This is a genomic window from Pseudomonas sp. BN505, from assembly GCF_029873175.1.
In the GTDB taxonomy this organism is placed as follows: Bacteria; Pseudomonadota; Gammaproteobacteria; order Pseudomonadales; family Pseudomonadaceae; genus Aquipseudomonas; species Aquipseudomonas putida.
This window is the reverse complement of record NZ_SSOI01000067.1, coordinates 679,958-720,339: the sequence shown is the minus strand read 5'-3', so window position 1 is coordinate 720,339 and position 40,382 is coordinate 679,958. Positions and strand designations below refer to the sequence as shown.

General features: G+C 61.8%; 33 protein-coding genes and 2 tRNA genes (1 of these 35 cut by a window edge). 10 read left to right on the top strand and 25 right to left on the bottom strand.

All coding sequences use genetic code 11. The features are described from left to right. Positions 1–209: 209 nt before the first annotated feature. Positions 210–842: a TetR family transcriptional regulator gene (locus E8E78_RS25690; RefSeq protein WP_016501858.1), complete on the top strand. Its 633-nt coding sequence runs from the start codon at positions 210–212 to the stop codon at positions 840–842. Positions 843–1,017: 175 nt separating this feature from the next. Then, a complete protein-coding gene (locus E8E78_RS25685) occupies positions 1,018–2,115 on the top strand; it encodes an AGE family epimerase/isomerase (RefSeq protein WP_049277897.1) in 1,098 nt (365 codons plus the stop codon). Between the two features lie 117 nt (positions 2,116–2,232). Here E8E78_RS25685 and E8E78_RS25680 read toward each other — a convergent pair whose 3' ends face one another. The 6 genes from E8E78_RS25680 to E8E78_RS25655 all read right to left on the bottom strand — a co-directional run bounded on the left by E8E78_RS25680 (position 2,233) and on the right by E8E78_RS25655 (position 8,688). Beyond that, positions 2,233–3,000 carry an SDR family oxidoreductase gene (locus E8E78_RS25680; protein ID WP_016501860.1) on the bottom strand — a complete coding sequence of 256 codons (768 nt, stop codon included), beginning with the start codon at positions 2,998–3,000 and terminating at the stop codon, positions 2,233–2,235. A 593-nt stretch (positions 3,001–3,593) separates the two neighbouring features. Beyond that, entirely contained in the window at positions 3,594–4,310 is a 717-nt protein-coding gene (locus E8E78_RS25675; RefSeq protein ID WP_016501861.1) for an ABC transporter ATP-binding protein, read from the bottom strand. Next, complete coding sequence (locus E8E78_RS25670) at positions 4,307–5,182, bottom strand: ATP-binding cassette domain-containing protein (protein WP_016489420.1); 876 nt, start codon at positions 5,180–5,182, stop codon at positions 4,307–4,309. The genes E8E78_RS25675 and E8E78_RS25670 overlap by 4 nt, the downstream gene beginning before the upstream one ends. Beyond that, positions 5,179–6,480 carry a high-affinity branched-chain amino acid ABC transporter permease LivM gene (gene livM, locus E8E78_RS25665; protein ID WP_280314622.1) on the bottom strand — a complete coding sequence of 434 codons (1,302 nt, stop codon included), beginning with the start codon at positions 6,478–6,480 and terminating at the stop codon, positions 5,179–5,181. The genes E8E78_RS25670 and livM overlap by 4 nt, the downstream gene beginning before the upstream one ends. A 2-nt stretch (positions 6,481–6,482) precedes the next feature. Next, the gene (locus tag E8E78_RS25660) at positions 6,483–7,397 is read right to left on the bottom strand and encodes a branched-chain amino acid ABC transporter permease (RefSeq protein WP_016501863.1); all 915 of its coding nucleotides are present in this window, start codon (positions 7,395–7,397) and stop codon (positions 6,483–6,485) included. Between the two features lie 154 nt (positions 7,398–7,551). Further along, positions 7,552–8,688 carry a branched-chain amino acid ABC transporter substrate-binding protein gene (locus E8E78_RS25655; protein WP_061202537.1) on the bottom strand — a complete coding sequence of 379 codons (1,137 nt, stop codon included), beginning with the start codon at positions 8,686–8,688 and terminating at the stop codon, positions 7,552–7,554. A 470-nt stretch (positions 8,689–9,158) separates the two neighbouring features. Here E8E78_RS25655 and pncB point away from each other — a divergent pair, with 470 nt between their 5' ends. Both pncB and nadE read left to right on the top strand, forming a co-directional pair. Continuing rightward, positions 9,159–10,364, top strand: coding sequence for a nicotinate phosphoribosyltransferase (pncB, locus tag E8E78_RS25650; protein WP_016501865.1), 1,206 nt, complete (start codon positions 9,159–9,161; stop codon positions 10,362–10,364). A 3-nt stretch (positions 10,365–10,367) separates the two neighbouring features. After that, a complete protein-coding gene (gene nadE / locus E8E78_RS25645) occupies positions 10,368–11,195 on the top strand; it encodes an ammonia-dependent NAD(+) synthetase (protein ID WP_016501866.1) in 828 nt (275 codons plus the stop codon). Positions 11,196–11,336: 141 nt separating this feature from the next. Here the strand turns inward: nadE and azu are convergent, their stop codons facing one another. Beyond that, entirely contained in the window at positions 11,337–11,786 is a 450-nt protein-coding gene (azu, locus tag E8E78_RS25640) for an azurin (protein WP_016501867.1), read from the bottom strand. A 349-nt stretch (positions 11,787–12,135) separates the two neighbouring features. On the opposite strand from azu, the gene E8E78_RS25635 reads away from it, so the two are divergent. Beyond that, complete coding sequence (locus E8E78_RS25635; protein ID WP_049277893.1) at positions 12,136–12,723, top strand: TIGR00730 family Rossman fold protein; 588 nt, start codon at positions 12,136–12,138, stop codon at positions 12,721–12,723. Positions 12,724–12,851: 128 nt separating this feature from the next. Here E8E78_RS25635 and E8E78_RS25630 read toward each other — a convergent pair whose 3' ends face one another. Then, positions 12,852–15,152: a YgiQ family radical SAM protein gene (locus tag E8E78_RS25630; RefSeq protein ID WP_041167906.1), complete on the bottom strand. Its 2,301-nt coding sequence runs from the start codon at positions 15,150–15,152 to the stop codon at positions 12,852–12,854. Positions 15,153–15,821: 669 nt separating this feature from the next. Here E8E78_RS25630 and E8E78_RS25625 point away from each other — a divergent pair. Then, positions 15,822–16,769, top strand: coding sequence for an RHS repeat-associated core domain-containing protein (locus tag E8E78_RS25625; protein WP_080889147.1), 948 nt, complete (start codon positions 15,822–15,824; stop codon positions 16,767–16,769). Between the two features lie 76 nt (positions 16,770–16,845). Here E8E78_RS25625 and dnaB read toward each other — a convergent pair whose 3' ends face one another. From dnaB to rnr, 7 genes are all read right to left on the bottom strand, one after another. Continuing rightward, positions 16,846–18,243, bottom strand: a complete 1,398-nt coding sequence (gene dnaB, locus E8E78_RS25620; RefSeq protein WP_016501872.1) for a replicative DNA helicase — start codon at positions 18,241–18,243, stop codon at positions 16,846–16,848. A gap of 113 nt (positions 18,244–18,356) precedes the next feature. After that, positions 18,357–18,803, bottom strand: coding sequence for a 50S ribosomal protein L9 (rplI, locus tag E8E78_RS25615; protein ID WP_012316464.1), 447 nt, complete (start codon positions 18,801–18,803; stop codon positions 18,357–18,359). 20 nt (positions 18,804–18,823) lie between these two features. After that, entirely contained in the window at positions 18,824–19,687 is an 864-nt protein-coding gene (locus tag E8E78_RS25610) for a hypothetical protein (protein WP_049278197.1), read from the bottom strand. 33 nt (positions 19,688–19,720) lie between these two features. After that, positions 19,721–19,951: a 30S ribosomal protein S18 gene (rpsR, locus tag E8E78_RS25605; RefSeq protein WP_003249563.1), complete on the bottom strand. Its 231-nt coding sequence runs from the start codon at positions 19,949–19,951 to the stop codon at positions 19,721–19,723. A gap of 28 nt (positions 19,952–19,979) precedes the next feature. Further along, positions 19,980–20,405, bottom strand: a complete 426-nt coding sequence (rpsF, locus tag E8E78_RS25600) for a 30S ribosomal protein S6 (RefSeq protein WP_003249557.1) — start codon at positions 20,403–20,405, stop codon at positions 19,980–19,982. Positions 20,406–20,710: 305 nt separating this feature from the next. Then, positions 20,711–21,457, bottom strand: coding sequence for a 23S rRNA (guanosine(2251)-2'-O)-methyltransferase RlmB (rlmB, locus tag E8E78_RS25595; protein ID WP_049278200.1), 747 nt, complete (start codon positions 21,455–21,457; stop codon positions 20,711–20,713). After that, positions 21,454–24,039 (bottom strand): ribonuclease R, encoded by a 2,586-nt coding sequence (rnr, locus tag E8E78_RS25590; protein WP_049278202.1) that lies wholly within the window; start codon positions 24,037–24,039, stop codon positions 21,454–21,456. Before rnr ends, rlmB begins: the two co-directional genes overlap by 4 nt. A 272-nt stretch (positions 24,040–24,311) precedes the next feature. Here rnr and E8E78_RS25585 point away from each other — a divergent pair. The 4 genes from E8E78_RS25585 (at position 24,312) to E8E78_RS25570 (ending at position 27,337) form a co-directional block, all read left to right on the top strand. Beyond that, positions 24,312–24,398: transfer RNA gene (locus E8E78_RS25585), tRNA-Leu, on the top strand. An 88-nt stretch (positions 24,399–24,486) separates the two neighbouring features. After that, a tRNA-Leu gene (locus E8E78_RS25580) sits at positions 24,487–24,573 on the top strand. Positions 24,574–24,758: 185 nt separating this feature from the next. Beyond that, a complete protein-coding gene (locus tag E8E78_RS25575; RefSeq protein WP_016501876.1) occupies positions 24,759–25,772 on the top strand; it encodes an extracellular solute-binding protein in 1,014 nt (337 codons plus the stop codon). Further along, complete coding sequence (locus E8E78_RS25570) at positions 25,772–27,337, top strand: iron ABC transporter permease (protein WP_049275644.1); 1,566 nt, start codon at positions 25,772–25,774, stop codon at positions 27,335–27,337. The genes E8E78_RS25575 and E8E78_RS25570 overlap by 1 nt, the downstream gene beginning before the upstream one ends. 94 nt (positions 27,338–27,431) lie before the next feature. On the opposite strand, the gene E8E78_RS25565 is transcribed toward E8E78_RS25570, so the two are convergent. The 10 genes from E8E78_RS25565 to E8E78_RS25520 form a co-directional block, all read right to left on the bottom strand. Then, the gene (locus tag E8E78_RS25565; RefSeq protein WP_049275647.1) at positions 27,432–29,366 is read right to left on the bottom strand and encodes a methyl-accepting chemotaxis protein; all 1,935 of its coding nucleotides are present in this window, start codon (positions 29,364–29,366) and stop codon (positions 27,432–27,434) included. Positions 29,367–29,575: 209 nt separating this feature from the next. Beyond that, positions 29,576–30,868, bottom strand: a complete 1,293-nt coding sequence (locus tag E8E78_RS25560) for an adenylosuccinate synthase (protein WP_016489441.1) — start codon at positions 30,866–30,868, stop codon at positions 29,576–29,578. Between the two features lie 56 nt (positions 30,869–30,924). Then, positions 30,925–32,112, bottom strand: coding sequence for an ATP phosphoribosyltransferase regulatory subunit (locus E8E78_RS25555; protein WP_016501880.1), 1,188 nt, complete (start codon positions 32,110–32,112; stop codon positions 30,925–30,927). 301 nt (positions 32,113–32,413) lie between these two features. Then, positions 32,414–33,283 (bottom strand): protease modulator HflC, encoded by an 870-nt coding sequence (gene hflC, locus E8E78_RS25550; RefSeq protein ID WP_049275648.1) that lies wholly within the window; start codon positions 33,281–33,283, stop codon positions 32,414–32,416. Then, positions 33,283–34,464: an FtsH protease activity modulator HflK gene (gene hflK, locus E8E78_RS25545; protein ID WP_049275649.1), complete on the bottom strand. Its 1,182-nt coding sequence runs from the start codon at positions 34,462–34,464 to the stop codon at positions 33,283–33,285. The genes hflC and hflK overlap by 1 nt, the downstream gene beginning before the upstream one ends. 96 nt (positions 34,465–34,560) lie before the next feature. Beyond that, positions 34,561–35,862: a ribosome rescue GTPase HflX gene (gene hflX / locus E8E78_RS25540; RefSeq protein WP_016501882.1), complete on the bottom strand. Its 1,302-nt coding sequence runs from the start codon at positions 35,860–35,862 to the stop codon at positions 34,561–34,563. A gap of 12 nt (positions 35,863–35,874) precedes the next feature. Then, entirely contained in the window at positions 35,875–36,135 is a 261-nt protein-coding gene (gene hfq / locus E8E78_RS25535; RefSeq protein ID WP_016489445.1) for an RNA chaperone Hfq, read from the bottom strand. A 94-nt stretch (positions 36,136–36,229) separates the two neighbouring features. Beyond that, positions 36,230–37,201, bottom strand: a complete 972-nt coding sequence (gene miaA, locus E8E78_RS25530; RefSeq protein WP_059394430.1) for a tRNA (adenosine(37)-N6)-dimethylallyltransferase MiaA — start codon at positions 37,199–37,201, stop codon at positions 36,230–36,232. A gap of 1 nt (position 37,202) precedes the next feature. Beyond that, the gene (gene mutL, locus E8E78_RS25525; protein WP_049276264.1) at positions 37,203–39,101 is read right to left on the bottom strand and encodes a DNA mismatch repair endonuclease MutL; all 1,899 of its coding nucleotides are present in this window, start codon (positions 39,099–39,101) and stop codon (positions 37,203–37,205) included. Then, on the bottom strand, positions 39,101–40,382 hold the 3' portion of the coding sequence (locus E8E78_RS25520) for an N-acetylmuramoyl-L-alanine amidase (protein WP_016501885.1). It continues 149 nt past the right edge of the window; the window shows 1,282 of its 1,431 coding nt (coding positions 150–1,431); the start codon falls outside the window, past its right edge; its stop codon occupies positions 39,101–39,103. Before E8E78_RS25520 ends, mutL begins: the two co-directional genes overlap by 1 nt.

The following is a 40,382-nucleotide window of genomic DNA, read 5'->3' as shown; positions in this document are numbered from 1 at the left end:
GGTGGCTCGGATCGCCTGATCGAACGCAGTGGCCGCGTCGCTGAAGGTGGCTCGGATCGCCTGGTTGAACTCAGCCGTGTGAGCTGATCACCATGGCCGAAAAGAACAACCTGAGTCACACCGCTTGCTCCCCTCCAGGCCCGGTCCATTGACCGGGCTTTGTTTTTTTATCTAGAGTGCCCAGCCTTACCGCCACAGAAGCCCGCACCATGCTGCCGCGCGCCGAACAGAAACTACAGACCCGCCAGGCCCTGCTCGATGCCGCCTGCCTGCTGATGGAGAGTGGCCGTGGTTTCGGCAGTATCAGCCTGCGTGAAGTGGCGAAGACGGCCGGCATCGTGCCTACCGGCTTCTACCGGCATTTTCCCGACATGGACGCCCTCGGCCTGGCCCTGGTGGCCGAAATCGACACCACCTTCCGCCAGACCATCCGCCTGGTGCGCCAGAACGAATTCGAACTGGGCGGTATCACAGACGCTTCGGTGCGCATTTTCCTCGACGTGGTGGCTGCTCACCGCGCGCAGTTCCTGTTCCTGGCCCGCGAGCAGTACGGCGGTTCACAGGCCGTGCGCCAGGCCATTGCCCGCCTGCGCCAGGACATCAGCGACGATCTGGCCACCGACCTGGCGCGCATGAAGCGATGGCAGCACTTGGACAACGCCGCGCTGGCAGTGATGGCCGACCTGGTGGTGAAGACCGTGTTCGCGACCCTGCCCGAGCTTATCGACAGCCCCGAATCGGGTTATCCACAGGCGCTGACGGCGCAGGAAAAGATCACCCAGCAATTACGCTTCATCTTCGTCGGGGCACGGCATTGGCAAGGGCTCGGCAACCCAGGCTGATGGGTTGCCTGTGCCGGCCCCTTCGCGGGCTTGCCCGCTCCCACAGGTAACCCAGATTGCTCGGGCCTGTGGTGATCCTGGGGGAGCGGGCAAGCCCGCGAAGGGGCCGGCACAGGCTACCGAAAACCCCAGTTCTGCTACCATGGCGCCCTGCCCGACAGCGACGAGCGCCGAAATGTCCGACCCCCGCCCCACCCTGCCTGAACTGGCCCGCTTCAACCAGCACTTCGCCGAATGCATCGTGCCGTTGTGGCAAGGCCCGGGCTGGAATGCCGACCTGGCCCTGCCCTACGAGGCGCTGGACGCCAAGCACCAGCCGTTGCCGGCGCAGCGCTACCGGGCCATGGCCTGCGCACGCCAGCTGTACCTGTTCAGCAGCCGTATCGGGCAACCGGGCGCTGCCGAGCGCGCGGCGGCGTTGTTCCGATCGCTGCAAAAGCACTTCCACGATGCCGAGCACGGTGGCTGGTTCTACAGCATCGATGCCCAAGGCAAGCCGCTGGACCGTCGCAAGGACCTGTACACCCACGCGTTCATCGTCTTTGCCTGCGCGCACTACTGGGGCAAGGTGCGCGAAAGCCTGGTGGAATCAACCCTGAACGCTGCGCTGGGCATCATCGACCAGCAATTCGCCCGTGACGACGGCCTGTACGAGGCCAGCCTGGGCGAAGACTGGGCTGACCTGGGCAGCGGCCCGCTGCAGAACCCACAGATGCACTTGGCCGAGGCGTTCCTGCAGGTGCTGGCGGTGCGCGCTGATGAACATACCCAGCAGTCGCTGCTGCAGTTGTGTGAAGCGCTGCAGGCGCACTTCGTCGAACCGGCCCATGGCCTGATGCTGGAAAAGCCACGCGGGGCTGTGGATAACTGGTTCGAGCCGGGGCACCAGTTCGAATGGTTCTACCTGCTGCACACCTCACCGCTGCTGCGTGACACGCCGCTGCATGCGTCCATCGACCGGGCGTTCGGCTTTGCCGAGCAGTTCGGGGTGAAGAATGGGGCAGTGTTGGCAATGCTGGATGTGGATGGCCGGGTGCTGGATGCCACGCAACGCATCTGGGCCCAGGCGGAGTACCTGCGGGCGCTGGTGCTGCGCTCAGGGAGTGAAGATAAGCTGGCCATGCAGTTGCAGGCAATGGAGCAGCGGTTTCTGCATAAAGGCGGCTGGTATGAGTGCCGGGATGATGAAGGCTCGGTCAGCCGGCATGACATGCCTTCGACTACGCCCTATCATTTGGCGACCTGCCTGGAAGGGTTGCAGCGCCTGAGCTGACGCTTTCGCAGCACAAGGCTGCTCCTACAGGGGTAGCGGTGCGTCTGAAACCTGCGCAATGCCTGTAGGAGCAGCCTTGTGCTGCGAATGGGCCGCAAAGCGGCCCCGCTTTGTTGATCAGCCCTTGGCCGAACGGTCGATGGAGAACCCTGCCCAATCCTGGCTCACCGGCATCAGCTCCAGGCTGTTGATGTTGATGTGCGCCGGCTGGTTGAGGATCCAGAAGATGGTCTCGGCAATGTCCTGCGGCTGGATCGGCTCGGCACCCGCGTAAGTGGCGTCGTACTTGGCCTGGTCACCGCCGAAGCGCACCAGCGAGAACTCGCTCTCGCACAGGCCCGGCTCGATGTTGCTCACGCGCACACCAGTGCCGCGCAGGTCGCAGCGCAGGCTCAACGAGAACTGGCCGACGAAGGCCTTGGTGCCGCCGTACACATTGCTGCCCGGATACGGGTAGTTGCCCGCCACAGAACCTACGTTGAGGATCGACGCGCCGCGACCGTGGGCGATCAGGCGTGGCAGCAGCAGGCGGGTGGTGTACATCAGGCCCTTGATGTTGGTGTCGACCATGGTTTCCCAGTCGTCGAGGCTGCAGTTCTGCGCCGCATCCACACCCAGTGCCAGGCCGGCGTTGTTGACCAGGCCGCGAATCTTCTCGAACCCGGCCGGCAAGCTGGCGATGGCCTGCTCCATGGCCTTGCGGTCACGCACGTCGAGCACCAGGCCGTGGACCTCGGTCTTGGCCGACAGCTCTGCGCACAGGGCATCCAGGCGCTCCTTGCGGCGGCCAGTGAGCACCAGCTTCCAGCCAGCTTCGGCAAAGCGGCGGGCGGTGGCCTCGCCGAAACCGGAAGTGGCGCCAGTGATGAATACGGTGGACGTCATGCTCTGTTCCTCACGGTAGGTTGTCATCGGCAGCTTTGCAGCATGCCCGCGCCGCGCGCTGGCAGCAAGCCGTTCAGGGCGCTGTACATTTTTTGTACATGTCCGGCAAACCCTTGCGGCAGAAGGCTCGGCGCCAGCTATGCGCATGTTATCCACAAGGCTTTCCCCACGGTTTGGGGGCAACTCGTCCACAGGGCGGAACCCTTTCAGCGTTGGGTGGTCGGTGGATATCTTTTCGTCGAGGATGCAAAGCTTTCAAGCATGCAGCCTGCAGCAGTCTGTCCAAGGTTTCCCCACAGAGTTATCCACAGCTTTGACATTGATTTCCAGGTGCTTTCGGGTCTGTGAAAAACCCTGAAAAGTCACCCACAGGAACGATGTGATCAAAAAATGATCGCATCGCTGCAGGGCTTGTTATCAAAGGGCTGGAGCGAGATGCCACCATGTTTTCCACAGGCGGTTCCACATTATCCGTGGACAAGATCACGCCTGTGGAAACAAGGGCTTGCGAGGGAGTATTGGCGTGTCTCGAGAATAAGGCGCGGCAAGTTTTCCACATGGGAATGGGGCTGCAAAGCAGCCCCGGATGTAACTCAGTGCCCTCCGAGATAGGCGTTGCGCACTTCCTCGTTGACCAGCAACTCCTGCCCGGTGCCGGTCATGCGAATCTCCCCGTTGACCATTACATAAGCCCGGTCGGACAGCTTCAAGGCATGGTTGGCGTTCTGCTCCACCAGAAAAATGGTCATCCCGGTCTTGGCCAGCTCACGCAGGGTCGCAAAGATCTGCTTGACCACGATCGGTGCAAGCCCCAGCGAGGGCTCATCCAGCAACAGCAACTTCGGCCGGCTCATCAGCGCCCGGGCAATCGCCAGCATCTGCTGCTCGCCACCGGACATGGTCATGGCCCGCTGGGTACGCCGCTCCTTCAGCCGCGGGAACAGTTCGTACATGCGCTGCATGTCTTCAGCGGCATGCTTGTCGCCGATGGGGATGGTGCCCATCATCAGGTTTTCCTCGACGGTCATGTCGGGGAATACCCGGCGCCCTTCCGGCGACTGGGCAATACCATTGGAAGCGATGTAGTGCGACGACTTGCGGGTAATGTCGGTGCCGCGATAGACGATATGCCCGGATGCCGCCCGCGGCTGGCCGAAGATCGACATCAGCAGGGTGGACTTGCCGGCACCGTTGGCACCGATCAGGCTGACCGTCTCGCCTTCGTTGATGTGCATCGATACCTTTTTCAGCGCCTGGATCGGCCCGTAGAACACGTCCAGGTCCTTCAGTTCGAGAATGGGTGCACTCATACCAGTTCCTCTTCATCTGCACCCAGGTAGGCGGCGATCACCGTCGGGTTGTGGCGGATTTCCTGCGGCGCGCCTTCGGCAATCACGTTGCCGTGGTCCAGCACCACGATATGGTCGGAAATGCTCATGACCATGCCCATGTCGTGCTCGATCAGCACCACGGTGATGTCATGCTCGTCACGCAGCACACGAATCATGCGGCTTAGGGCTTCGGTTTCCTGCGGGTTAAGGCCCGCCGCCGGTTCGTCCAGGCAGATGATCTTCGGCCGCGTGCACATGGCCCGGGCAATTTCCAGCCGGCGCTGCTGGCCGTACGACAGCTCGCCGGCCAGGCGGTTGGCGCAGTCGACCAGGTCGACCACTTCCAGCCAGTAGAATGCGTGGTCCAGCGCGTCGCTTTCGGCCTTGCGGTAGGCCTTGGTGTTGAGCACCCCGGCCAGCAGGTTGCGGTTGACCCACATGTGCTGGGCCACCAGCAGGTTTTCCACTACCGACATTTCCTTGAACAGGCGGATGTTCTGGAAGGTGCGCGCCAGGCCTGCGCGGTTGACCAGGTGTGTGCCGCCGAACATCTTGTAGTACAGGCGGTTGGCAAAGCGCGCCGGCGACACGAAGTCCGCCGCCTGGAAGCGCTCGCCAAGCAACTGGATGACGTTGGTGTGGCTGCCGCGCACGTTCAGCTCGATGCGCCCGCCACTGGCCTTGTAGAAGCCGGTCAGGCAGTTGAACACCGTGGTCTTGCCGGCGCCGTTGGGGCCGATCAGGGCGAAGATCTGGTTGCGCCGGACCTTCAGGCTGACATCACTCAGCGCCTTGATGCCACCGAACTGCATCATCAGGTTGTCGACAGAGAGAATGATATCGTCGCTCATGGCGCCACTCCTTTACGCGGGGTCACACCGGTACGGCTGATGCGGATCAGCCCACGCGGTCGCCAGATCATCATCAGCACCATCAGCACGCCGAACAGCAGCACCCGGTATTCGGAGAAGCTGCGCAGCAGTTCGGGTGCCACGGTCAGCACGAACGCTGCAATCACCACGCCCACGGTCGAGCCCATGCCACCCAGCACGACAATGGCGAGGATCAGCGCCGACTCGAAGAAGGTGAACGACGACGGGTTGACGAAGCCCTGGTAGGTGGCGAAAAACACCCCGGCCAGGCCGGCCGTGGAGGCACCCAGGGTAAACGCCGAAAGCTTGACCAGCACGTGGTTCAGGCCCATCGAGCGGCAGGCGATCTCGTCTTCGCGCAGCGCTTCCCACGCGCGGCCTACCGGCATGCGGGTCAGGCGGTGCTTGATGTACAGCACAGCCAGCACCACCAGGAACAGCACCGCGTAGATGAACACGAACTTGAGGTTGGCGTTGTAATCGAAGCCGAAGAACTCGTGGATCGGCACCCCGCCATCTTTGGCCCGGCGGCCGAATTCCAGGCCAAAGAAGGTTGGCGAAGGCGCCGGCATGCCGTTGGGGCCTCCGGTGAACGACAGCCAGTTGTTCAGCACCAGGCGGATGATCTCGCCAAAGCCCAGGGTCACGATAGCCAGGTAGTCACCGTGCATTCGTAGCACCGGGAAGCCCAGTATGCACCCCGCCAACGCGGCGGCGATGGCCGCCAGGGGCAGCACGCTCCAGAAACCCAGGCCGAGGTACTGGTAACCCAGTGCCAGGCCGTAGGCGCCAATGGCGTAGAACGCCACGTAGCCCAGGTCGAGCAGGCCGGCCAGGCCGACCACGATGTTAAGGCCAAGCCCCAGCAACACGTAGATCAGCCCGAGGATGACGACGGTCAGCAGGTACTTGTTGGCGAAGATCGGGAAGACGATGGCAATCACCACCAGCGCCGGGATGATGTAGCGCAGCCGCGACTTGTAGTCCGGCGCGTTCACATGCACGCCAGAGCCACCGTTATCGAAGCCCTGGAGCATGCGCACGCCAGCGGCGGTCTGCAGGTACAGGCTGAGCAGGAAGCGCCCCACCATCACCCCGCCGACCAGCCAGGCTACGCGGCGCGGCTCGGCATTGAAGGTGTAGCCGTCGAGCACCACGCCGACGACCGGGCCAAACACAATGAGTGCCAGCAGGCCGGCGACGAGGGTCTCCAGCAGGCTGCGTTTAAAGTCGAAACCCTTGGTTTCGGAAGCAGAGGCAGTTTTGGCAACGGACATGTTCACACCTTAGCCACGAGCGGGCGACCCAGCAGGCCTTGTGGGCGGAAGATAAGGATCATCACCAGCAGCGAGAAGCTGAACACGTCCTTGTAGTCGGAGTTGATCAGGCCAGAGAACAGCGACTCGGAAATCCCCAGGATGATGCCGCCAAGCATGGCGCCAGGCAGCGAGCCGATACCACCGAGCACTGCGGCGGTGAACGCCTTGATGCCGATGATGAAGCCGGCATAGAAGTCGAAGGTGCCGTAGTTCATGGTGATCAGCACACCGGCCAGGGCGGCCATTACCGCACCGATGACAAACACGTACGAAATCACCCGGTCGGTGTTGATGCCCAGGATCGAGGCCATCTTGCGGTCTTGCTGTGTGGCACGGCACATGCGGCCGAGCTTGGTGTACTTGATCACGTAGGTGAGCAGGCCCATGCCCACGAAGGCGGCGATCAGGATGAAGATCTTGGTGTAGGTCAGTTGCACGAAGCCGGTGCCGACTTCGACACGCCAGGCCCCTTCAAGCAGGGTCGGCACGCCTTGCTGGCGGGCGCCCTGGCTGATCTGTGCGTAGTTCTGCAGGATCAGCGAGATGCCGATGGCACTGATCAGCGGCGCCAGGCGGGTGGAGTTACGCAGGGGTTTGTAGGCGATGCGTTCGATGGTGAACCCATAGACGCCCGTGACGACGACGGTGAACAACAGCGTGCCCAACATCAGGAGCGGGAACGACTCGACGCCGAAATAGGCCAGCAATGCCAGGCTGATTGCCGCGAGGTACGCGGAAATCATATACACCTCGCCGTGCGCGAAGTTGATCATGCCGATGATGCCATAGACCATTGTGTAGCCGATGGCGATCAGGCCATAGACCGACCCGAGGGTCAGGCCGTTGACCAGTTGCTGCAGGAAAATACCATCCATAACGCAATCTCACCTGATTGAGATTGCACGAGCGCCGACCACGGCAGGCCACGGATGAAGCGGCCCCCGCAGTGCAGAACCGTGCAGATCTCCGAATAAAGACAGGTACCGCAGGGGCTTGGGCCCGGGCATCAGCCCGGGCCGTGGGCCGTTATTATTTTTGTTTTTCCAGCTGGTGGTATTTACCGTCTTTGTCCCACTGGTAGACCACGTAGTCGGACACGGTCAGGTCACCCTTGCTGTCCCACTTCTTCTCGCCCATGACGGTCTTGACCGGGTTGGCCTTCAGCCACTTGGCCGCGTCTTCGCCCTTGTTCGACTTGGCGCCGTTGAACGCAGCGGCCAAGGCTTCCAGCGAGGCGTAGGCATACAGGGTGTAGCCTTCAGGTTCGGTACCGGCCTTGCGGAACTCCTCCACCACCGCCTTGCTGTCTGGCAGCAGGCGCGGGTCGGCGCCGAAGGTCATGTACACGCCATCGACGTATTGCGCGCCGCCGGCAGTGGACACCAGTTCGTCGGTGACGATGCCGTCATCGGACATGAATTTGACGTCCTTCAGGCCCTGCTCGCGCAGCTGGCGCACCAGCGGCCCGGCCTCTGGGTGCAGGCCGCCGAAGTAGACAACGTCGGCACCGGTGGAGCGGATCTTGGTAACCACGGCGCTGAAGTCTTTTTCGCCGCGGGTCAGGCCTTCGTACAGCACAGGCTCCACGCCGCGTTTCTCCAGCTGTGCCTTGGTCGCATCAGCCAAGCCCTGGCCGTAGGTGTCCTTGTCGTGCAGCACCGCGACTTTCTTGCCCTTGAGCACGTCGACGATGTAGTCGCCAGCAACGATACCCTGCTGGTCGTCACGGCCGCACATGCGGAACATGGCGCTCAGGCCGCGCTCCGTGACCGCTGGGTTGGTGGAGCCCGGGGTAATGGCGATGATGCCCGCTTCGTCATACACCTCGGACGCCGGAATGGTGTTGGAAGAACAGAAGTGGCCCACTACGCCGATCACCTTGTCCTGATCGGCCAGGCGGTTGGCCACGGCCACGGCCTGCTTCGGTTCGCAGGCGTCATCGCCTTTGACCAGGACGATTTTCTCGCCGTTCACGCCACCGGCGGCGTTGATCTTGTCGGCCGCTGCCTGCGCACCTTTCATGTACTGCTCGCCAAACGCCGCGTTAGCCCCGGTCATCGGGCCCGCTACACCGATCTTGACGTCGGCCTGAACATACGAAGAAACACCTAGGGCCGTAGCTACGGCCAGAGCCAGGAAACCTTTCTTGTAAAACGTCTGCGACATGAGGTGGTGCTCCTAGAGTTTTTTTTTGGTTGGCACTACAACTTCTCAACCCTGTGCTCAGAGCAAGGGCCGTGCCATAGGTTTTGTCTTCCGGGAAAACACACTTCGCAGGTGCGCTGCAGGCGACCGACGGCCTTTTCTTTATTGAGCGTGCAACCGTCTGCTGCGCGGCAGGCGCCACCACACGTACAGACAAGGAGCAACCGCCATGTGCCATCATTGCAACCCTGGCAAGTGTTTACGTGCAACCGCCCTGTAACAGCGGACGTCACCGAAGTGCACACCGCTGGTGCGCGACTGCTACAGGCGGCACCGTTTGAAGGCTAGCCGGTGCACGGAAAAACACCTCTGTTTTGGCAGATACGCAGCCCTGTGGGAGCGGGTTCACCCGCGAAGAGGCCAGCCCAGACACAACAACGCCCAAAAGGCTGGCACAATGTCGGCCATTCGCCGCTTCCGGAGCCCCCTTGATGAGCGAGAGCGCATTCGCCGAGCGCATCGTGCACAACCTGCTCGACACTGACTTCTACAAACTCACGATGATGCAGGGCGTGTTGCACAACTACCCGGACGCCGACGTCGAATGGGAATTCCGCTGCCGTAACGGCGAGGACCTGCGCCCCTACCTGGGCGAGATCCGCCACCAGCTCGAACTGCTCAGCGACCTCACCCTGGATGATGGCCAGCTGGCCTTCCTCGAACGCATCAGCTTCCTCAAGCCCGACTTCCTGCGCTTTCTGCGCCTGTTCCGCTTCAACCTTCGCTACGTGCGTATCGGCATTGAAAACGACCAGCTGTTCCTGCGCCTGAAAGGCCCGTGGCTGCATGTGATCCTGTTCGAAGTGCCACTGCTGGCCATCATCAGCGAAGTGCGCAACCGCCATCTGCACCCGCACATGCGCCTGGCCGAGGCTCGCGACCAGCTGTACCGCAAGTTCGACTGGCTGCGCGCGCATGCCAGCGATGACGAACTGGCCAACCTGCAGGTAGCCGACTTCGGCACCCGCCGGCGCTTTTCCAGCCGTGTGCAGGAAGACGTGGTGCGGGTGCTGCGCGACGACTTCCCGGCCCGCTTCGTCGGCACCAGCAACGTCGACCTGGCATGGAAACTGGATATCAAGCCGCTGGGCACCATGGCCCATGAGTGGATCATGGCCCACCAGCAACTCGGCCCGCGCCTGATCGACAGCCAGATCGCCGCGCTGGACTGCTGGGTACGCGAGTACCGCGGCCTGCTCGGCATCGCCCTGACCGACTGCATCACCATGGATGCCTTCCTCGGCGATTTCGACCTGTACTTCGCCAAGCTGTTCGACGGCCTGCGCCACGACTCGGGCGAGCCGGTGGCCTGGGCGGAGAAGGCCATTGCCCATTACCAGAAACTGGGTATCGACCCGATGACCAAGACCCTGGTGTTTTCCGACGGCCTCAACCTGACCCGCTCACTGGAGATCTTCCGTGCCCTGCGCGGTCGCATCAACGTCAGCTTTGGCATCGGCACCAACCTGACCTGCGACATACCGGGTGTGGCGCCGATGAACATCGTGCTTAAAATGACCGACTGCAACGGCGCGCCAGTGGCCAAGATCTCGGATGAGGCCGCCAAGACCCAATGCCGAGACGAGAACTTCGTCGCCTACATGCGCCACGTATTCAAAGTCCCCAGCAAGGAGTAACCCATGCAAGCGGTTCAGCAAGAGATTGCCCAGGCGCTGAAGGTACAGCCGCCGTTCGCCGACGCTGCAGCGCTCGAGGCCGAAGTCGCCCGGCGTGTGGCGTTCATCAAGGATTGCCTGGCCAACGCCCGGCTCAAGACCCTGGTGCTGGGCATCAGCGGCGGTGTCGACTCGCTGACTGCCGCCTTGCTCGCCCAGCGCGCCGTGAATGAACTGCGGGCCGAAACCGGCGACAAGGCATACACCTTCATTGCCGTGCGCCTGCCCTACCAGGTGCAACATGACGAGCATGACGCCCAGGCCTGTCTGGACGTGATCAAGGCCGATGAAGTGCACACGGTGGATATCGCCCCGGCGGTGCGGGCATTGGCCGCTGAAGTGGTGGAATTGAAGAACGGCTCGCCGACGCTGGTGGACTTTGTGGTGGGCAACGTCAAGGCACGTACCCGCATGGTTGCCCAGTACACCATCGCCGGGGCCCGCGCGGGCCTGGTGATCGGTACCGACCACGCCGCCGAGGCGGTAATGGGCTTCTTTACCAAGTTTGGTGATGGTGCCTGCGACCTGGCGCCCCTGAGCGGGCTGGTGAAGAACCAGGTACGGGCGATTGCGCGCAGCTTTGGCGCACCGGAGTCACTGGTGGAGAAGGTGCCGACTGCCGACCTTGAGGACCTGGAGCCGGGCAAACCGGACGAAGCATCGCATGGCGTGACCTACCAGCAGATCGATGCCTTCCTGCATGGGTTGCCGGTTGATCAGGCGGCGTTCGATATCATCGTTGCTACCTACCGCAAGACCCAGCACAAGCGCGAATTGCCGTTCGCCCCGTGAGACCTCTGGGGCCGCTTGGCGGCCCTTTCGCGACACAAGGCCGCTCCTACAGGACTGCGCAGTATTCGGAATTGCGCAGTCCTGTAGGAGCGGCCTTGTGTCGCGAAAGGAGGGCAAAGCCCTCCCCGGCTTCAAACTGTCTTACTTGACGACGACCTTGCCTTTCATCATCGAGATGTGGCCCGGGAAGGTGCAGAAGAAGCTGTAGTCACCACCGGCTTCCAGCTTGGAAGTGTCGAACTTCACTTCGGTCTCTTTTTCCGGTGCACCGATCATCGCGGTGTGGGCGATGATGTTGGCGTTATCTTCCTTCAGGTAGCCCTTGTCGATGCCCTGGGTCATGCCTTCAGTGGCAATGCCCTGCATGTCGGCAGTCTTGCTGATCACCAGGTTGTGGCCCATGACGTTCTTCGGCAGGTTGCCGGAGTGGGTCAGTTTGACGGTGAACTCCTTGCAGCTCTTGTCGACGGTGAATTCTTTGGTGGTGTAGGACATCTGGTCCGTCGATTCAACAGTCACCGAGCATTCGGCTGCAAAGACAGAGGCGCTGGCGAGGGTCAGCAGGGATACCGCTACAGCTTTCGCAAACATCATGAATCTCCTTGGCAGGGTTTTATCAATTGCGAGACTGCCTGAAACCGTTCAGCCCCTTGCTGATATGGGTCAAGGGGGTGTCAACAGGCCAGCCAGTAGAATTGTTCAATGGATTGTATACAACCAATCTAAGAGCACATCATGCCCTTTTAATAGACGATGGGACAACCTCTCATTTAGGAGCAATACCAAATGCCCACCTCTGCATTTATCAACAGCCTGCTCGCCGCCTATGCCCATGGGGCAACGGGCGCCATCTGCGAATTCTCCCGCCCGGAATGAACGTGGCCTTGGAAGCGACGGGCATGCGCCGTACCCTGTCCACCTGAGTGACAGGAGATGAGCAATGCCCGTACGTTCCGTTTGTGTGTTCTGCGGCGCCAGCATCGGCGCCACCCCTGCCTACCGTGAAGCAGCCATCGCACTTGGCCGGGCCATTGCGCGCCGCGGCCTGACCCTGGTCTATGGCGGCGGCGCTGTCGGCCTGATGGGCACTGTTGCCGACGCGGCCATGGCGGCCGGTGGCGAAGTGATCGGGATCATTCCCGAAAGCCTGATGAACGCCGAAATCGGCCACAAGGGCCTCAGCCGCCTGGAAGTGGTCGACGGCATGCATGCCCGCAAGGCACGCATGGCCGAGCTTAGCGATGCCTTCATCGCCCTGCCGGGTGGACTGGGTACGCTGGAAGAATTGTTCGAGGTATGGACCTGGGGGCAACTGGGCTATCACGCCAAGCCGCTGGGGCTGCTGGATGTGAGCGGCTTCTACGAGAAACTGGGCGGGTTCCTCGACCATATCGTCGAAGAAGGCTTTGTGCGGCCGCAACATCGGGCGATGTTGCTGCTGGGGCAGCAGCCGGACGCGCTGCTGGACGGGATGGACAGCTTTGTGGCGCCGGTGGTGCCGAAGTGGGTCGACAAGCAGCCTGACTAAATCCGAGATTTTTGGGACCGCTTTGCGGTCCTTTCGCGGCACAAGGCCGCTCCTACAGGGAATCGCGGTTTCTTGTAGGAGCGGCCTTGTGCCGCGAAAGGGCTGCAAAGCAGCCCCAAACAGATCAATCAGCGCGGAATAACGGGCTGACGCGGCTTCTTGTTACCCTTACCGCCCTTGGCTGCTTCCTTGCGTTCCTTGGCCGCCTGCTGGTTACGCGCAAACGCCTCGGCCTTGGCCTTCTCACGCTTGTCCCATGGCTTGCTGCCATCGCTACCACGTGGCGGCAGGCCGGTGTGCTGGGTGAGGATCTTCTGCTCCTTGCCCACCTTGTGGCTACCCGCAGGCGTCGAGTTCTTGCGGCGCGCGCTCTGGTACGTGTCGGATTGCGGCTGGTGCAGCGGGATCAGCTGGTGCTTGCCCGGCCCGATCAGGTCGGCGCGACCCATACGTTCCAGCGCTTCACGCAGCATCGGCCAGCCCTTCGGGTCGTGGTAGCGCAAGAACGCCTTGTGCAGGCGGCGTTGCTCGTCGCTCTTGACGATCTCCACCCCTTCACTCTTGTAGGTCACTTTGCGCAGCGGGTTCTTGCCCGAGTGGTACATGGCCGTGGCCGAGGCCATCGGCGACGGGTAGAACGCCTGCACCTGGTCAGCGCGGAAGCCGTTACCCTTTAGCCACAGGGCCAGGTTCATCATGTCTTCGTCGGTGGTGCCCGGGTGAGCGGCGATAAAGTACGGGATCAGGTACTGCTCCTTGCCCGCCTCTTTCGAGTACTTCTCGAACATACGCTTGAAGCGGTCGTACGAGCCGATACCCGGCTTCATCATCTTGTCCAGCGGGCCACGCTCGGTGTGCTCCGGGGCAATCTTCAGGTAGCCGCCCACGTGGTGGGTAACCAGCTCCTTGACGTACTCCGGCGACTCCACGGCCAGGTCGTAGCGCAGGCCCGAGGCGATCAGGATCTTCTTCACACCTGGCAGGGCACGGGCCTTGCGGTACAGCTCGATCAGCGAGCTGTGGTCGGTGTTAAGGTTTTCGCAGATACCCGGGAACACGCACGACGGCTTGCGGCAGTGCTTCTCGATTTCATGGCTCTTGCAGGCGATGCGGTACATGTTGGCGGTCGGCCCGCCAAGGTCGGAGACCACGCCGGTGAAGCCCGGCACCTTGTCGCGCATCTCTTCGATCTCGTGCAGGATCGACTCGTGCGAGCGGTTCTGGATGATGCGGCCTTCGTGCTCGGTGATCGAGCAGAAGGTGCAGCCACCGAAGCAGCCACGCATGATGTTCACCGAGAAACGGATCATCTCGTAGGCCGGGATGCGCTCCTTGCCATAGGCCGGGTGTGGCACACGGGCGTAGGGCATGCCGAACACGTAGTCCATTTCTTCGGTGGTCATGGGGATGGGTGGCGGGTTGAACCACACATCCACTTCGCCATGCTTTTGCACCAGGGCGCGGGCGTTACCCGGGTTGGTCTCCAGGTGCAGCACGCGGTTGGCATGGGCATAGAGTACCGGGTCGTTACGTACTTTTTCGAACGACGGCAGGCGGATTACCGACTTTTCCCGGGTCACGCTCGGGCTGTCGAGAATCTGCACGACCTTGGCTTCGTTCGGGTCTTCCTGGTCGCCCTTGGCCTGCTCGATGGCGCAGGCCTGGGTGTCCTGGGTGTTTACGTACGGGTTGATGATCTTGTCGACGCGGCCCGGGCGGTCGATGCGGGTGGAGTCGATCTCGAACCAGCCCTGCGGGGTATCACGGCGCACGAACGCGGTGCCGCGGATGTCAGTGATGCTCTCGATCGTCTCGCCACTGGCCAGGCGCTGGGCCACTTCCACCACCGCACGCTCGGCGTTGCCGAACAGCAGGATGTCGGCGCTGGCGTCGATCAGGATCGAGTGACGCACCTTGTCCTGCCAGTAGTCGTAGTGGGCGATGCGGCGCAGCGAAGCCTCGATGCCGCCGAGTACGATCGGCACATGCTTGTAGGCTTCCTTGCAGCGCTGGCTGTACACCAGGCTGGCGCGGTCCGGACGGCTGCCGGCCAGGCCACCTGGGGTATAGGCGTCGTCGGAACGGATCTTCTTGTCTGCGGTGTAGCGGTTGATCATCGAATCCATGTTGCCCGCGGCCACGCCGAAGAACAGGTTCGGCTCGCCAAGCTTCATGAAGTCGTCTTTCGACTGCCAGTTCGGCTGGGCGATGATGCCCACGCGGAAGCCCTGGGCTTCCAGCAGGCGGCCGATGATGGCCATGCCGAACGACGGATGGTCGACGTAGGCATCACCGGTCACGATGATGATGTCGCAGGAATCCCAGCCGAGCAGATCCATCTCCTGCCTGCTCATTGGCAGGAAAGGTGCTGGCCCGAAGCATTCGGCCCAGTACTTGGGATAGTCGTAGAGTGGTTTGGCTGCTTGCATGTCAGTGACCGGTTCTGGTGTGCAGGGAAATCGCGGGCGCGGAATATAGCACAAATTTTGACCAAATCCGACTGGATTCGTGGGGATTGGTGGGTGGGGCGACGGTTGGGTGGGCGGGGGTTCCGGATGGCTGGCTTGGGGGTTGTGGTGGTGGGGTTGCCAGGTGTTCATGCATCCTGAAGCCAACACCTCACTGCTTCATCCCCAACTCAGCATCATCCATCAGCGCCTTGGCCATCGCACTCAGCTAATGGGCAGCCCAGATCATCATCGGCTTCTCATCCATCAACCCGGTGATGGTCAGTTCGCGCAAATACTCGAAATTCTCGACCGCCTGGCCGGGCCTCTTCGCGGGCATGCCCGCGAAAGGGCACATCCAGGCGACAACCAGGTCAAGAATCGTAGCGCGCTCCGCATGACTTTCGTCTTGAGGCCTGCCAAGAGCTGTCGGGCGTACGCCGGCAGGTTTGCTGCGCCTGTCAGATTGAGTGCCGCCTTTGCGGAGCTTCGCAAGCGGAGCTCTCTATTTATCGACATTTACGACGACATGTCCCCTGAGCGCACATCCAGAATTGATAGACAATTCTGCCTAGCATTTTTGTCAGTACCACGAAGCCAAATCAAGAAGTACAGTAAAAATTTTAAAGCTACTAGCAGCGAGGATGAAATATGCGATACTTTTATTGCGAAGATACATTGTCACATATTGCGCATGCCTCCACGAGCGAATCATTTTTCAGGTACGGTAGATACAACCTCTCGCTTAAAGTTCAGCAGAACCCCCAGCGACTTCTGAGCGTTGATCTTTTTAACACTCCACTTCTCGCCACCGCTCCAAACCAAGTTGTGTCTTACCGCTACAGCGCTTTTGGATTCAGCAGCCCCTCTAAAAACGAATGGGGCTTCAAAGGTGAGCGAAAAGACCCTATCAGCAGCGGTTACCTACTCGGAAATGGTCGCAGACTCTACAACCCGTCCATCATGCGATTTACCAGCCCAGACCCCTTAAGCCCATTCTCCAAAGGTGGCCTTAACTACTACGCATTCACCCTGAACGACCCTATTAACGGCAGTGACCCCACCGGATTGGTTACTCAATCTATAATTAACTTTAATGCCAAGCTTCACCCGAAGAAAACGTATCGTGGCGATATCCTGTGGCAACATGATGGGATAACTGCTTTCGCTGAAAAGCGTCGAACAGATGGCAATCTCGACACCCTTTACATCCTGAGTCACGGCGAAAAAGGTGTGTTATCGGGAAATGAACTCAACTATTCAGCTTTGGATATTTTCATCAGACTTAACCAAAAGGGTATTAAAATGCAGGGTAGACAAACACATTTTTTAGCTTGCTACTCTGCTACACCTGAGAATTTCGGGGGCTATTCAGTCGCTGATGAAATGGCCAAACTAACCGGGGTACAATCCTCAGGTTACGATGGCCCCGTCTCCGTTGCCGATGAAATCGACAAGAGCGGAAAGTTTGTCGCTCACCGCATCAGCAATCCAATTAATAATTTTCTTCTCGGGTTTACCGCAACCAAAGTCAGGGGGGGCAACATTCGAAACCCCCACAAAACACAAAATACAGGGCCTGGCGGCAGACACTGGTAGCGGCAGACTCAGCACCTGTAATGTATTCGTAGTCTCCCACCAACTCGCCGACCACTTTGATCAAGCTCAGCAGTCGTCACTCATCATCATCAAAGTTGTACATCCCCGGCGCCAAGTTTTCGAAGCGGGTGTACTTACCAATAAACGCCAGGCGTACAAAGCCGATGGGGCCGTTACGCTGTTTGCCGATGATGATTTCGGCAATGCCCTTGTGCTCGGTCTCCGGGTGATACACCTCGTCACGGTAGACGAACATGATCACGTCGGCGTCCTGCTCGATTGCACCGGACTCACGCAAGTCGGAGTTGATCGGGCGCTTGTTTGGCCGTTGCTCAAGGGAGCGGTTCAGCTGGGACAGTGCTACGACCGGGCAGTTGAACTCTTTGGCAAGGGCCTTGAGGGAGCGAGAAATCTCGGAAATTTCGTTGGTCCGATTATCACCACCGGAACCTGGAATCTGCATCAACTGCAGGTAGTCGACCATGATCAGGCCGATTTCGCCGTGCTCACGCGCCAGGCGGCGAGTCCGCGAACGCATTTCCGAAGGGCTGATGCCCGCTGTATCGTCGATGAACAGCTTGCGATCGTTGAGCAGGTTGACTGCCGAAGTCAGGCGCGGCCAGTCGTCGTCGTCCAGCTGGCCAGAACGCACTTTGGTCTGGTCAATACGGCCCAAGGACGAGAGCATACGCATGATCAGCGATTCACCTGGCATCTCGAGGGAGAACACCAGCACAGCCTTGTCGCTGCGCAGCACGGCATTCTCGACCAGGTTCATGGCAAACGTGGTCTTACCCATCGAGGGTCGGCCGGCGACAATGATCAAGTCCGCCGGCTGCAGGCCGCTGGTCTTCTCGTCCAGGTCGGTGTAACCGGTGGAAACACCGGTAATTTCGCTGTCAGAGTTGAACAGCGTATCGATGCGGTCGATGGCCTTGGTCAACAGCTCGTTGACGCCTACCGGGCCGCCGGTCTTTGGCCGCGCCTCGGCAATCTGGAAAATCTGCCGTTCGGCGTCGTCGAGAATTTCCTCGGCGTTGCGACCTTGGGGGTTAAAGGCGTTGTCGGCAATATCGGTGCTGATGCTGATCAGCTGGCGCAGCGTGGCGCGCTCGCGAATGATCGCGGCGTAGGCCTTGATGTTGGCCACCGATGGCGTGTTCTTGGCCAGTTCCGCCAAGTAAGCCAGGCCGCCGACCTGCGACGAAACGCCTTCCTTGTCCAACTGCTCGTGCAACGTGACCACGTCGAACGGGTGGTTAAGGTCCACCAGCTTATGGATGGCACGGTAGATCAGGCGATGGTCATGCCGGTAGAAATCGCCATCCGAAACCTGATCCAGCACCCGCTCCCAGGCGTTGTTGTCCAGCATCAGGCCACCGAGCACGGCCTGTTCGGCCTCGATGGAATGCGGCGGCACCTTCAGGGCGGCGGTTTGCAGGTCAAGCTGTTCGGAGGTTGTGATCTCGTTCATGGCCACGAAAGAATTCTGGAGGATGAAAAAGACAAAGGGCACGGCCTGTATAAAACAGGACCGTGCCCGATGTTAACCGCCTGACCCGCAAGGAGCCAGCCAGTTAGCGCAGCTTAGGCAGCTACGACAACCACGCGTACGGTGGCTTCAACGTCGCTGTGCAGGTGCACGGCTACGTCGTATTCGCCAACCTGACGGATGGTGCCGTTCGGCAGACGAACTTCAGCCTTGGCCACTTCAACGCCGGAGGCGGTCAGGGCGTCAGCGATGTCGTGGGTGCCGATCGAACCGAACAGCTTGCCTTCGTCGCCAGCGGTGGCAGTGATGGTCACTTCCAGCTCGGCCAGTTGGGCAGCGCGGCTTTCAGCCGACGATTTACGGTCAGCAGCTGCTTTTTCCAGCTCGGCGCGACGCTCTTCGAACGCAGCCAGGTTGGCGGCGTTGGCAACGGTGGCCTTGCCGAATGGCAGCAGGAAGTTACGGCCGTAACCAGCCTTAACTTTTACTTTGTCGCCCAGGTTGCCCAGGTTAGCGACTTTTTCCAGCAGGATCAGTTCCATTTGGTAAAACCTCTTAACTTTTAACCTTCACCGTTCGCGGAGTCATTCCCCTTGGGGGACTTGCGACCGCGAAAATCAATCAGGCTGTCGACAATGGCCAAAACCACCAGCAACGGATAAATCAGCTGCATGATCAGCGGTAGCGTCACGTACATGCCCACCAGCCAGAAACCGGCCAGTCGGCCCTGTGCCACCAGCCCATGCATCAAAGCGATGCCGGCCAGTACCAGTACCAGGCTCGAAGCCGATGCCAGGATGATGAACTGCGGTCCGAGGAACGGAGCCACCACCATCACTGCCACCAAGACCGCCATGGTCTGTTTTGGCAACTTCAGGGCGCGAAACTCGCGACCGAAGCCTCCAGGGTTGTACAACGCTGCCTGCCAGTAGCGCGCCAGCACCAAGGCCAGCACACTGAACAATTGCACCGTCACTGCTGTGGAAGCGACCAGCACAGGGCGGATCAGCTCACCGGAGAGCACGGGTTGCCCCTCGATTTTCGGCATGGCTTCGGCAAACGCCTTGGCCAGCACATCGAAGGTTTGCGCCAGCGCCAGATCGAGCACGAGGCTGAAAGCCACGGCGAACACGGCACTGACCACCAACACCCGGCTCCAGGGATGCTCGGCTCGCAACAGGGCGGCCAGGCTCAGGGCTCCTGCAATCACCAGAAAGGTGATGGGATCGCCCATGACCCACACGGCCAACCCGGCCAGCAGGCCGCCGGCGATGACCGTTGTAGCATCCTTGAAACCACGCCGCAGCAGCACAAAGCTGCATGCAGCGGCACTCAACCAGAACAGCAGCGGCAGTACCGCGCTGATGACCACCACGAGGGTGGCCTGCACACGACCGCGCATGATGAAACTTGCTAACGCTCGCATGCTAATCCCTTACTGCTTGTCGACGACCCGGTCTCAGCGGCCGTGGCTGTCGGTGTAGGGCAGCAGGGCCAGGAAGCGGGCGCGCTTGATAGCGGTAGCCAGCTGACGCTGATAACGAGCTTTGGTACCGGTGATGCGGCTTGGAACGATCTTGCCGGTTTCGGATACGTAAGCTTTCAGGGTGTTGAGATCTTTGAAGTCGATCTCTTTCACGTCTTCAGCAGTGAAGCGGCAGAATTTACGACGACGGAAGAAACGTGCCATTTAATAGGCTCCTCTAAAGGTCCGTGGATTACTCGTCAGCGTTATCGCTGGAGTCGCTGTCATTGCTGTCGTCGCCTTCGGCGGAGTCAGCATGCTCAGGACGCTCACGACGCTCACGGCGCTCGCTGCGGTTTTCTTCAGCCTTCAGCATCTCGGACTGGCCGGTAACGGCTTCGTCGCGACGGATGACCAGGTTACGGATAACGGCATCGTTGTAGCGGAAGTTGTCTTCCAGCTCGGCCAGGGCCTTGCCGGTGCACTCAACGTTCAGCATCACGTAGTGAGCCTTGTGAACATTGTTGATTGCGTAGGCCAGTTGACGACGGCCCCAGTCTTCCAGGCGGTGGATTTTGCCACCGTCTTCTTCGATCAGCTTGGTGTAACGCTCAACCATGCCGCCGACTTGCTCGCTCTGGTCCGGGTGAACCAGGAAGATGATTTCGTAATGACGCATGAATGCTCCTTACGGGTTAGTAGTCTGCCAGCGTATCTGGTCAGACAAGGAGTGAATGACACTGTATGTCTTGCACGGAGGGGAGGCACATGAGCGCCTGCCAGCTCGGCAAGGGGCGCAATTGTAGAGAAGGCGTGGCGCACAAGCAAGGCAATTGGCGAATATTTGAACAGCCTGAAACATATTCACAGGCTACCGGCCCTTTCGCGGGTAAACCCGCTCCCACAGGGACCCCACTGCTTGAAAGCCAGTGAAAAACCTGTGGGAGCGGGCGCGCCCGCGAATGGGCCGGAACAGGCTGAAGATCAGCGCTTGGCCTGACGCTGGCGCACGGCTTCGAACAGGCAAACCCCGGTTGCCACCGAAACGTTCAGGCTGCTGACGCTACCGCCCATCGGCAACTTCACCAGGAAGTCGCAGTGCTCGCGGGTCAACCGGCGCATGCCTTTGCCTTCGGCGCCCATGATCATGACCAGAGGCCCGGTCAGGTCCTGTTGGTAAATCTCCTGCTCGGCCTCGCCGGCGGTACCTACCACCCACAAGCCACGCTGCTGCAGCTTCTCCAGCGTACGCGCCAGGTTGGTCACGGCTACCAGCGGAATCACCTCTGCCGCGCCGCACGCCACCTTGCGCACCACAGGCGTCAGGGTCGCCGACTTATCCTTGGGCACCAGCACCGCCGTGGCACCGGCCGCATCGGCCGTGCGCAGGCATGCGCCGAGGTTGTGCGGGTCGGTAACACCGTCCAGCACCAGGATCAGCGGCGGCGTTTCGATGCGCTCGAGCAACTCTTCGAGCATCAATTCGCCCCACACCTGGCTTGGGCTCACCTCGGCGACAACGCCCTGGTGCACACCTTCAACCCAGGCGTCCATCTCACGGCGCTCGGCCTGGCCAACCTGCACGCGGTTTTCCGCAGCCAGCGCCAGCAGGGTCTGCAGGCGTGGCTCGCTGCGCCCTTCCGACAGCCAGATCTGCTTGACCCGCTTCGGATGGTGCTTCAGCAGCGCCTGCACGGCATGCACGCCGTAGATCTTTTCCAGCTGACTCATGACTTGCTCTTGCTCTTGCGTGGCGCGCCGGACTTCGGCGGGCCTTTACGGTGCTTGGTCGGTTTGCCGGCGGCCTTGCCGCCTTTGTCCGACTTGCTGCTGGACGAGCTGCCGGTGCGGGCATCGCTCATCAGCGCCTTTTTCATTTCACGGCTTTTGCGCACTTCGGCGTTACGCTGCACGGCGTCTTTCGGGAAATACGCCTCGGAGGTTTCGCTCTTGCGGCTGCGCGGCTTCGGCGTGGCCCTGGCCTCGACCGGTGCTGGCTCGGGCTTGTCGGCTTTGTCGGCAACCGGTGCGGCGCCTCGCTGCTTGCGGCCGATCGGCGCAGCCAGCGTCTTGTCGGCCACTTCGAAGTCGATCTTGCGCTCGTCCAGGTCAACACGCATGACCTTGACTTCAATCGTGTCGCCCAGGCGGAAGCTGCGCCCGGTGCGCTCACCGGACAGGCGGTGGTGGACCGGGTCGAAGTGGTAGTAGTCGCCCGGCAGCGCACTGACGTGTACCAGGCCTTCCACATAGATATCGGTCAGCTCGACGAACAGGCCGAAGCCGGTCACCGCGGTGATCACACCCGGGAAGGTTTCGCCCACGCGATCCTTCATGTACTCGCACTTGAGCCAGTTGACCACGTCACGGGTGGCTTCATCAGCCCGGCGCTCGGTCATCGAGCACTGCTCACCAAGCTGCTCGAGAGTGTTTTCGTCGTACGGGTAGATGCGCGCCTTGGGGATGCTCATGGCGCCGGCACGCTTCACGTGCGGGGTGTCGACCTTGGAACGGATGATGCTGCGGATGGCGCGGTGCACCAGCAGGTCCGGGTAACGGCGGATCGGCGAGGTGAAGTGGGTGTAGGCCTCGTAATTCAAGCCGAAGTGGCCGTTGTTTTCGGTGCTGTACACCGCCTGGCTCAGCGAGCGCAGCATTACGGTCTGGATCAGGTGGAAATCCGGGCGCCCGGCGATGCTTGCCAGCAGGGCCTGGTAATCCTTCGGCGACGGGTCCTTGCCCTTGTGCAGGCTCAAGCCCAGCTCGCCGAGGAACGCACGCAGCTTTTCCAGGCGCTCCGGCGGCGGGCCGTCGTGCACCCGGTACAGTGCCGGCACGCCGTGCTTCTGAAGGAACTCGGCGGTGGCCACGTTGGCCGCCAGCATGCATTCCTCGATCAGCTTGTGGGCGTCGTTACGAACAGTTGGGCGAATTTCCGCGATCTTGCGCTGATCGCCGAAGATGATTCGGGTTTCCTGGGTCTCGAAATCGATGGCACCCCGGGCGTGACGGGCATCCAGCAGCACCTTGTACAGGTTGTACAGGTTCTTCAGGTCCGGCACGACTTCCTTGTACTCTTCGCGCAGCGCCTTGCCCTCACGGGTGCGGGCGTGCTCGAGCATGCTGCTGACCTTGTTGTAGGTCAGGCGGGCGTGGGAGTGGATGACGCCTTCGTAGAACTGGTAGTCGACCATCTGGCCGGCTTTGTTCATGGTCATTTCACAGACCATGGCCAAGCGGTCGACGTGCGGGTTCAGCGAGCACAGGCCGTTGGACAGCTCTTCGGGGAGCATCGGCACCACGCGCTCGGGGAAGTACACCGAGTTACCGCGTTGCTGGGCCTCGACGTCCAGGGCCGAGCCCAGGCGCACATAGCTGGATACGTCGGCGATGGCCACATACAGGCGCCAGCCACCGGAGAACAGGCGCAGCTTACCCAGCGGTTCGCAATAGACAGCGTCATCGAAGTCGCGGGCGTCTTCACCGTCGATGGTGACGAACGGCAAATGACGCAGGTCGACGCGCTTCTCTTTGTCCTTCTCTTCGACTTCGGAGCGGAACTTGCGCGCTTCCTTGACCACATCTTCGGGCCAGACGTGCGGGATGTCGTAGCTGCGCAGGGCAACGTCGATTTCCATGCCCGGCGCCATGTAGTTGCCGATGACCTCTACCACATCGCCTTGCGGCTGGAAGCGCGGGGTTGGCCAGTGGGTGATCTTGATTTCGACAAACTGGCCGATCTTGGCACCACCATTACGCCCGGCGGTCACCAGCACTTCCTGCTGGATTTTCGGGTTGTCCGGGGTTACGTAGCCAATGCCGCCTTCTTCGAAGTAGCGGCCGACCACGCTTTCGTGGGCACGGGAGATGACCTCGACGATCACGCCTTCACGGCGCCCACGGCGGTCGGTACCGGACACCCGCGCCAATGCACGGTCGCCATCGAAGGCCAGGCGCATCTGCGACGGGCTGAGGAACAGGTCATCGCTGCCATCATCGGGGATGAGGAAACCAAACCCATCGCGATGGCCGGAGATACGGCCGCAGATCAGGTCGAGCTTGTCCACCGGGGCATAAGTGCCGCGCCGGGTATAGATAAGCTGGCCGTCGCGTTCCATGGCACGCAGACGGCGGCGCAGGGCTTCGATCTGGTCTTCTTCATACAGACCAAACTCTTTCGCCAGCTCCTCGCGCGCAGCGGGCTCGCCACGGTCAGCAAGGCGCTGCAGGATCAGCTCACGGCTGGGAATGGGGTTGTCGTATTTTTCCGCTTCGCGAGCGGCCTCGGGATCGAGGGATTGCCAATCGGCCATCAGAAGGGGTTCACCTTGGGGTATATAGATAGGAATTCTGGCATAGGCCTATTGAAACCGGAAATGTCTGGCTTGGACAGCCCCCACTGCTGTGCTTCCAAAGCAGTAATAGGCCTGTGGAATCAACAAGTTGAATTTTTTGAAATTTTTTTTGATTGGGGGGTTTACAGCCCTGGGGAGCGTCCGTATAGTGCGCACCACAACGACGGACAACCCCGACGTTGTAGTAGAGATGAACGGCGCTGTAAAGCATCTTGTAATCTCGAATGTGTGCCCAGGTGGCGGAATTGGTAGACGCGCTGGTTTCAGGTATCAGTGACCGCAAGGTCGTGGAAGTTCGAGTCTTCTCCTGGGCACCAAATATTTCCAAGTAATAGATGACCAAGGATCTGTTACTACTGTGTGAAAGCGAACAATAGTCGCCTTCATCAGATGATGCAAAGCTTTGCCCAGGTGGCGGAATTGGTAGACGCGCTGGTTTCAGGTATCAGTGACCGCAAGGTCGTGGAAGTTCGAGTCTTCTCCTGGGCACCATATAAAAACCCACTAGCTTGCTAGTGGGTTTTTTCTTGCCTGCGTTTTTTGCCCCCGCCCTTCCCGCGCGCTCCCAGTGCCTACACCATGGTCTGCCCATGAATTTCTCGTCATACGGCCACTTGAGAAACAATTTCGTTTACCATTGTTTCCAAATATGTAGCCGTAAGCGAGGAAGTACCCGCATGACGATCCGCCCGCAACCGCTGATGCGCACCTTGGCCGCCGCCGTGCTGAGCCTGGTCATCGGCGCTCCGGCCGCCATGGCAGACGCACCGGTCACCCTGACCATGTACAACGGTCAGCACAAGGAAATCGGCGAAGCCATCGCCAAGGCCTACGAGGCCAAGACCGGTATTCACATCGACATTCGCAAGGGCAGCAGCAACCAGCTGGCCAGCCAGATCATCGAAGAAGGCGACCGGTCGCCGGCCGACATCATCTACACCGAAGAGTCCCCGCCCCTGAACAACCTGGGCGAGCTGGGCCTGCTGGCAAAGATCGACGACGCCACCTCGAACATGGTGCCCAAGGAGTACGTTGGCGCCAACGGCACCTGGATGGGCATCACGGCCCGTACCCGCATCGTGGTGTACAACCCGAAAAAGGTCGACGAAAAAGACCTGCCAACCACGGTGATGGACTTCGCCAACCCCGAGTGGGAAGGCCGCGTCGGCTATGTACCCACCAGTGGTGCGTTCCAGGAGCAGGCCGTGGCCATCCTGAAAATGCACGGTCGAGAAGCCACCGAAGAATGGCTGACCGGCCTGAAAGCCTTCGGCAAGACCTACACCAATAACATGGTCGCCCTCAAAGCCGTGGAAAAAGGCGAAGTGGCTGCGGTACTGGTGAACAACTACTACTGGTACGCGCTTGAACGCGAACGCGGCAAGCTGGACACCAAACTCTACTACCTGGCCGACGGCGATGCCGGCAACCTGGTCACCATCTCCGGCGCGGCCGTGGTCAAGGCCAGCAAGCACCCGAAAGAAGCCCAGGCCCTGCTCAACTGGATGGCCAGCGAAGAAGGCCAGCGCGTGATCACCCAGACCACCGCTGAGTACCCGCTGCACAAGGGCATGGTTTCTGACCGTGGCCTGAAGCCGTTCGATGAGCTGCGCCCGCCGAAGATCTCGCCGGCTGACCTGGGTAACGCCGAAGAAGCCATCGAGCTTGAGCGCGAGGTCGGTCTGCTCTGATGACTGCCGCCCTGTCCGCACCGGCGCCGGTGCGCTTCGTACCGCGCAGCAAGCGCCCCTCCATCTGGGTGGTGCTGCCTGTGCTGTTCCTGGTGGCGATGAGCCTGCTGCCACTGGCCTATGTCGCCATCAAAGCCTGGGAAGCCGGCTGGCGCGAAGCCTTGCACCTGCTGTGGCGCCCCTTTGTCTGGGGGCTGATGCGCAACACCCTGTTGCTGATGGTCGGGGTGACGCTGACGTGCATGGTGGTCGGCCTGGCGCTGGCCTGGCTGCTGGAGCGCAGCAACCTGGCCGGCCGCCGGCTGTGGGGCGTGGTGCTGTGCCTGCCGTTCGCCGTGCCGTCGTTCGTCAGCAGCTTCACCTGGGTGTCGCTGAGTTCGGACTTCGAAGGCCTCGGCGGGGCGATCATGGTCATGGCCCTGTCCAAATACCCGTTGGTGTTCCTGCCCGTTGCCGCAACCCTGCGCAACCTCGACACCTCGCTGGAGGAGTCGGCGCGCACCTTGGGGTGCAGCCGCTGGGGCGTGTTCAGCAAGGTCACCCTGCCGCTGCTGTGGCCATCGATGCTCGGCGGTGCGCTGCTGATTGCCCTGCACATGCTGGTTGAGTTCGGCGCCTTGTCGATCCTCGGCCTGCAAACCTTCACCACCGCCATCTACCAACAGTTCGAACTGGAGTTCAGCAACGCCAACGCGGCCATGCTGTCTGCCGTGTTGCTGGCGATGTGCCTGGTGATGCTGTGGCTGGAACTGCGCGTACGCGGCAAAGCCCGCCATGTGCGCATCGGCCAGGGCGTAGCCCGGCGTGCGCAACCGGTACGGCTGCGTGGCTGGTCGGCGCTGGCGCAGCTGTTCTGCGTGGGCCTGGCGGTGCTGGGCAGCGGTATTCCGCTGGCCATGCTCGGCTACTGGCTGAGCGTGGGTTCATCGGCAGCATTCCCGGTAGCGGCCATCTCCAAGGCGCTGTTCACCTCGCTGTCGGTGTCGCTTGGCGGTGCTGGCTTCTGCGTGTTGTTGGCCCTGCCGATCAGCTTCCTGGTGGTGCGCTACAAGGGTCGCCTGGCGATCTGGGCCGAGCGCCTGCCTTACCTGCTGCACGCCCTGCCCGGCCTGGTGATTGCCCTGACCCTGGTGTTCTTCGCCCTGCACTACGTGCCGGCGCTGTACCAGACCACGGCACTGCTGCTGCTGGCCTATGCGCTGCTGTTTTTGCCACTGGCGCAGTCGCCGGTACGCACCGCACTGAACAAGGCCTCGCCAACGCTTGAGGAAGCTGCACGCACCCTGGGCGCGAGCAGCTTTACCGCGTTCTGCCGGGTGACCCTGCCGATCATCTTCCCGGCCATGGCGGCGGCTTTTGCGCTGGTGTTCCTGGATGCCATGAAGGAGCTGACTGCCACGCTACTGCTCAGCCCGACCGGGATGACCACACTGGCCACCGAGGTGTGGGCGCATACAGCCAACGTCGAGTTCGCGGCGGCGGCGCCTTATGCGGCACTGCTGATCGTGGTGTCGGGGTTGCCGGTTTATCTGCTGACGACGCGGATGTACCTGAACAAGGCTTGAATGGTCCGCCTCGATTGCTGTGCCGTTGCGTATATCGAGCGCCGCGCGGGCGGCGCTCGATCTCACAGGCGCCGAAACCTCACGACACCCCATCTCAAGCTCTAAACTGCCCCAGGCTGGCCCGCAATTGCGCGGCCAGGTCATCCAGCACCTTGCTGCTCGCCGTGGTCTGCATCACCACTTCGGCCGAGCGCTCAGCCTGGGCATGGATAGTCTCCACCCGACCACGCACTGCCTGCGCCCCGCTCGCCTGCTGCTCGGCTGCACGGGTGGCCAGGCCAATGGCCGCATGCACCTGCTCCACCGCCGCCTGCACGGACTGCTGCCGGCGCTCGTTATCACGCAGTACCAGCAGCCCTTCGCTGGCCTTGAGCCCGGCCTGGCTGATGGTCGCCACGGCTTCCTTGGCGCCTTTCTGCAGCGCCGCGATGTGCGACTGGATATCCCCCGTGGAGCTCTGCGTCTTGCTCGCCAGCGCCCGCACCTCATCGGCCACCACGGCAAACCCGCGCCCGGTCTCACCTGCCCGGGCGGCTTCAATGGCCGCGTTCAGCGCCAGCAGGTTGGTCTGCTCGGCAATCCCGTGGATCACCGTCAGCACCACTTCGATCTGCTCACTCTGCTTGGCCAGGCGCTCGATCACCTGAGAGCCCGATTCGACCTGCCCGGCAAGGTTCTCGATCAGGCTCGCCAGTTGCGTCGAGGAACGGCTGTTCTCATCGGTCGCCTGGCGAATGTCCACCACCTGCTGCAACGCCGCCTGCATGGCATGGCTTTCAGCCTGAGCCTCGTCCGCCATGCTCGAAAGGTCGCGCAGGCTGGCTGCCACTTCATCGCGTTGCAGTGCCGCAGCCGCATCAGCGCCGGCATTGCGCTGGGCCATCGCGCCAATCTCGACACCGGTACGCTGCGCCACCTCGCCCGCCTCCCGCACGATCGGTTGCAGCTTGTCGACAAAGCGGTTCACCGCCGAAGCCATGTCGCCAATTTCGTCGCGGCTGTCGAGCGGCACGCGCCTGGTCAGGTCACCTTCGCCCGCCGCCAGGTCGTCCAGGGCAGCAATCAGCAGGCGCAGCTTGCTCAGCACTCGGCGGCCAAGCACCACGGCCACCACCAACAGCACACCCAGGCCGACCAGCACCAGGCCCAGGCCAATACGCCAGCGCAGTTCGGCAGCGGCATCGCGCACAGTCTGTGCGGTATTGGCCTGCATCGCTGCAGCACTGCCTTGCGCCTTCTCCAGGCGCTCACGCAGGGTTTTGCCGCTGTCGGCTGCGGCACCCACCAAGCTGTCGCCAACCAGTTGCTCACCGCTGGCAATCAGCGCCGCGAAGCGCTGGTCCAGGGCCTTGAGCTCCTGGTCGATGCCCGCCGTGGAAACCCCCATCACCACCTTGCCGATTTCTGCGCCATTGGGGTTGATCGAAGCTTCGACAAAGTACACCGCCGGGTCGTGGCGCGCGGCATTGATCACCTTGTCCAGCGCACGCTCGCCCTGGCCCTTGTCCATCAAAGCCTGGTTGATCGGGTTTTGCCGGTTCAGGTAACGGGTCAGGTGCTGGCCCTGGGCATCGTCGTACACCACGAACAGCACGTTGGGGTTACGCTGGGCACGCCGGGCAAAGTCGGAGAGCACTGGCACATCGTTGTCCCAGATCGCCCGCGGGGCAACCGAAGCCAGCAGCTCGGCCATGTCGTTGGCGGAGTCCTTCAGGTTCTTTTCCAAGGTGCTGCGCAGTTGCTGCTGTTCGCTTTGCAGGCGCTCCGACAACCCGGCGCTCAGGCGCTGGCGGGTGCTGCTGGACAGGCCGTCGAGGCCCGAGCGCACATCTTGCCCGGCTTGCTCCAAGTCATTGGCCAGCTGTCGGCTATCGTTACCCAGGCGTTCGCCAAGGTCGGCCTCGAGGGCAGTGACCGTGCTTCGGGTAAGCGCAACGGCAACCAGCACCTGCACCAAAAGAGCGATACCAAGGGCAACAAACACAGGCCGCAAAAGGCGGCTTCGTAACAGTGAGAGGATGGCAGACACGGTGTAACCCTCGTGTTTTCTGGCGCCACTATTCTGATGGCATCTTCAGAAACTTCTTACAGCAAGGGTTGTGCCGGAGGCAGCAGGGATAAACGCCATGGTTCAGCAAGGGGGGTTGCCGGCGATAGGGCCAATGCAGGCATACCCCACAAATGAAAACGCCGCGGCCCTTTTCAGGGCCACGGCGTCAGATCAGCCTGGAGGGCGGATCAGGCGAACGGGTGACGCAGCACGATGGTCTCGTTGCGGTCCGGGCCGGTCGAAATGATGTCGATCGGCGCGCCGACCAGCTCTTCGATGCGCTTGATGTAGTCACGCGCAGCTTGCGGCAGCTCTTCCAGGGTTTTTGCACCCAGGGTCGACTCGCTCCAGCCTGGCATCTCTTCGTACACCGGCTCCAGGCCGATGTAGCTGTCGGCATCGGAAGGCGCGTCGATGACAGCACCGTTCTCGTTCTTGTAGCCAACGCAGATGTTGATGGTTTCCAGGCCGTCCAGCACGTCCAGCTTGGTCAGGCAGATGCCCGAGATGCTGTTGACGTCGATGGCGCGACGCAGGATGACGGCATCGAACCAGCCGCAACGACGGGCACGGCCAGTGGTGGAGCCGAACTCGTGGCCACGCTTGGCCAGGGTAGCGCCGGTCTCGTCGAACAGTTCGGTCGGGAACGGACCGGAACCCACGCGAGTGGTGTAGGCCTTGGTGATACCCAGGATGTAGTCCAGGTACATCGGGCCAACGCCGGAACCGGTGGAGATACCGCCAGCGGTGGTGTTGGAGCTGGTGACGTACGGGTAAGTACCGTGGTCGATGTCCAGCAGCGAGCCCTGGGCACCTTCGAACATGATGTCCTTGCCGGCGCGACGCAGGTTGTGCAGCTCGGCGGTGACGTCGAGCATCATCGGCTTGAGCTGTTCAGCGTAGGCCATGCATTCGTCCAGGGTTTGCTGGAAGTCAATGGCCGGCTCTTTGTAGTAGTTCACCAGCTGGAAGTTGTGGTAGTCCAGCAGCTCACCCAGCTTGGCAGCGAAACGCTCGCGGTGGAACAGGTCGCCCACACGCAGGCCGCGGCGCGCGACCTTGTCTTCGTAGGCTGGGCCGATACCACGGCCGGTGGTGCCGATCTTGGCTTCGCCACGGGCTTTTTCGCGGGCCTGGTCCAGGGCCACGTGGTACGACAGGATCAGCGGTGCAGCCGGGGAGATGCGCAGGCGCTCACGCACCGGTACGCCCTTCTCTTCCAGCTTGGTGATTTCGCGCATCAGGGCGTCCGGGGCAACGACCACGCCGTTGCCGATCAGGCACTGTACGCCTTCACGCAGGATGCCGGACGGAATCAGGTGCAGAACGGTCTTTTCACCGTTGATCACCAGGGTGTGACCCGCGTTGTGGCCCCCCTGGTAGCGCACTACGGCGGCAGCATGTTCGGTCAGCAGATCGACGATCTTGCCTTTGCCCTCATCACCCCACTGGGTGCCCAGGACGACGACATTCTTACCCATTACATTGGTCCTCATTCACGCAAACTTGGTTGCCGGCCTGTTGCCGACGCAGAAACTCACTGGGCCAGCGGCAGAACCTGCCAGCGCCCGTCTTGCTGAATCAATTGCCGATCACAATCCGCCTCGAGAGCAGCACTCAACGGCTGGCCAGGCAGGGCCTGGACCACACGCTGGCCCTCGTTGCGCAACTGGCAGACTTGCTGCCAGAGGGCCGCGTCGCCACTGTCCGGCATCCAGATGCCGCCCGTTGGCAATACGACCTCCGCTCGCCCCAGTGTGACCAGGGTCTTCAAATCCGTGGAGAAACCGGTGGCCGGGCGTGCCCGGCCAAAGTCGGCGCCGATGTCGTCGTAGCGCCCGCCTTGGGCGATCGATTGACCCTCGCCCGGTACGAACACGGCGAACACCACGCCGGTGTGATAGTTGTAGCCGCGCAGCTCGCCGAGGTCGAAGTACAGCGGCAGGTCCGGGAAGCGCGACGCCAGGCGATCGGCGATCGACAGCAGGTCGTCCAGCGCCGCCAGCACGCCGGCCGGAGCACGGCCCAGGCGCACCCGGGCTTCGGCCAGCACTTCACGGCCACCGCACAGCTCGACCAGTGCGCGCAGCATGTTGCCAAGGTCCTTCGGCAGGTCGGCGGTCAGCGCCTGCACCTCATCGACGGCCTTGCGCTGCAGGGCATCGAACAGCTGCTGCTCGACCGCACCGGACAGGCCGGCAGCACGGGCCAGGCCGCGGTAGATACCGACGTGGCCCAGGTCCATGTGTACGTCCGGCACATCGGCCAGTTGCAGCGTGGCCAGCATCAGGCTGATGACTTCCACGTCGCTGGTCGGGCTGGCATCGCCATACAGCTCGGCGCCCAGCTGGATCGGGCTGCGCGAGGTGGACAGTGCACGCGGCTGGGCGTGCAGCACGCTGCCGGCGTAGCACAGGCGGCTCGGGCCTTCACGGCGCAGGGTGTGGGCGTCGATGCGCGCCACCTGCGGGGTGAAGTCGGCGCGGAAGCCCATCAGGCGGCCGGACTGCGGGTCCACTACCTTGAAGGTGCGCTGATCCAGGTCCTGGCCGGCGCCGGTGAGCAGCGACTCCAGGTACTCGATATGCGGGGTGACGACCAGCTCGTAGCCCCAACTCTGGAACAGGTCCAACACCTGACGGCGCGCGATCTCGATGCGCGCAGCCTCAGGTGGCAGTACTTCCTCGATGCCATCTGGCAGCAGCCAGCGGTCTACCGTTGCCATTACGCCTTTTCCCCTCTGGTCCGGGCGGCTTGCCAGCAGGCGAGCCGTCAGTAAAGCCGGTATCGCGCACAGCAGCGGGCAGCACTGATCCCAGCGCAGCCACCGTACCCGATACCCTCGAATTGCCTTGCGAGCTGACCAAACCGTCAACCGGCGCTTTGCCAATCAACCTTTCAGACGCAAAAAAGCCGGGAAATTTCCCGGCTGCCTCATCATACACCCCTTTTCATTCAGGATGCACCCCGCCTGGTGTTTTAGCTGCCCGGCGGGGCGCCCCTGCACGAAAATCAGGGCCTGAGCATCACGGCCTGCTCTTGTCCAGGTAACGGAAGAACTCGTTCTTCGGGTCCAGGACCATCACGTCGCTCTTGCTCGAGAAGCTCTCGCGGTACGCCTGCAGGCTACGGTGGAACGCATAGAAATCAGCGTCTTGGCTGTAGGCCTTGGCATAGATAGCGGCCGCCTGGGCGTCGCCATCACCACGGGTTTCTTCTGCTTCGCGGTAGGCCTCTGCCAGCAGCACACGGCGCTGACGGTCGGCATCGGCACGGATACCTTCCGCCAGCTCGTTACCCTTGGCACGGTGCTCGCGGGCTTCACGCTCACGCTCGGTGCTCATGCGGTCGAACACGCTGCGGTTGACTTCCTTCGGCAGGTCGATGGCCTTGACGCGCACGTCGACCACCTCGATGCCCAGCTCCTTGTTGGCCATGCGGTTCAGCGATGCAGTGATGTCAGCCATCAGCGCGTCACGTTCACCGGAAACCACTTCGTGCAGGGTACGTTTACCGAACTGGTCGCGCAGGCCACTTTCCAGACGACGCGACAGACGCTCGTCGGCGATCTGCTTCATGCCGGACGTGGCGGTGTAGAAGCGTTCAGCGTCCTTGACACGCCACTTGGCATAGGCGTCGACCATCACCGCTTTCTTTTCCAGGGTCAGGAACCGCTGGGTCGGTGCGTCGAGGGTCATCAGTCGGGCGTCGAACCTGCGCACCTGGTTAACGTATGGAATCTTCACGTGCAAGCCTGGCTGAACATCCGCCTCGACCACCTTACCGAAACGCAGCAGTACGGCACGCTCGGTCTGGGACACGATGTAGAAGCTGTTCCATGCCACGATGGCCAGGACCACGGCGGCGATCAGGGCGATCAGCGATCTATTGCTCATCAGCGGCTCTCCCTAGTACGCAGCGGCTGCTGTTGCTGTTGCATGTCCTGCGCGGCACGGGCGGCCGCATCATTGGCCGATGGCGACACGCTGGTGGTTGGCACGGACGGCCTGCGGCTGCCCTCGACCATCTTGTCCAGCGGCAGGTAGAGCAGGTTGCTCTGCCCGTCCTTGGTTGCCACCATGACCTTGCTCGAGTTGCTGTAGACCTCTTGCATGGTCTCCAGATACAGACGCTCACGGGTTACGTCAGGCGCCTTGCGGTACTCTGCAAGCAGCTTGGTGAAGCGGTCTGCCTCACCCTTGGCGCGGGCGATGACTTCGTCGCGGTAACCATTGGCGTCCTCGATGATGCGCTGGGCCTGACCACGGGCTTCCGGCACCACGCCATTGGCATAGGACTCGGCCTGGTTGCGGGCACGCTGCTCGTCTTCGCGGGCGCGGATCACGTCGTCGAAGGCTTCCTGCACTTCACGCGGGGCTGCCGCGCTCTGTACGTTGACCTGGGTAACGGTGATACCGGTACGGTAGGTGTCGAGGAAGCGCTGCAGGCGTTCGCGGATATCCACGGCCATCTGCTCACGACCCTCGGTCAACACCTGGTCCATCGAAGTGGAACCCACCACGTGACGCAGTGCACTCTCGGTCGCGTGCTGCAAACTCACCTCAGGCTGGTCGACGTTGAGCACGAAGTCCTGCAGGTTGCTGATCTTGTACTGGACGGTCAGCGGCACCTCGACGATGTTCTCGTCTTCGGTCAGCATCTGGCCCTGCTTGGTGTAGGCACGCTCACGCGTGACGTTTTCCATGTACTTGCGATCAAACGGCGGGAAGTAGATGTTCAGGCCGGGACCGACCGTCTCATAGTACTTGCCGAGGCGCAGCACAACCGCCTGCTCCTGCTCGTCGACCACATACACGGCGCTGTACAGCCAGATTGCAGCCAGCACCGCCAGGCCGATGCCCAGCAGGCCCAGGCCACCGCCCTTGCCGACATTGCGATCACCGCCGCCACGTTTCTTGCTGCCGCCGAACATGCCATTCAGGCTGTCCTGCAGTTTGCGGAAGGCCTCGTCCAGATCCGGTGGACCTTTCTTGTCACCACCACCGCCACCGCCACCACGGCGGCCGCCCCAGGGATCCTGATTGTTCGAGTTGCCACCCGGCTCGTTCCAAGCCATAGCGCTCTCCATCTGATAAAGCAAAGACGCGCCCACGGCGCGCCGTCCAATGCTACAGAATGCCTGTCACTGCTGCCCGGCGACCTCGACGAGCATTTATTGCAAAGTGTGTTGCTCGACAAACACTTGCGGCTCCATGCCTTCGCGGCTGACCAGGCGATTCAGTTCGACCATGGGCAGTCGCACGCTCAGCAGGCTGCGCCCTTCTTCATCATGCTCTTCACTCTGCACGGCCCCCAGAGCAAAGAATTGCGCGCGCAAGCGGGCAAAACGCTGCTCCAGACACAGGGTACCGACAAACAGATCATCCCCCAGCAACTCGGCAATCGCCTGGCCAACCAGCTCCAGACCACGCCCATCACGTGCCGATACCCAGACCCGTTCAGGCTTGCCATCGGCATTGCGCTGGATCTGCGGCTCGACATCTTCGAGCAGGTCGAGTTTGTTATACACCTCGAGGATGGGCAAGCCTTCAGCGCCAATCTCGCCCAACACGGCCAGCACCTGCTCGATCTGTTCCATGCGCTCTGGCTCATGGGCGTCGATCACGTGCAGCAGCAGGTCGGAGTTGCTCGACTCTTCGAGCGTAGCCCGAAATGCCTCGACCAGCTTGTGCGGCAGGTGGCGAATGAAGCCCACGGTGTCGGCCAGCACGATCGGCCCCAGGTCGTTGAGCTCGAGCCGGCGCAGGGTCGGGTCGAGGGTGGCGAACAGCTGATCCGCGGCGTACACCTCGGATTCGGTCAGGGCGTTGAACAGCGTGGACTTGCCGGCGTTGGTGTAACCCACCAGCGACACTGAAGGGATATCCGCGCGCTTGCGACCGCGACGCGCCTGCTCACGCTGGCTGCGTACCTTCTCCAGGCGTGACTTGATCTGGCGAATGCGCACCCGCAACAGGCGGCGGTCGGTTTCGAGCTGGGTTTCACCCGGGCCACGCAGGCCGATCCCCCCTTTTTGTCGCTCAAGGTGGGTCCAGCCACGCACCAGCCGCGTGCTCATGTGATCAAGCTGGGCCAGTTCGACCTGCAGCTTGCCTTCATGGGTACGCGCCCGTTGGGCGAAAATATCGAGGATCAGCCCGGTACGATCGAGCACACGGCACTCGAACACTCGTTCAAGGTTGCGCTCCTGACTGGGCGTGAGGGTGTGATTGAAAATCACAAGGTCTACCTGTTCGGCATGGACCAGGTCGTGCAATTCCTCGACCTTGCCGCTGCCAATCAGGTATTTGGCCGTTGGCTGATGCCGTGTCACGGTCACCAGCGAGACGATATCCGCCCCGGCCGACAGTGCCAGCTCCCGAAACTCCTGCGGATCTTCGCGCGCCTCAGGGTTCTGACCTTCCAAGTGAACGAGCAACGCCCGTTCACCACCACCGTGGCGCTCAAAGAACAATGCAGGCTCCTATCAGGCGTTGCCTGGCTCGCTGTCGCCGAGGTCGGAATCGGACGGGCTTGGCAGGCGAACCGGACGGGCAGGCACCACGGTCGAAATGGCGTGTTTGTAAACCATTTGGCTGACGGTGTTCTTCAGCAGTACCACGAACTGGTCGAACGATTCGATCGAGCCCTGCAGTTTGATGCCGTTGACCAGATAGATCGATACCGGAACCTTTTCTTTTCTCAAGGTGTTCAAGTAAGGGTCTTGTAGCGAATGCCCTTTTGACATATGCCGCACTCCTGTAAGGATAAATAATAGAAAATCAAGAAAATCGATAAATTAGGCCGCCCAGTCGCAAGAATAGACGGCAATCAGCAGGGACTCAGCTCAATATGGAGATGGCCCCAAGGTATTTCAAGGTGCGGGACAGATTGTCGCAGGCCATGCTGTCAAGCCAGTGCACATCAGGCCAGCCACGCAACCAGGTGAACTGCCGCTTGGCCAGCTGCCGGGTCGCAATGATACCGCGTTCTCGCATCTCATTCTCAGTCAGCGTGCCATCCAGGTAATCCCAGACCTGCCGATACCCCACAGCCCGTATAGACGGCAGCCCGGTGTGCAAGTCACTTCTGGCTCGCAGCGATCGGACCTCGTCGATGAAGCCCTGTTCCAGCATCTGCGAAAATCGTAACGCAATTCGCTGATGCAAAATGTGACGATCTGTAGGAGCAATCGCTAAACTCGCGACAGTATAGGGCAAATGTCCGCCAGCGCCTGCGTCTGCGCCGCGACTTTCCGCGAATTGACGCTGGCGATGAGCCGTCATGCTCTCGCCGCTCACGCGGTACACCTCCAGCGCGCGAATCAACCGTTGCGGGTCGTTGGGGTGGATGCGCGCCGCCGATTCCGGGTCGATCTCAGCCAACTGGCGGTGCAGCTCGGCCAGCCCCAGCGCCTCGGCCTGGGCTTCAAGGTCGGCTCGCACCGCGGCGTCAGCTGCAGGCATGTCGGCCAGGCCATCGATCAACGCCTTGTAATAGAGCATGGTGCCGCCCACCAGCAGCGGGATCTTCCCGCGCGCGGTGATGTCGGCCATGGCTTCCAGGGCATCGGCGCGAAATTGCGCGGCCGAATAGCTCTCGGCCGGGTCACGGATGTCGATCAGCCGGTGCGGGTGGGCGGCGAGAATTTCTTTCGACGGCTTGGCCGAACCAATATCCATGCCCCGATAGACCAGCGCCGAGTCGACGCTGATCAGCTCGCACGGCAGCACTTTGGTCAGTTCGATAGCCAGGTCGGTCTTGCCGGCCGCCGTCGGGCCCATCAGGAATATTGCAGGGGGCTTGCCGCTCATTTTATCGACCGCGCAGGAAAAGTTTGTCCAGATCGTCCAGGCCCATCTGGGTCCAGGTGGGACGGCCATGGTTGCACTGGCCACTGCGTTCGGTGTTTTCCATGTCGCGCAGCAGGGCATTCATTTCGGGGATTGCCAGGCGCCGGTTCGCACGCACGGCGCCGTGGCAGGCCATGGTGCCGAGCAGTTCGTTGAGGTGCGCCTGGATACGGTCGCTGGTGCCGTACTCCATCAGGTCGGCGAGCACATCCTGCACCAGGCGGTTGGCCTCGGCCTGCTTGAGCAAGGCCGGAATCTGGCGAATCGCCAAGGTCTCGGGGCCCAGGCGCTGCAGTTCGAACCCCAGGCGCTGGAACCACTGCGCATGTTCTTCGGCGCAATCAGCTTCACGCTGGCTCAGGGCCAGGGTTTCGGGCACCAGCAGCGGCTGGCCGCTAAGGCCTTCACTGGCCATGGCCACCTTGAGGCGCTCGTACATGATGCGCTCATGGGCAGCGTGCATGTCCACCAGCACCAGGCCAACGGCGTTCTCGGCCAGGATGTAGATACCCTTGAGCTGCGCCAGTGCGTAGCCCAACGGGGGAATGTCACCCTGGCTTTCGGGCAGCGTGGTTACCGGTGCCGCTCCCTCTTCCAGCGGTTTGTAGAACTCGCGATACACCGCCTGCGCCTCGGCGGCCGGCACGGGCTGCGATGGGCGCGGGGTGTATTGATACTGGTAACCGGCGCCACTGCCGCCATTGGAAATCGCGTGCTGCGGCGCCTGGGGCCGTTCAAGCACTGGCGAGGCCAGGCGCATTTCGCCCTGCGGGCCGAATTCACCAGCCTGCTGGCCAGTAGGGCGGACCATCTCAGGTATTGCGGCAGGCGCGGCCAAGTGGTCTTCCGGGCGCACATCAGCCAGCGCGCGGTGCAGCGTGCCATACAGAAAATCGTGCACCGAGCGCCCCTCGCGGAAGCGCACTTCGTGCTTGGTCGGGTGCACATTGACGTCAACGCCGTTGGGCTCCAGCTCCAGGAACAGCACGAATGTCGGGTGCCGGCCATTGAACAGCACGTCCCGGTAGGCCTGGCGCACAGCGTGGGCGACCAGCTTGTCGCGCACCGCACGGCCATTGACGAAGAAGTACTGCAGGTCTGCCTGGCTGCGCGAGAAGGTCGGCAGGCCGACCCAGCCCCACAGGCGCAGGCCGTTGCGTTCGACGTCAATCGGCAGCGCCTGCTCCATGAAGCCCGGGCCGCAGATGGCGCCCACCCGCCGCGCCCGAGCGGTTTCATCATGGGCCTCGTGCAGGCTGAGGATGCTCTTGCCGTTATGACGCAGGTGAAAGCCGACATCGAATCGCGCCAGCGCCAGCCGGCGGATGACTTCCTGCAGGTGATCGAATTCGGTTTTCTCGGCCTTGAGAAACTTGCGCCGGGCCGGGGTATTGAAGAACAGGTCGCGCACTTCCACCGAGGTGCCCACCGGATGCGCCGCTGGCTGCACCCGAGGGGTCATGTCACGGCCTTCGGTTTCCACCTGCCAGGCTTCGCTGGCACTGGCAGTGCGTGACGTCATGGTCAAGCGCGCCACCGAGCTGATCGAAGCCAGCGCCTCGCCCCGGAAGCCCAGGCTCATCACGCCTTCAAGGTCTTCCAGCTCGCGGATCTTGCTGGTGGCGTGACGCGCCAGGGCCAAAGGCAGATCGTCAGCAGAAATACCACTGCCGTCGTCCCGCACTTTCAGCAGCTTGATGCCGCCCTGTTCCACTTCCACGTCAATGCGCCGGGCACCGGAGTCCAGGCTGTTTTCCAGCAACTCCTTGGCCACGGAGGCCGGCCGCTCGACGACCTCGCCGGCGGCGATCTGGTTAGCCAATCGCGGGCTGAGCAGCTCAATGCGCGAACCACCACTCATTATTGCGCGGCCAAGGTTGTAGCGGGTACATCAAGGCGCTGGCCGACCTTCAGCTCATCGGTCTTGAGGCTGTTGGTGCTGCGCAAGCTGGCCACGCTGACCTGGTAGCGCACGGCGAGCATCGCCAGGGTTTCGCCTGGGCGCACCGTGTGTTCACGTGGGCCGGCGGCAATCTTGCCGGTGTCGCGCAGCCAGGCAATGTAGGTACCCGGGGGCGGGTTCTGCTGGAAGTACTGGCGCACACCGGTATGGATCGAACGGGCCAAGGCCTGCTGATGGCTGGCGGTAGCCAGCTTCGCGGCTTCGTTGTTGTTCGAGATGAACCCGGTTTCAACGAGGATCGACGGGATGTCCGGCGACTTCAGCACCATGAAGCCGGCTTGTTCCACACGCTGTTTGTGCAGCGAAGTGACACGGCCCATGTTGCCGAGCACTTTCTGCCCCACGTTGAGGCTGGAGCTGAGCGTGGCGGTCATCGACAGGTCCAGCAGCACGCCGGCCAGCATACGGTCTTTGTCATCGAGGCTGACGTTACCGGCACCGCCGATCAGGTCAGAACGGTTTTCCGTGTCGGCCAGCCAGCGCGCGGTCTCGGAGGTGGCGCCGCGATCAGACAGTGCGAACACCGACGCGCCAAAGGCAGCCCGCGACGGTGCAGCGTCGGCGTGGATCGAGATGAACAGGTCAGCCCCCTTCTTGCGGGCGATTTCCGTGCGTTTGCGCAGTGGAATGAAGTAGTCGCCCGTACGGGTCAGCTCGGCACGGAAGCCCCTTTCGCTGTTGATCTGGCGCTGCAGCTCTTTGGCAATCTGCAGCACGATGTCCTTTTCATGCTGGCCGCGCGAACCGGAGGCACCCGGGTCTTCGCCACCGTGGCCGGCGTCGATGGCCACCACGATTTCACGCTTGCCGCTTGGTACCGGCGGCAACTTGATCGCCGGTTGCGCCGGGGACACCGGCACCGCTGGCGTGGTCGCCGGCGTCTGTACAGGCGCCGGGGCCGGCGGTGGCGCGCTGGCCGCAATGGCGTCGGCTTCCTGGTCGTACAGGTCGACCACCAGGCGATTGCCGTATTGCGCATTCGGTGCCAGCGTAAAGCTTTTCGGGGTGACCGACTTTTTCAGGTCGACCACCACCCGCAGGTCGGTCGGGGTGCGCTGGGCCGAACGCACGCTACTGATCGGCGTGTTGGAGGTGGCCACCTTCAATGGCGCGGCCAGGGTTGCGCCATTGATGTCGATAACCAGGCGATCAGGCGCGCTCAAGGTGAAGACGCTGTGC

Coding starts and splice junctions, on each gene's coding strand:
- E8E78_RS25690 (WP_016501858.1), top strand. CDS start 210: ATGCTGCCGCGCGCCGAACAGAAACTACAGACCCGCCAGGCCCTGCTC.
- E8E78_RS25685 (WP_049277897.1), top strand. CDS start 1,018: ATGTCCGACCCCCGCCCCACCCTGCCTGAACTGGCCCGCTTCAACCAG.
- E8E78_RS25680 (WP_016501860.1), bottom strand. CDS start 3,000: ATGACGTCCACCGTATTCATCACTGGCGCCACTTCCGGTTTCGGCGAG.
- E8E78_RS25675 (WP_016501861.1), bottom strand. CDS start 4,310: ATGAGTGCACCCATTCTCGAACTGAAGGACCTGGACGTGTTCTACGGG.
- E8E78_RS25670 (WP_016489420.1), bottom strand. CDS start 5,182: ATGAGCGACGATATCATTCTCTCTGTCGACAACCTGATGATGCAGTTC.
- livM (WP_280314622.1), bottom strand. CDS start 6,480: ATGTCCGTTGCCAAAACTGCCTCTGCTTCCGAAACCAAGGGTTTCGAC.
- E8E78_RS25660 (WP_016501863.1), bottom strand. CDS start 7,397: ATGGATGGTATTTTCCTGCAGCAACTGGTCAACGGCCTGACCCTCGGG.
- E8E78_RS25655 (WP_061202537.1), bottom strand. CDS start 8,688: ATGTCGCAGACGTTTTACAAGAAAGGTTTCCTGGCTCTGGCCGTAGCT.
- pncB (WP_016501865.1), top strand. CDS start 9,159: ATGAGCGAGAGCGCATTCGCCGAGCGCATCGTGCACAACCTGCTCGAC.
- nadE (WP_016501866.1), top strand. CDS start 10,368: ATGCAAGCGGTTCAGCAAGAGATTGCCCAGGCGCTGAAGGTACAGCCG.
- azu (WP_016501867.1), bottom strand. CDS start 11,786: ATGTTTGCGAAAGCTGTAGCGGTATCCCTGCTGACCCTCGCCAGCGCC.
- E8E78_RS25635 (WP_049277893.1), top strand. CDS start 12,136: ATGCCCGTACGTTCCGTTTGTGTGTTCTGCGGCGCCAGCATCGGCGCC.
- E8E78_RS25630 (WP_041167906.1), bottom strand. CDS start 15,152: ATGCAAGCAGCCAAACCACTCTACGACTATCCCAAGTACTGGGCCGAA.
- E8E78_RS25625 (WP_080889147.1), top strand. CDS start 15,822: ATGCGATACTTTTATTGCGAAGATACATTGTCACATATTGCGCATGCC.
- dnaB (WP_016501872.1), bottom strand. CDS start 18,243: ATGAACGAGATCACAACCTCCGAACAGCTTGACCTGCAAACCGCCGCC.
- rplI (WP_012316464.1), bottom strand. CDS start 18,803: ATGGAACTGATCCTGCTGGAAAAAGTCGCTAACCTGGGCAACCTGGGC.
- E8E78_RS25610 (WP_049278197.1), bottom strand. CDS start 19,687: ATGCGAGCGTTAGCAAGTTTCATCATGCGCGGTCGTGTGCAGGCCACC.
- rpsR (WP_003249563.1), bottom strand. CDS start 19,951: ATGGCACGTTTCTTCCGTCGTCGTAAATTCTGCCGCTTCACTGCTGAA.
- rpsF (WP_003249557.1), bottom strand. CDS start 20,405: ATGCGTCATTACGAAATCATCTTCCTGGTTCACCCGGACCAGAGCGAG.
- rlmB (WP_049278200.1), bottom strand. CDS start 21,457: ATGAGTCAGCTGGAAAAGATCTACGGCGTGCATGCCGTGCAGGCGCTG.
- rnr (WP_049278202.1), bottom strand. CDS start 24,039: ATGGCCGATTGGCAATCCCTCGATCCCGAGGCCGCTCGCGAAGCGGAA.
- E8E78_RS25575 (WP_016501876.1), top strand. CDS start 24,759: ATGACGATCCGCCCGCAACCGCTGATGCGCACCTTGGCCGCCGCCGTG.
- E8E78_RS25570 (WP_049275644.1), top strand. CDS start 25,772: ATGACTGCCGCCCTGTCCGCACCGGCGCCGGTGCGCTTCGTACCGCGC.
- E8E78_RS25560 (WP_016489441.1), bottom strand. CDS start 30,868: ATGGGTAAGAATGTCGTCGTCCTGGGCACCCAGTGGGGTGATGAGGGC.
- E8E78_RS25555 (WP_016501880.1), bottom strand. CDS start 32,112: ATGGCAACGGTAGACCGCTGGCTGCTGCCAGATGGCATCGAGGAAGTA.
- hflC (WP_049275648.1), bottom strand. CDS start 33,283: ATGAGCAATAGATCGCTGATCGCCCTGATCGCCGCCGTGGTCCTGGCC.
- hflK (WP_049275649.1), bottom strand. CDS start 34,464: ATGGCTTGGAACGAGCCGGGTGGCAACTCGAACAATCAGGATCCCTGG.
- hfq (WP_016489445.1), bottom strand. CDS start 36,135: ATGTCAAAAGGGCATTCGCTACAAGACCCTTACTTGAACACCTTGAGA.
- miaA (WP_059394430.1), bottom strand. CDS start 37,201: ATGAGCGGCAAGCCCCCTGCAATATTCCTGATGGGCCCGACGGCGGCC.
- mutL (WP_049276264.1), bottom strand. CDS start 39,101: ATGAGTGGTGGTTCGCGCATTGAGCTGCTCAGCCCGCGATTGGCTAAC.